We start from the raw sequence: 57,671 nt of genomic DNA on the forward strand, positions 1-57,671 counted from the left end.
GGAAACAGTAACTTCTTCTTTTTGCGAACCGGTTCGGACGGCCCGGCCTGAAGCCCTAAGCGCAAGCCAAAGCAAAACGCGGATCATTAACGGAATGTAAACAAAGCATTCCTGCTTGGTTCAATGGCTTTGCGCTAGTGTGTTGGGCATAAGCTACAACTCTGTGCGGGAGTCTTCGGTGCTGGATTACTTGATGACAACTTCAATTGCAGTGACTTGGGTCGCCACCGGTATTATTGCAGCGTTCGTCCTACTTTAAGCCAGTAACTCGCGATCCATTGCAACGGCAAAGGAAAACCTGACACTCTGATAGGCTGAATGCAGTCAAGAGTAAGGGTGGGCAGCCCACCAATGTCAATCAAGATAAGTGGTGCGGGTGGAGGGACTTGAACCCCCACGCCTTGCGGCGCCAGAACCTAAATCTGGTGCGTCTACCAATTTCGCCACACCCGCATCCATGACATCAGCTGTCAGATTGAGCGGGTGAATAGCAAAGCTTTCGACCGAGTGCGAGAGGGAATTTCATCATTTTCGGATGTTTATTTTCCACTCCGCCACCGCGAGAACAATACCACGCCACAGCAGGCATCAACTGTTAACAAACGCAAGCTGCATTTTTTAATAATGCACGCATGGCGAGCAAAGGTCAGACTTTCTTCAACTAGATGACCTACAGTGACATTTCGTCAACTTACGTGAAAAGCAGGCCTGAATAGACGGAACGTTTTGGGCGGCAGGCTGTGAATTTTCAAAATATATTCTGATACTTAGGTACTATTCGAAAAAACTCCACGTAGTTTTCCCTTGAACCACCGACCCAGTAATTCCTGTTCAAAATCTGTTTCACTTCACGGCCTCGAAACAAACGGTAGGCCGCCAAAAACAACTCACATCACATTTGCGCCACAATTCAAACGCCAAAAAATCTTATTCGCGTCAAAATAAGAACGCCTTGCCAGTAGTTGATGTGGAGCAGGACTTACTGAGTCTATTTGCCTTCGGGTGAAACAAGAGTTTTCCGCTCAACTCCAACACAAGGGCCTCGCTGTGACCAACATGATGAACTCCGCTGCCACCGAGCAAGACGCCGTCGGTCTTGCACGCGAAAGTTTTCTTGGGGAACTAAAATCCCTGACCCGGGAACATCCCAACACAGGTTTTGGCGTTTCGTTGCGCACGCATTCTGGCGGCCACTATCTTTTGGCAAATTCTCGCATGCCTTTGCCGAAAACCAAATCTGCGGGCTTCCCTACGGGCCGCCGCCTGGCTTGTCTTGAGAACAGTGAATGTTTCAGTTCGATCGAAGTCCTCGCGGACTCTCGTGCTTATGAAACGATTACGCCCGGCGCCGAAGCGGCGATTCTCGGCAATGCCCTGAACCTGATCGCGCGGATCGATACGCTGACCAGTGGCCTGCCTGATCAAATCGAACATCCCGTCGCCGCGACTGGAACCGGAGGCTAACAATGGCGCGCAATGATCATCTTTTGTCCGTCGGAAACGAAGCACTAACCCCCATGACGTCAGCCATGTCGGCGCTGACAACGCAGATCGACCAGTTGACCGAGGTAGCGGACGCGCGCTCCACGGCGCGTCTTGCGACGCTGAAGACCAAGATCGAGAACTTTACTGCCAGTGTCACGCTGGTTGGTCAGGTTAAGGCGGGCAAATCCTCTATCGTTAATATTCTGGCGGGCCGTCCGGCCCTTTTACCGTCAGATGTGAACCCGTGGACGTCGGTCGTAACGACCTTGAACATCAACACCCGAACCGAGGGTGATACACGGTCAAAATTCACGTTCTTCGAACAAGAAGAATGGGACAACCTCACGATTGGTGGCGGTCGCTTGGGTGAACTTGCCAATCGCGCGGGTGCCGATGATGAGATGGATGATATCCGTCGCCAGATCGGTGAAATGAAGGCAAAATCCGAGGAACGTCTGGGCAAACATTTCGACCTGATCCTGGGACAAAGCCACCAATACGACTATTTCGACGAAGAACTGATCCAGCGTTATGTCTGCCTCGGGGATGAGGACGATCCTGACATCGACCCAAAAACCGGGCGTTTCGCGGATGTGACAAAATCTGCTGATCTGTTCATGGACATTCCGCAATACCCGATCTCGCTCAAGCTGTGCGACACGCCCGGCGTGAACGACACCTTCATGGTGCGTGAACAGATTACATTGCGCAGCCTGCGTGGGTCTGAGGTATGCATCGTGGTTCTTGCCGCAAGCCAGGCTTTGACCACCATGGACATGGCGCTGATGCGCATTATCGCGCAATTCGAAAATCGCCAGATTATCCTGTTCGTCAACCGCATTGACGAATTGGCTGACCCGGTCAATCAGGTCCCCGAAATTCGGGACCGCATTCAGGACACGCTCAAACAGAACAACATCGATGCAAATACCAGTGTCGTTTTTGGCAGCGCACTTTGGGCCGAGGCCGCGATTACAGGCAACCCTGACATCTTGAATGAAGAGTCGCGGCAGGCCTTAAATACGTTCTACCTTGCAGCCGGTTTTGGCGATCAGGCACCTTCGCTGGATAAAATCTGGGCGCTTTCAGGCCTGCCAGATCTGTTGCTCGCCATGAATGAACGCATCGCTGAGGGCGCAGGCAATCGCATGCTGGAACGTGTACGTCACCGGGCGCGCAACATAGCAAGCCAGATCCGCGCGACTGCGGTCGCAAAAAGCCTGTCAAACAGCGACGGGCTGGTGCGTGATCTTGATGGCGTTTCGACCGAAGAAGCGATCGCCAAGATCTCGGAGCAGTATGAAAAGAAAGCGGCGGAATTGACCGCGTCTCTGCGCGACAAAGTACTGGAACGCCTGAAATCCGCAGAGAGCAATTTTGTGAAACGTGCAACGGACTCGTTGATCTCGCACCTTGAGCAGAATGGCGAAGAAGGCACGTGGCAATACGATCCGGCCGGTTTGCGGACCTTGCAAAAAGCCGCTTATTTCAGCTTTGCTCGCGGTATGCGCAAAGAGGCTGGTGCGCTCTACTCCTCAGCGGCATCTGACATCGAAGCGCTGTACCACAAACTGCTCGGCAATCACTTGGGTGAGTTCGCCATTGAGGCACCAATCGTTCCGCGTGTGCCCCCACCGCTTGGGATCGGGCGTACAATAGCACTGGACCTGCAAAGCACTTGGTGGCGCCGTTGGTGGCAACGCCGAAAAGGCTTTGAAGCCTATGCAGCCGATTACACCCGACTGATCGCGTCCGAGGCGAATTCGATCACCAAAGATATCGAAGAAAACCAGATCGCAGCGGTTTTGGAAAATGTTCGGGCCATCCTGTCTGACTTCTTGCGTGAGCAGAAAGAGACATTGTTGACCATTTCGGCCTCTGCCGAAAAGGACGCCAGCCAGAACGCGGCGTTGATGGCAGGAACTGCGCCCAAGAAATCGCGGGACGAAATCCTGGGCGACATCCTAAAAGATCTTAGCAACGAGGCAGCATAAGTAGCGACATGGCAAAAGATTCACACATCCGCTTCGTCTCTCCTAAGGCTTGGGAACGCATCGAACTGTGGTCCCGCCGCAAGCCCATCTTTGCGCTTATGGGAGAATTCAGTGCTGGCAAATCCACGCTGATGAACTTTCTGCTGCGCTCGCATACTTTGCCAACGCAGGTTACGGCAACGCAATTGCCGCCAGTGTGGTTCAGTTGGGGTGACCAACCTGCGTATATCCAGCGGCCAGACGGAACGCGTGAAGAAATCGCCTTGGATCAATTGGAAGCTGTCGGCGTAAATGACGCCCAGTTCGTGCGCATCTTTGTTAAGGCGGACATTCTTGAGGCGGTCGATCTGATCGACACACCCGGCATTTCGGATCCAAAGATTGCGGACGACGTATGGCGTCGTGCGGTCGGTCAAGCCAACGGGGTGCTGTGGTGCACGCACGCAACCCAAGCGTGGCGTGAAACGGAACGTGCCACGTGGGTGTCTTTACCCGAACGCCTTCAGAACAACTCTTTGCTGCTTGTCACCCGTGCCGACGTACTGGGCGCAAAAGACCGTCAGAAAGTGCTGCGGCGCGTAAACCGCGAAGCTGGCCACCTGTTCAGCCGCTCCATCCTGTTTTCCGCGCGCGACGCGATCGTTGCACGGGACAAGAGTGGTGATGCCGAACTTTGGGCGCGCAGCGGCGGCGGCAAAATGGTCGACAGCTTCCTCGAGATTACTGAGCAAATCATGGATCATCGGGCTGAAATGCTGGCGCGTTACCAAGTCGATGACAGCATGTCTGAACAGAACGATGCCCCACGTGCGTTTATTGCCACGCCCGAAACGGCGTCGCCACTAACGCTAGTGGACTCTGTGGAAGACGAACAGGACGAGGTCGTCACCAACTTCCCGGTCCGACCTGCGCGCGTCGAGAAACGCGCAGACGACACTGAGCGCGCGCCGCGTATTGACTCGGACGAAGCTGAGCGTCTTCGCTCGGAAATGACGGCTTCTGTTGATGACATCGCTCCGATTGTCGAAACAAAAGAGCAAGAAGACGATCTGCGCGAGTTCTTCAAAGAAACGCCCAAACCGACGCTCAGCTTGTCTGACTCGGCTATTAACTTTGCCGAAGAGGACGAGTTCGACTTACTTGATAACAGTGTTTATGACGACGGAGAAGTGTCGCCAGAAATCGACAAGGTGTCGGATGAACAAACAGCGGAAGAGTCTGAAACCTTTATGGTTTCATTGGAAGACAAACTAGCTGCAACACCAGAACAGGCTGAAGACATCAGCGACGAAGATGACGAAACACCGGCAGACGTATCCGTGTCGTCAATCACCGCGCTGATGGCAGAACAGCCGAACGTGGATGAGGATGAGTTCGAGCCCGAACCGGAAACAAACGGTTTGATCGACATGCAAGTCGTTTCATTGCCAAACGCCAGTGGGTTGGAAGCAATGGATCGCCCTGAAAAACTGGAAGACTTGTTGAATGTCCCCGCCGGTTCGCCCCTGAGTGCTGCATCCATGTGGCGTGAAATCACTGAAGATGAAGAACTGCCCGAAGACACTGACGGTTTGAAAAAGATGTTCATATCGTTTCTGGAAGAGTTCGATCAGATCGCCGCTGAACATTTCGCACGTGGCAACAAAGGCACTGTTTCAGCCGTTCCTAATTCTAGCAAAGGCGGCGGAGCTGAGTGGCATGTATTGTAGCATGAAACAAAGTTAGAGAAGCAGAACGCACGATGTCTATCGAAGCAGCTTTGACCGACGCCATGGGCTCCATACCCGACTGCATTGCAGCCGGGTATGTCGATATGGAAACAGGGATGTTACTGGCAGCCCATTCACCAGATCCGGACGATGCGTCGGTTCTGGACAGTCTGGCTGTTGCTGTGGCCAACCTGTTTCAGAGCAGTGGTGTGAACGGGTTTGCAAACCTTCTGAAAGCAACAGGAAACGCAGAAGCGCAGGAAACTGGCTTTGGCGAAATCGCAGTATTTTCTGGGGACCGGATCAATATTCTGCTGCGCACGCGCGCCTACCCGGATCACGTCATCTGCTATGTCTGCCGCAACAGTGCAAATGTTGGACTGGCACTAACGAAATCGCATCTCAGCCTTGGGGCTGTGACGGCCGCAGTTTAACGGGACCAGAGGGGGTCACGGTATGATGGATACGGACATTCTCGATTTGCTCGAGGACATCGGACGCTCTTCAGTGGCGCGCCTGCATCCGGCCGTTACGCTGACGGGGGACACAACAAAAGCGCGACGCGAGCAGGTATTGCGTACCATTCGTGGCACAGTCCTGCCCCGTCGTTTGGAATTCACGGCCGCGAACGGAGATTGCCTGGCTATTGAAGTCAACAGCTCGCGCGTGACGGATGTGTTTCGCGTTCGCAATGGCGTTGTCCCTGATTTTGAGACGGAAGCTCGGGAAAGCCTCACTGGAAAACTGGCCCAAATCGTCACTGATATTGCCGCCGCGCCCGGGCCATTGGAATTGATTTCGTTGCAACCAGATACCGCGCTCGAGGCGGATGATGTCGGCATTACGTTCAGTGAAATCTCAAAGGCATGCGCCGGGATAGAAATCCCCGCAGAGCCCGTCGTTTCGATTGTGCCGGATCATCAAGATGCGCCTATGAGCGATCTTGAGGTTGTGACAAGCGATCAACTGGCCCAACAGTTCTATGACGCGTCTGAGCGTTTCGCAGTTGGGCGAGTTCTGTCAGACACTGACAAATCAGGCACGACGCTGCACGATGGTGTATGCGCAACTGACCAACCCGCACATGCCGATCACGACCTTCTGGCTCAGTTTGCGAAAGATCTGAACGGCTGGAACGCGGACATCGCAGCACAAGATGACCAACCGCAGCTTATTGTCATGCGACCAGAAGGTGGCAAGGGAACTGCGTTGGCTGTCTTGAAAGACGGCGACCAAATGGCTTTGGCTGTTCACGAGGCCCGCAAACTGGGCGCTGTCGTTAACCTTTGGAAATCACTGACGGGATCAGGAAAATGACCCAGCGTGAAACCTTCCAATTTTCTAAGAATTCGAACCGAGATTACGAGTTATCAGGGTAAGTGTTATGAGTGAAAATCACCGTCGCGAGTTAATTCGCATTGCCGAGGACCTTAACGGGCTCAGTAATGAAGAAACCCGCCAGTTCATTTCGCGTATCGTCACCGATCTTACCGATCTCAAGCCCTCAATCGCGTTTGTGGGTCAGATCAAGGCTGGCAAATCGCGCCTGATCAATGGATTCACGGGGCAAGCCGAGTTTTTGCCATCGGATGTGAACCCCTGGACGACCGTGATCACCGACATGCATTTCGGGCACCCGTCGGGACGTAAGAGCGGTGCAGAGTTCCATTTCTTTGACAATCGCCAATGGCAATCCTTGATCGCCGAGGGCGAGGAATTGCGCAACATGTTCCCCGATGACGAGGACAGCTATAAGCGCGAAATGATCGAGGAACAGGTTGAGGCCATGAAGAACCGCGCTAGGGCGCGTCTTGGCCTCAGCTATAAAGACCTGCTTGGTCAGCATCACGATCTGGAACACCTTACGACGGACGATCTTGCGCGCTATGTCTGCGCCGGGGACGATCCAACCGAGGCGGGCAACCATGATCCCGGTTCGGATCGCGGACTTTACAGCGACATCACGCGAAAGGCCGAAGTCTATTTTGACATCGGCCATTTCCCATTTCCCGTCACCGTTACCGATACGCCCGGGGTCAATGACCCGCTGTTGATCCGTGAAGAAATCTCGCGCCAATACCTCAAGGAATCCGACTTTTTCGTCGTCGTTTTGTCGGCGCACCAGGCTCTGTCGCGGGCGGATTTGAAACTTTTCCGACTCATGCAAGCGCTCGAACTTGGTCAGATCGTGGTTTTCATTAACCGCGTGGACGAGCTTGGCGGCGGCGCAGATGACGCCGTCAAAGTGCGGGCGGATGTTATAGACGGTTTGGACAAGGCCCTTGGCAACACCGATATCGACGTCTTGATGGGCAGTGCGCAATGGGCGCATTACGCTTTGACGGGTGACGACACGGGCGTGAACCACGATGACGTACTGGCATGGCTTCGTGCACATCCCGAGCAGATGAAGCAATATCTGGATGGTGTCGAAGAGATCAAACAAGGCCCGGGTCCAATCAGCCGCGAAGGTGTTTTGCGCTTCGCCGCGATGATCGCCTCGGGCTTGCCTGATCTGCGACGCCATGTGACCCAAGCTTTGACCGAAGGCCCCCGTGACGAGCAGCTACGGATGGCATGGCAACACCTGAACAGTTTTGCTCAGGGCGAGTTGGAGCGTTCGCGCGCCCATTTGCGTGCGATCGAAGAAGAACTCTCGGGCGATCCGGAAAATGAGGATGACAACGGCAAGACGCTGAAAGACCTGCGCGCGAAGGTCGCTGAGAAAACCGCCGAAATCACCGATGGAATGGACGACGTTCTGGCGAACCTGCGGGGCGTCATGGATGACACCGTCGCCGAAGCTGTTTCGGACGTTGTGCGCGGCCCCAACGGTGATTCACCGCTGCTCGCCAAGGGCGGGGAAACCGAATTGAATTTCGGACCATTGCGAGATCGTATGCGCGAGCTTGTTCAGGGGGCCACGCAGGTTGTTCGACAACGCATGCTGAGCGAGCTTTACGCGATTGACATGCAAAGCAACGCCGCATTACGCGCCCTGCCCGGTTGGCAGGATCATAACGACAACAGAATGAACACAAGCGCTGTTCGGTGGTTCCGCCCGGACACAACGGCACTGACACGTGGCATAACCGTGGAACTACGCGTGACATGGCTGTCACGATTGATCTCACGCAAAAGCGTGGTGTCGCGGGCAGAGAACATGATCATCCAGGAATTCGAGATGATCGGCGACGATCTTGTGGACACCGCCCGTAGTGACCTGCTGGAAAGACTGAATACAGTGTTGGATCATTATCTGGCACTTTTGGCAGGACATCTTGAATCCCGCGCCGGTGTAGGGGAAACCAACGCCAAAGCCGAAGCACAAAAGGCGTACAACGAAGCCCGGCGTGTTGCGGATGAACTGGATGCTGTTTTCGGCACCGACCCCACGAAAGAGACTTTACCTGAGGCTGCGGAATGATCGAATTTCCCGGAACCGAGCAGGAAGTGCGCAAACTCGAGCGCTTTCTGACCGCGACTGAAAACCTGGCGTCGGACACCAGACTTGATGATATGCGTGCGCGTGCGCTGGCTCATGCAGAACGTCTTTCAAATGCGGTGAATATTGGTTTTGCGGGGGAATTCGGCGCAGGTAAATCCAGCCTGGCCAACATGCTTGCCGGTGCGGACATACTGCCGACGGGTCCACAGCACTTAAAACTGCCGTTGGTGATCGTGGCCTATTCGGACGTGCCAGAAACAACGGTTGGCTGGTGGGGAAAAGAGCCCAAGGTGTATTCTGGGGTCGCCTTGGAAAAAGCCGCCGCCGACAATCCGGACTTTATTTCAGTAGGTCTGAACACTCCTGCCTTGCAGGAAATCTCGCTATTCGATCTGCCGGGCTCTGGCGCACTGGACGACTCGTACAAAACCACGCTTGAGCTGTTGAAATTCGTGGATTGCGCGATCTGGTGCACGAATGGAACGCATGCATGGCGCGAAACCGAACGCCATTTGTGGTCGCAGGTCCCACAGGAATTACAGCAAAACAGCCTGTTGGCTGTAACCCATGCTGATCTTCCGCCGGTGCGGGATTCATTGGACCGTGTCGTCGCGCGTCTCAACAAGGAAAAGGGTACTCTGTTTAACTCAGTTGTACCCATTGGCACCCCTGTCGCGGTTCGCGCGATGGCGCAAGAGCCTGAACCAGATTTCGATATGTGGGAAACCTGCGGTGGGCAAAATCTGGCCGAGCAGGTTCTACAAGTCGCTTCGAACCGGCGACAGGCCGACATCGACGCCGCGCGTTTAGATATCGAGAAGGACTTCGGCCCGTACCTTGAAGAGTTGGACATTCCTGATGTCGACCATACCCAACCCGACGCACAGCCCATGCAATCGGTGCTTGAAGCGGCGCTTCCACCATTGGAAAACCCAATTCTGGAAGATTGGCTGGCCGCTATCGCAAGCATTTACGAAGACCTAAAGGAATCGTCTGATATCGATCCCGCGTCTTTCCTGAACAGTTGCCAGGAGATTGTCGAAGACTTTGCGGAACGTCTGGAACAAGGCGGGGAAATCGACCCGGATGCTGACTGGATTCCGGCAGAGTTCGAAAAAGCCACCGACCTTTTGCTATTGTTGCAGTTCGAAAGTGGCGACGCACCGTTGAAAGACGCCGTAAGTATTCTGGCACAGCTAAGCGACAACCTCGCCTGGGCTGGTAGCCGGGCAGGCACGGCGCAACCCAGAACCGGCACGTAACACGATCTCGTTAAAATTGAGCGGCAAAACAGCGATTCGTCGTGTCAAGAATCATGTGCGCATTGTTTCGGAATCGCGCAACAATCTTTGAAAAACAGGCTTTCAGTCCGCAGTTTTTTACTGGCGACACTCAATATATTGATCACGCGGTGAAATGAATACAATATGTTGATTTCTTCCCGACCCCGTTCTCAGTGAAGCCATGAGGCGGCCCCAATAAAGTCAAATTTGAAACGTCTAACGTACTTAGTTGTCCTGCGGTTGTGTTTGGTCGTGAGTTGACGGGCTGTTTATCGGGTAAAGCAACCGCAAAATGATTAGAATGGGCGGGAAGAAATGAGCCATAACCAGGCTGTCGATGCGACGCACGACGAACCGAAAATTGAAGGATTGCAACCGGGTGCCAAGCTTCTGCGAGGCCAGTATGAGATCCTGCGCTTTATCAGCAATGGCGGCTTCGGGATCACGTATCTGGCCCGTAACAGCCTCGAGCGCGAGGTTGTCATTAAAGAGTGCTTCCCAGGAGCTTTGTGCCAACGCGATGGCGACCTTGTCGAACCGATCGACCCTGCACACAAAGAAGACTTGCGGGCCATCATTGACCTGTTCATTCAGGAAGCACGCAACCATGCACGATTGGTACATCCCAACATCGTAGATGTGCACCAGGTCTTCGAAGACAACAACACAGCCTACATCGCCATGGATTACATCCGGGGCTGTGACCTGCTGGACTACGTCGAAAACCCCGAAAACAAAACCGGACCGGACTTTATCGTATCGGTCACCGAAAAGATGCTTTCTGCGGTGTCATTCATCCACCAAAGCGGAATGCTGCATCGCGATATTTCACCTGACAATATCCTGATCGATGAAAACGGTGAGCCCGAGCTGATCGATTTCGGCGCGGCCCGCGAGCAGGCCGCAAACCAATCTGCTGCTTTGCTGACCCTGCGCGTCATCAAGGACGGATATTCACCGCATGAGTTCTATGTGCGCGGTGCGGAACAAAACCCAAGCAGCGACCTCTATGTTCTGGCGGCGACGCTGTATCATGCGATTAGCGGTGAGCGTCCAGTCGACGGGCAAACACGACTGAACGCGTTCAACAACAGCCAAAATGACCCCTATGTGCCTTTGGCGGGCCGCTACAAAGGTTACCCCAAGGATTTCCTCGAAGCGATCGACAAAGCGATGGAAGTTCACGCAACTGATCGTCTGCAGACCGCATTGGACTGGCTGCGCATGTTCCGGGGCCCGGGCGTAATGTTCGACACATTCGAATACCGCCCCGTCTCGGTCATTGTCGCAATGGACCGCAAGGACGAGGCCGCCGAAAAGGCGCGGATCAAGGCCGAAAGCGAAAACGCCGAGGCGGTCGTTACTGCGTTGTTGGCGGGGAACCCCGATATCGCCCTGGGTCACGAGGACAAAAAAGAAGACGAGCTCGCGACCTACAAAGCGCCCGAAGAACCTCCTGTTGCGGTCGATACCGTGGTCAAAAGCGGATCAGGTGGCGGAGCCAGATTGATGGCTGGCGCGGCATTTGTAGCTATCGCTGTGGCAGCTGGCGGCTTCCTTCTGCTGACCGGAGAAAAAGAAACGCAAGCTCCAGACACTTCGACCGTGGCGCCGACAATTGAGCCTGTCATCGCAGCCGTCGAACCGGTTGTCGAAGAAATTGAGGTAAGTTCCGAGCAAACACCCAAGCAGGTGGAACCAGAGCCAGAACCTGTCGAGCAGACCCTGGCTGAACCGGCTGCCATAGAAGAGGCTGAAGCCCCGGCAGCTGGTGCCCCTGCTCTGGAAACCGCAGTCGCTGAAACCCCTGTTGTTGAACCCATTGAGCCGGTTGTACTGGCTGAAAACCAAATTGAGTTTTCGGTTTGGGACGTGGATATCCCGTTCCAGTTTTCCAGACGGCGTGCCTCGACCGGTAACGTAATTGCCGTGACAGATGTTGACCCGTCGCTGGACCTGTCAATCGTGGGCGAGTGGGTGCAGAAGGGCGCGGCAATCTACACGCTCAACGGTGAACCCGTTCAGGCAGGGTCAAGCTTTGCCGCGCAGGTTCTGAACGATCCGAACGTGGATCCTGATGGCTACATTCGTGTCACTGCCCGTTATCGCTCGCTTGGCGAAACACGCGCTCAGAATGGGCTATTGGCTTTGCCGGCAACGCGGATGGTTGGCCTGGAAAACGGATATGGCTTTACGATCACGAACCCTGACGGAGCAGGATGGTCGACGGTTGTAAAAACAGTTCCTGCAGACGCTTCCGGGGACCTGCAAGCCGGTGACGTGCTGATGTCTGAAGCACAGACCAGCACCGTAATCGACACCCCGGAAAGCTTGAAGACGTTGTTGGCGTCCATGGTAGCCGATGGCATGCCACAAGCCCGCCTGACTGTTTTGCGCAATGGTGAACCCACCGATGCCGTCATGAAACTGGCGCAGGAGTAATCAACCCGGATCGTTTGTAACCCGCCAGTGTGTGTTTGCTGAGGGCCGTGTGGTGAACCACACGTCCCCGACGGGGACCGGCCCGTCGCGGAAAGTGAGAGTGACTTTGGTTTTCAATCATCAGTGCCCTTGCGCGATCCCGCGCAGAGGTGAGTAGCAGCCCACGGGTTAAAATCCCGTGCCGAGAAACAAAGGTGTCGTCACCATGTTCAAATACAAAAGCCCTCTCAGCCGGCTTCTCGAAGGTGCCGGCAAACCAAAAGAAAACGAAGCCGAAGACGCCGTCTCGGTAGACGCGGATAAACCTGAACCGATCGCGGATTTCAACGCGCTTCGTGTGGCTCTGGCCGGCAACAACATCCCGTCTTCAGACAGCTACGAGGATGCTGAGGATTTGATCCCTGAAGAGGAAATGTCCGATTTCTCCGAAGGTGACACAGATGAAACTGTCGACGCCGAAGAAGAGAATATTTTGGCCGACGTTGCCGCCGAAATTGATGATACGGCAGACATGGCAGTTGAGGATGCTGATCCGGTCGTTACGTTGCACGTAGCCACCGAAGAGGTTGCCGAAGAAGAGGAAGAAGAAATCGTCCTGTTTGACGCGACTCCAGAAGAGGCCATCGTCGAAGAAGACGTACAAGACGATGAGACCCCCGAGGAGCCCATCGTCGAAGTTGTAGCCGAAGACCCTGCACCACAGCCGGAAGAGGCCGAGGAAGTCGTCGTCGCTGAGACCATTGCGACGCCACCGGCCCCGGAGCCAGCACCCGCCGACCGTCGTGGGCGCGTGAAAACCACTTTCCTTGGTTTTGAGCGCGCAGACACGCACGTTCAGGATCTTATCGAAACCTCGGAACCCGTAGCCAAAGCGGAAACCGCGCAAGAGACGTTCCCCGTCGGTTGGTTGGTCGTTACTGCCGGGCCTGGCCGTGGATCGTGCATCACGCTGACCGAAGGATTGATGCAGATCGGCCGCAATGACGATCAGGCGATCCAGCTTGATTTTGGGGATACCGGCATTTCCCGCAGCAATCATGCCGTAATCGCCTACGACCCCGAGGATCGTAAGTGCTACCTGGGTCACGGCGGCAAGGCCAACCTGGTGCGCCTGAACGGGAAACCGGTTCTTAGCACAGTCGCGTTGGCAAGCGGTGACCTGATCCGCATCAGCGAAACATCTATCCGCTTCGCCGCTTTCTGCGACGAAGGCTTTGACTGGCGGGACGCTTAATAGATGCTGGCGACCCCTGCATACGACATTGCGCTGATACTCGATCAGGGTCAGCGTGAAACGCAGGAAGATGCGGTGGCCTCTCGCACATTCGACGGGGCCAACGCAGGCTATATCGTTGTTGCGGACGGAATGGGTGGACACGCCGCTGGCGAAGTCGCATCTGACCTTGTGATCAAAGCGTGGCACGAAGCTTTAGATGCGTATCTGGAAAGCGAAGCACCGTCCGAAGCGGACCTGATCGACGCCCTTCCACTTGCTGCAATGCAAGCCAATGCAGCAGTGGCAGCGTATTCGGACGAACAAGGTGAAGGGTTCAACATGGGTTCCACCCTTTTGGGTGTGCTTATGCTGGGTCGTCGGGTCTATTGGATTTCGATCGGCGACAGCCCCCTATACCTTTTCAGGGACGGAATTCTGCACCAGATCAACGAAGATCATTCGATGGCTCCGGCCATTGATGCGCAGTTTGCCAATGGCGATTTGACCGAAGACGAGGCCGCCAACCACCCTGACCGCAATCAACTGACTTCGGTCATCATGGGTGCGGCGATCCCCAAAGTGGACTGCCCCGAAGAGCCACTGACGCTCAGCGTTTCAGATGTGCTTTTGGCGGCAAGTGATGGGCTGCAATACCTCAGCAACGCTGAGATCCTGTCCATCCTCTCAGAAAATGCAAACGCCTTGGCACAGGATATTGCCGACGCTTTGCTTCAGGCGCTGCGCGTCAAGAATGACCCCGATCAGGACAATATCTCAATCGGTGTCGTGAAATTAACAAGAAACGAATGAAGGCAAAGCGACAGGACACATGAGACCTCATCTTATTATCTCCAGCCTTGCACTTGCGGCCGCAACTGGCGCGGCCTCTGCGCAAGAGGCATGCTCAACATACGAAATTCAACGCGGGGACAGCCTGCGCGAGCTGACAATCCAAGTCTATTCGACTGAAGACTTCAGCATCATCTTCGACGCAAACCGGGACGTGATTGGCAACAACCCCAACATAATCCGGGTTGGCGATATCTTGACCCTTCCATGCCTGGAAGACGTAGGGCGCGCGCCTGCTGCACCTTCGACCGAAGCCGAAGCCATGGCAGCCGAGATGGCATCCGAATTGGTCAAAGCCGCGGAAGAACGCGCGGCAAAAGCAATAGCCGACGCAGAAGCCCGTGTCGCAGCTGCGGAAGCAGAAGCCAAACAAGCAAGTCAAGACGCGGTAATTGCAGCCAAAGCAGCCGCCAAGCGGGAAATCGAGGCAGCCCGCAGCGAAGCCGCCGCCTTGATCCGAGAAGCCGACACTGGTGAAAGCCCCGAAATCCGTGAGCGTCAGCTGCTACTGATTACGGGCGGAAACTACGCCCCATTTACCGACGAAGCCCTGCCTAATCGCGGCTTGTATACGGATTTGGTGGAAACCGCGATGTTGCGCGCGGCACCGGAACAGCCTTACAAAATCCAATTCGTCAATGATTGGTCGTCGCATCTGGACCTTCTGATGCCAACACTGGCATTCGATGCAACCTTCCCTTGGTCGCGTCCGAATTGCGAAGAAGCCACGGCACTTTCGGAAAGTGACCGTGAACGGTGCGAGACCTACAACTTCTCGAACCCGTTCTACGAAGTCGTTGACACGTACTTTGCGCTAGAAGGCTCTGGTTACGAGACTACTCTGACTCATTCCGATTTTGTTGGCGCAACGATTTGCCGGCCCGAAGGATGGTCACTGTCGCATATGGATGCCGTCAGCTTGCATGAACCAATCATCGAGTTGATGCGCCCCGTTTCGCCCGATGACTGTTTTCACGCGGTCATGGACGGAACAGCCGATATCGTCGCGATCGAAGCTCATCTGGCAGAAGAAGCGATCGGACGTCTGGGCTATCGTCACAAGATTATCGAAAACCCCAACCTCGCGGCGATCAAGTCGCTTAACGTTATGACCCACAAAGATAATCCGGATGGGGAAGCGATCCTTGAGACGCTCAACCAGGGTCTTTCAATTATGCAGCAATCCGGCGAATGGCGCGACATCGTGTCGACCGCTCTGCGCTATCAAATGGAAAACGGCTAAGGCCAAAAACTAGCCTGACAAGAAAAGTCTGGAGGAAGTGGACATGTTTAACAAGAAACTGAAGAAAGCCGTACTTTCGGCAACTGCCCTAACAGCCCTGAGCGCCGGCGCCGCCGCCGCGCAAGAGGCATGCACCAACTACACGGTGCAAGATGGTGACACGATGGCAACCATCGCCATCGCGGCTTATGGTACCTCGAACTATCAGCCGATCTTCAACGCGAACCGCAACCAGATCACAGATCTGGGCGCGCTTGAGCCTGGTCTGGTTCTGGCTCTGCCCTGTGAGGATGGCAGCTTGCCCAACGGCCAATCCGCGCAAGAAATCATCGCTGAGCAGGAAGAACGCGCCGCAAGCGTTAAACGCACCAACGTCTACGCTCCGCCAATCAAAATGGTGGCGGGCAACGGTTGGGAACCTTTCACAACTGAATCACTGGGCGGCGGTGGCATCATGACCCGTCTGGCGACCACCAGCTTGCAGCGTGCAGGTAACAGCCGTGACTACTCGGTCAGCTTCGTAGATGACTGGAGCTCGCACCTGGATACGCTTTTGCCACTTGGTGCTTTCGACATCTCGATCGCTTGGACTGTGCCGGATTGTACAAACCGCTCGTATGAATGGTCTGCCGAAACCGAGGCCCGCTGCACACAATTCGTTGCAAGTGTTCCGGTCTATGACGTCGTTGGCGGTTTCTACACTCTGCCAGAAAGCGAATACACGAACGCCACGAGTTTTGCTGACCTTGAAGGTTCGACCATTTGCCGGATGCAAGGCTGGAGCATGGTCGTTCTGGAAGAGGTGGGCCTTAACCGTCAAAACAGCACCGTAATCCAGCCGAACTCGGCACGCGAATGTCTTGACGCCGTTCTGACTGGCACAGCAGATGTAGCCGCATTCGAAGTTGAACTGTTCGCTGCGACAATGAAAGACATGGGTTTGACTTCGTCCGATATCGTTGAAAACCCCTATGTTTCGACCCTGTCGTCGATGAGCTTCCTCGCACACCGCACCAACCCCTTTGCACGTGAATACATTGCGATGATGAACAAAGGGCTGGTCGAGATGCGTGAATCCGGCGAATGGTACGCGATCATCTCGGACACCCTGCGTGAGCAGAACGAAAAGCTGAACGCTGCATCGAACTAAACCTGCCGAGGGGACCAGAAGATGTTCTGGTCCCTTCTTGCAATCTATGACCACGGCCTACTGCCCTACGGGAAACCCCGAATAGGCAACAGCCACACCGACAAATAGATTGCGATCAACCCTACCGGAGAGGCTTCGACCTCCCCACTCACTCAAAAAGGGACCGACTTTGGGGGTCGGTCCCTTTTTAATTCTGGTAACACTTACCTCGTCTTGAAACGAGGTCGGCCGCTCAGACGATCAACGCATTCAGCGTTGCGCTTGGACGCATGACAAGTGCGGTTTTTGCAGGATCTGTGTGGTAGTACCCCCCCAAATCCGCAGCTCCGCCCTGTGCCGTCGCCAACTCTGACAGGATAGTCTCTTCACCGTCAGCAAGTGCTTTGGCCAAAGGTGCGAATTCGGCAGCCAGTTCCGCATCATCCGACTGGGCAGCCAATGCCTCGGCCCAATAGCGTGCAAACCAGTAGTGGCTGTCGCGGTTGTCAGGCTGCCCAACTTTCCGGCTTGGAGATTTATTGTTGTCCAATATCCCTTGGGTCGCCGCCTCAGCAGCTGCACCCAGAACGCCAGCTTTGGCGTTTCCTTTGCTGTCGGCCAAGAAGTTCAGCGATTCACCCAACGCACAGAACTCACCCATCGAGTCCCACCGCAAATGGCTTTCTTCGACCAATTGCTGCACGTGCTTCGGTGCCGACCCACCTGCCCCGGTTTCAAAGAGCCCACCACCGTTCATCAGTTTGACGATCGACAGCATTTTGGCCGAAGTTCCCAGCTCCAAAATTGGGAAAAGATCGGTCAGGTAGTCCCGCAGAACGTTGCCGGTAATAGCAATCGAATCCTTACCCGCGGTGATAGTCTCCAACGACTGGCGAGTTGCTTCACGCGGTGCCAGGATCAGGAACTTGTCGGCAACGCCTGCTGCTTCCAGCGCCGGTTTCACGTATTTGATCAACTCAGCGTCGTGGGCGCGGTTTTCGTCCAGCCAGAAAATCGCCTCAGACCCGGTCAGGCGCTGCCGGTCCATTGCAAGCTGAATCCAGTTCTCGATTGGCGCTTTCTTGACAGTGCAAGACCGCCAGATGTCACCCTGTTCCACATCATGCGAGTGTAGTGTTTCGCCATTGGCAAGAACGATCCGGATCACACCATCAGCGGGCGCTTCGAAAGTTGTGGGATGGCTTCCGTATTCTTCAGCTTTCTGCGCCATCAGACCCACGTTGGCGACGGCACCGGCAGTCGCAGGATTCAATGCGCCGTTGGCTTTGAAGAAATTGATCGTTTCATCGTAAACAGGTGCATAGCAGCGGTCAGGGATCACACAGTTTGTATCACCTTTCGCACCGGTCTCATCCCAACCTTTGCCACCCGCACGAATTACAGCGGGCATCGACGCGTCAATGATCACATCGGACGGCACGTGCAAGTTGGTGATGCCCTTATCGCTATCGACCATGTACATGGATGGACGGTCACCCGTGATTGCGTCAATGGCAGCCACGATATCCGCATTGCCAGCGACCCGTTCCAATAGGTCTCCCAGACCTGAGTTCGGGTTCACGCCCAAGGCATCCATCTCGGTGCCAAATTTCTCGAACACGGGGGCCAGCCACGCCTTGACCGCATAGCCAAAGATGATCGGGTCCGAGACCTTCATCATCGTGGCTTTCATGTGCAGCGAGAACATGGTGCCGTCTTTCTTGGTGTCTTCGATCGCATCTGCCAAGAAGGCAGACAGCGATTTGACGGACATGAATGTTGCATCGGCCACAGTACCTTCGGCCAACGGCCAACCGTCTTTCAGAGCGGTAACGCTGCCGTCTTTACCAACGAACTCGATCTTTGCATCACCCGCCTGCGCGGCAGTGATCGTCGCCGATTTTTCGTTCGCATAAAAGTCATTGCCCGACATGGACGAGACTTTGGTTTTGCTATCCGAAACCCATTCACCCATCGAATGCGGGTTCTTTTGGGCGTAGTTCTTCACAGCGCGCGCTGCACGACGGTCAGAGTTACCTTCGCGCAGAACGGGGTTCACGGCAGAACCTTTGATGGCGTCATAACGCGCCCGGATCGCCTTTTCCGCGTCAGTTGCAGGCTCTTCGGGGTAAGTTGGGATGTCATAGCCCTGCGACTGCAGCTCTTCGATGGCAGCCACCAACTGCGGAACCGAAGCCGAGATATTTGGCAATTTGATTACGTTCGCGTCAGGTGTCTTTACCAATTCACCCAGTGCAGCCAGATCATCGGTGATACGCTGATCTTCTGTCAGGTTCTCAGGGAAGGTCGCCAGAATACGCCCCGCCAGAGAAATATCTTTGGTGCCAACACTCACACCCGCGGCCGAAGCGAACTTGCGAATGATGGGCAGGAATGAGGCGCTGGCCAGCTCGGGCGCTTCGTCTACAATGGTATACAATATGTCGAAGTTCGATTTATCTGCCATATTCTTTTACCTTTTTTAAGCCTTTCGGGGCGTGCGATCCAAGAGTGTGCCACTTTTTCGTGGCGTGGGCGGGGCGCGTTTAACCTACCGCCCCAACGGTGACTCTGATTTGACAGGGTTTCCCTTAAATGACGTTTGGCTTGGGATCAATCGTATCAACCCGCGCATTTTGACACGTTTTGCGGAAAACCGCGTCATCCAGCGGGTTCTGCACAGAAATCAGACACCCCAAGTGTCGCTAAGCTTGTATCCGCCGGGCCAAGGGTCATCCGGGTCTAACATGTGTTGATGGGTCCCGGTGATCCAACCTCGACCGCTGATTTCAGGAATTATCGCGGGTCTGTCCGCCACAACGGTTTTTTCAACGATCTGTCCGGTAAAGCGCGATCCGATAATAGAGATCGCTTCCAGGGTTTGCCCAACGGCCAGTTGCCCCTTTGCCGCCATCAGCGCCATACGAGCGGATAGCGCCGTTCCGGTAGGCGAACGATCTACCTTGCCCGGCTGCACCGCAACCGCCGACTTGCTGGCAAACCCCGTTTCGGTTTCTTCAAGCGGGCCGCAAAACGCGCAGAAAGAGATATGCGACCAGTCCGGGTTTTCAGGATGATTAAATCCAAGCTGATCGGTAGCAGCATTGGTTATTGCAATTCCCGCACGCGCAATATCGCGGGCTTCGTCCTCGACGATGTCGAACCCCAGCTCTGTCGCATCGACCACAACGAAACTGTCGCCGCCATACGCTGTGTCTACGGTTAGCGTTCCCAGACCCGGCACTTCGAGTGGCACCCCGATCTGACCCGCAAAGCTGGGCACGTTCTGCACATAGATGCGCTCGGCTTTGCCTTGCCGACATTCGGCCCGAACGTGCACCAGCCCGCCGGGCGCCTCGAGCGTCAAGGTCGTTACGGGCTCTTGCATGGGTACGATTCCGCTGTCCAACAGAACGGTCGACACACAAATTGCGTTCGACCCGGACATTGGCGGATTGTCCTCCGGCTCCATGATAATAAACGCAGCGTCCGCCTCGGGGTGTTTGGGAGGAACCAACAGGTTTACATGCCGAAAAACACCGCCGCGGGGCTCATTCAGTACGAAGTTGCGCAAGGTCTGATCGCGTTCAATGAACGATCGCTGCTCCCACAGTGTTTGTCCCGGTGGTGGCAGAACACCGCCCACGATCACATCTCCAACTTCACCTTCTGCATGGGCGGAAATCACATGAACGGTTTTTATGCTGCGCATGCCCGCTCCTTAAAACCTGCTGGGGGCATATGGATGCGTTGAAATTGGATCAGCATCCCCGTCTACCATCGCACCAACCATCTCGGCTGTCCCGGCAGATTGGGTCAAACCCAGATGCCCATGCCCAAAGGCGTAAATCACATTGGACGCTTTCGGCGATGAACCAATGACCGGAAGACTGTCAGGCAAAGATGGGCGGAAGCCCATCCACTGCGTGCCACCCTCTGTATTCAAACCCGGCAGGAACCGAGCAGCCTTTTCCAGCAAAGTATCAGCACGTTTGAAATTCGGAGGCAGGTTTAACCCGCCCAATTCAACCGCACCCCCTACCCTAACGCCGCCATTGATCCGGCTGGCCACAAAGCCGTGGCGCGAAAAAGTCAGGTGCATGCGTAGGTCAAACGCGCCGGGCGGCAGGGTTGTGTTGTACCCACGTTCGGTTTCAAGCGGGATGTGATCGCCCAGTGTCCGTGCAAGATGATGTGACCATGCGCCCGATGCTACGACTACCTTTCTTGCATCCAGATCACCATCTTCAGTGGCGATACGAACCCCGCTTTCCAGCGCTTCGAGTCCCCAAATTTCCCGCGTTTCAATACGACCCTGACGTTCGCGAAACGCTTTGGCCAGGTATTCGACCCATTTTTTAGGGTCGACCGTGTTTAACCAGTTCGGGGTGTAACCCGCATGCGTAAAGCGCTTGCTGAGGCCCGGTTGCTTTTCTGCGATGGCTTCCGGGCTTTCCAGCAGCTCGAACGCGATACCATGGGCGCGTTTCAAATCCCACGTTGGTAGGCTGGCGCGAAACTCGGCCTCAGATTCATAAAGCTGCATCTGGCCGTCGCGCTGCATCATATGCTCGCCGTCCACCGTAGCAATAAGCCGATCCAAAGCCGCGCTGGACAGCTTCATGAGATTGGCTTGCGCTTCAAGCAGCGCGGTATAACGATGTGGTTGGCTGGCACGCCAGAACCGATACATCCAAGGCGCGATTTGCAGCGCATAGGACGGGGGTATGGACAAAGGCCCCAGCGGATCCAACAGCCATTTGGGCGCTTTTCGCATGATACCCGGTGTTGCCAGCGGCTCGACCTCGGAAAAGGCAAAAGCTCCGGCGTTCCCGGCTGATGTCTGGGCTGCCACACCGTCCTTGTCCAGAACCAGCACGGAATGTCCACGACGTTGCAGTTCCAGCGCTGTCGTAATGCCAATTACGCCTGCACCAATGACCACAATCTGGTCAGTCATAGTTCGATCCCCGCGCGGAATGGGTCCTGTTCCACAAAAACAAGTTTGGTTTCTGCTGTGACGAAAGCCTGGCCTGTGATCGACGGGATAACTCCGCCGTTTGAACCCGGTTGATAGGACAAAGTGTACGAACTGCCGATCACACTTTGCTGGATGATCTCTTCACCGGGGGCTAACACCCCGTCTGCAGCAAGGCACGCCAAAAGTGCCGAACACCCTGTGCCACATGGGGATCGGTCATAATTGTCGTCGGGACACAGCACAAAGTTCTTACCGTGTATATTATGGTCCGCAACGGCATCCTGAAAGATCACGTGATCAATCGGCTCTCCAAGCTCGCCACCGATACCTTGGGCGATCGAAGCCTCGCGGATAGCAACAGCCAAATCGGTAAGCGCCCGGATGTTTTCCGGTGCCACAGGCACAGGGCTGGGATCGACAATAAAGAACCAGTTCCCACCGTAAGCCACATCACCGATGACAGACCCATGTCCGGGAACATCTAGCGGCACATTGCGGTGCACGCGTCGGCTTTCGATATTCTGAACGGTTACGGTGTTTGCATCATGTAATTCGACCGTAACGACACCTGCCGGAGTTTCGATGCGGTGTGCTCCTATTCCAATGCGCCCCAGCTTAGCCAATGTGACTGCCAGACCAATCGTCCCATGCCCACACATACCCAGAACAGCATCGACGTCAAAGTAGATCACTCCGGTGACGCAGGACGGGTCAACGGGCTCAACCAGCAAGGCTCCGACCATTGCAGGTTGCCCCCGCGGCTCGAGCATGATGGACCGATAGAAAGCCTGAAACTCGGTGGCCAACCTTTGCGCCCTGCCCGCCAATGGACCGGAACCCAGATCGGGAGCGCCATCCAATATGACGCGCGTAGGCTCTCCTCCGGTATGGCTGTCGATTACATGCACTCGGCGATTACTCCACCCTGTTTGCTCCAATCTGCAAACCAAGTTTTAAACAGAGCATATTGCTGCTCGCAATAGATGCGCTGTGCGTCTGTCAGTTCATCGGTTTCGTTGAAATGCAGGCGGTATTCCTGTTCACCATTCAGCACCAGCAGATGCTTGTAGTAGAGAACCAAATCCGGGCCCTCATCAAAGCTCGACAAAACATGGATGGCTTCGGTCAACTCTTGCGCACGTTGTCGGGCCTCTGCATTCCCCTGTGCAGCTTTTTGGGAAAGTGCGGCCAACAACAAGGCTTCGCGTGGCAGCGCAGTACCGATACCGGTGATTGACCCGGTCGCACCGCAATTGACGAAGCCGTGATAGACCTCGGTGTCAACACCAACCATCAGCGTCACCTGATCATCCTGACTGGTGATGTTTTCAGCGGCGTACCGCAGGTCATCTTTGCCACCAAATTCCTTGAACCCAATCAGGTTGGGATGTTCTGCACGCAAGGCAAAGAACAGATCAGCGCGCGTGGCAAACCCATAATATGGGCTGTTGTAGATAATCGCGGGTACATCCGGCGCGGCAGACAGAATTGCTTTGAAGTGATGTTTTTGCGCATTTGGAGAGCTGCCCCGAGACAGGACACGCGGTATCACCATCAAACCAACTGCACCCATCGTTTGAGCATGCGCCGCATGAGCCACTGCCGATTTGGTATTGATCGCGCCCGTGCCGACCACCACTGGCAAACCGGCTCCTACCAGACATTCCACCCCTTCCATTCTTTGCTCATCAGTCAGCAAAGGCCAATCACCCATCGAGCCGCAATAAACGACCGCAGACATCCCCGCTTCGATCATTTGCTGACCCTTGCGTACCAAAGCTTCGAAATCAGGCAGTCGGTCTGCTGTGCAGGGTGTCATGAGTGCAGGCATCGTGCCCGAAAAGACATTGGTCGACATTGGCGTTTCCCTTTGTTTAACCGCAGGTGCGAGACACATGAGTGTCTCCTTTTTACCTGCGTTATCGGATATTGGATACAAAATCCAGAGTAATTTCTGCAAACAAAAGGCGCCGAGTTTTCACCCAACGCCTAAGATCTAACTGCTGGAAATTCTTAACGCAGTCGTAAACCTGTTTCGCTGTCAAACAACATGGCGCGTTCGGCTCGGATCGCGATGCCAATTTTAGAACCTTGCTTGCTGCGCTCGTCTTCACGCTCTTCCACGATCAGCTTGTCGCCATTCGATGTCAGCAGGTAGGAATAGCTGACACCACCAAGCGCCTCGGTCAAATCGACGGTACATGTATCACCAGATCGGTCGACTTGAATGTGCTCGGGCCGGATACCAAGCGTCACTTTTGTTGCACCTGCCGGAACCGCAGCGGTGACCGGTAGCTCTTGGCTGATAGCCGGATGAACGACCCGACCATCCACGATATCGCATTCCAGGAAATTCATAGCGGGTGAACCGATAAAGCCAGCAACAAATTTGTTGTCGGGATCACGGTACAAATCCATCGGCGCACCGACTTGTTCGATCCGACCATCGCGCAATACAACGATCTTGTCGGCCATGGTCATGGCCTCAACCTGATCGTGCGTCACATAGATCATCGTCGCACCGATTTCATTGTGAAGACGCGCGATTTCAACGCGCATTTCAACGCGCAGCTCTGCATCAAGGTTTGATAGCGGCTCGTCGAACAGGAAAACCTCTGGGCCGCGGACGATGGCGCGACCAATGGCAACACGCTGGCGTTGACCACCCGATAACGCCTTGGGCTTACGCTTGAGGTATTGATCCAGCTTCAGAATATTCGAAGCTTCCTGCACCTTTTTGTCGATTTCAGCCTTGGGCACACCGTTCATGCGCAGACCAAATCCCATATTCTCGGCCACGCTCATATGCGGATACAAAGCGTAGGTCTGGAAAACCATCGCCACGCCGCGTTTGGCGGGATCCATATGCGTCACATCCCGTGCGCCGATATGAATTTGCCCCTCCGACGTTTCTTCGAGACCTGCAATCATCCGCAACAGGGTTGATTTCCCACAACCCGAGGGTCCGACGAAAACGCAAAACTCGCCATCTTCGATCTGCAAATCGATCCCGTGAATGACCTGAGTCTGGCCATACCGTTTGATCGCGCTGTTGAGTGTAACGCCGGTCATTATGCTTGCATCCTGTTCTTTTGGCTCTCGGGGAACCGCCACGCTTGTACTTCTGTTCCGATTTGCTCGGCAGCATGCTGAACCATCGGAACCCATTTCTTCAGTTGTTCGAACCCCATCCGTGCGGTAGCGCCCGTGATCGAGATTGCACCCACCGGTCGCCCACCTGAGGTCAGAATTGGGCATGCAACACAAATGATGCCGGGCTCATGCTCTTCGTCATCCAGCGCGTACCCGCGCTCACGAATGGCTGTAAGGTCAGCGCGCAAAGCAGCGTCCGAGGCCAGCGTCTTATCCGTAAAGCGATGAAAGCTTTGCTGCGAGATGGCCTGATCCAGCCGCTCCTCATCTAAATAAGCCAACATCGCCTTGCCCACGCCCGTGCAATAGGCGGGGCCCACCTTGCCAGCCTCTGAGTACATTTCGATCGGATGTCGCGCATTGCGTTTGTCTACATACAGAACCTGACTGGAATCCAGTTGCGCCAGATGCACTGTCTCGCCTGTTTCAAGGCTCAGCCGGTCAAGGATTGGCCGCGCAATCGGAGCAATGGAACTGTGTGTCCACGCGGAATGCGCCAAACGCACCAGGCGTAAACCCGGCGAATAGGTCTGCCGGTCCGGATCGTAGTACAGCATGCCCTGATTGCTCAGGGTTTGCAGAAAACGATAAAGCGAGGCTTTGGGAAAGCTGCTTGTTTCCAACAGCTCGGCAAACCGAACAGGGCGTTCGAACGCTGCCACCTGCTCCAGCACATCGCATGCTTTGCCTATTGTTCCGTCACCAGCCAAAAGCCCTGATCTCCTCCTGCAGCCCCGAGTCTCCTCCACGGGGGTCTTGACAACGCTAACTGATTCGATGTGTAGTTTTCAATATGTAAAACAAGGTTTCAATAAATGAAACCACTATGGAAGCTAAGGGAGGACACCATGCATTCCATCTACAAGCGCACTGCGGCCGCGCTGGCCATGAGCGTTGCACTTGCTGCCCCGGCAGCCGCCGAACTGACCGGCGAACTTCGGATTTTCCTTGATACATCGAACCCAGCACCGCGCGCGACGATGGAAGCTGCGATCGAACGTTTCGCTGCAAAACATCCTGGGCTTGAGATCGAAACAACCGTGATCGACCGCGAAGCCTATAAGACCCAGATTCGTAACTTTCTGACTGCTGATACGCCTGACGTTGCCACCTGGTACGCTGCCAATCGTATGAAGCCTTATGTTGAAGCGGGATTGTTCGAGGACGTCTCCGATCTGTGGGCAGAACCCGAAATCGCAGAAAATCTTGCATCGACCAAAGGCGCGATGACCATCGACGGCAAGCAGTGGGGCGTTCCGTACACGTACTACCAGTGGGGTGTCTATTATCGTAAAGATATCTTTGACGAGTTGGGCCTGACCGAGCCGACCACATGGGAAGAAGAACTGGCCAACTGCCAGAAAATCGTCGATTCCGGTCGCGCTTGCTACACCATCGGCACCAAGTTCCTTTGGACCGCTGGCGGCTGGTTCGACTACCTGAACATGCGCACCAATGGCTTCGACTTCCACAATCAACTGGCCAACGGCCAGATCAGCTGGGAAGACGACCGCGTCAAGCAAACGTTTGCCAACTGGAAGCAGTTGATCGACATGGGTGCATTCATTGACAACCACCAGACCTATAGCTGGCAAGAAGCGCTGCCCTTCATGGTCAACGGCGATGCCGCGGCTTACTTGATGGGCAACTTTGCCGTCGCTCCGCTGCGCGAAGCAGGCCTGACCGACGATCAGTTGGATTTCTATCAGTTCGTCACCATCAATCCAGATGTCGAACTGGCCGAAGACGCACCAACGGATACGTTCCATATTCCCGCCAACGCTTCAAACAAAGAAGCTGCGCGTGAGTTCCTTCGCTTTGTTGTGTCGGCGGATGAACAGACCATCATGAACGGTAAAGATGGTCTGGCTCAGCTTCCTGTAAACGCGTCAGCGAAGATTGATGACGACAAGTTCATCAACCAGGGCTTCGAAATGCTGTCGTCCAACAGCCCCGGCGGCGTAGCTCAGTTCTGGGATCGCGACGCACCAGCGGAAATGGCCAAGGTTTCGATGGAGGGCTTCCAGGAATTCATGGTCAAACCAGACAATCTGGACAGAATTCTGTCCAAGCTGGAACGCGCCCGCGGACGTATCTACGAAAACTAATCCGGTCGGGCCGGGCGCATGCCCGGCCTGCACCAAGACCTGCGTAAGGTGGGTGTCAGCCCACCTTACTCCTTTGACCTAGCCGAGTTTCCCCATGACCGTTGTCACCGCCGACGTCCCCGAGCAGGAAAGCTGGTTCCACAGAAACCAACAGCGCATTGCACCTTGGTTATTTCTGGCTCCGGGCCTGCTCTTCTTTATGGTCTACGTGATCATCCCGGTTTTCCAGTCCTTCAACCTGTCGCTCTACGAATGGGACGGGCTTGGCGCTGCCGAATATGTCGGGTTCCGAAACTATGAGGATCTGTATTGGGAATGGGTCGATCGTGATGCATTCTATACGTCGCTCAAGAACAACCTGATCTGGCTGGTTCTCTATCTGGCAGCAATCCCGGCAGGCTTGTTCATCGCATTGTTCCTGAACCAGACGGTTTGGGGCATCCGATTGTACAAGTCCCTGTTCTTCTTCCCTTTCGTGATCTCTCAGGTCGTCGTAGGCTTGGTTTTTACCTGGTTTTATGACCCGACTTTCGGACTGCTCAACGAATTCCTCGGAGTGTTCGGACTTGGCCCAATAAACGTCTTGGGCGACGAGCGGTACGTAACCTACGGCATCATCGTTGCAGGCCTTTGGCCGCAAACTGCTTACTGCATGATCCTTTATCTCACCGGCCTGAACGCCGTCGACCCCGAGCAGATTGAGGCCGGACGTCTGGATGGGGCAAAAGGGGTACGTATGCTGTGGCACATCATCCTGCCGCAACTGCGCCCTGCGACTTTCATTGCCTTTGTTGTGACGATCATCGGCGCGCTGCGCAGCTTCGACCTGATCTCGATCATGACTCAAGGTGGCCCGTTCGGTTCGTCCCGCGTGCTGGCTTATTACATGTTCGAGGTCGCCCTGTCCGAATACGGGTTCCGAATGGGGTATGGTGCAGCTATCGCCGTGATCCTGTTCCTCATCATGCTGTGTTTCATCGCTTACTTCCTGTGGTCGATGTACCGCGAAGAAAAGGGGCACTGAAATGTTTCCCAAACCAATCGAAAAACAACCCCGCGCGGCTCAGATTACCTATCAGGCCATGCTTCCTATCGCCTTGCTGCTGTGGCTCGGGCCATTGCTTGCAGTTGCCCTGTTCTCGGTGAAACCGGCGGCAGACTTCACCAACGCAAACTACTGGGGTCTGCCCTCCAGTTTTGAGGGCGCATTCAACTACGGTCAGGTCTTTTTCAACTCGGACATGCCGCGGTATTTGCTGAACTCGTTCCTGATCACCATCCCAACCGTGATCGGAGCCGTTGCGCTAAGCTGTATGACCGGGTTTGCGCTGGGGATCTACAAGTTCAAATCGAACCTCTGGATCTTTTTCATGTTCGTTGCGGGGAACTTCGTACCGTTCCAAATCCTGATGGTTCCGGTGCGCGATCTGACGCTGGAATTGGGCCTGTACAACACCAAGACCGGGCTTGTGCTGTTCCACATCGCCTTCCAAACCGGGTTCTGCACCCTGTTTATGCGCAACTTCATTCGTGCCCTGCCCTACGAATTGATCGAGGCCGCGCGCGTCGAAGGTATCAGCGAGGTCCGCATCTTCTGGTACGTTGTTCTGCCGCTGATGAAACCGGCTATTGCCGCGCTCAGCGTGCTGATATTCACGTTCATCTGGAACGACTATTTCTGGGCTGTTGTTCTGACACAAGGCGCGGAAAGCCAACCGGTAACGGCGGGGATCACCAGTTTTAACGCGCAGTTTCGCGCCGCCTATCAATTGATGAGCGCAGGTTCCATTGTCGCAGCTCTTCCACCGGTGGCCATGTTCTTTCTCATGCAGAAACACTTCATCGCGGGTCTGACCCTCGGTGCCGTAAAATAAAGTCAAACCAGGGGTCCGACCCATGACCAAGATTACCTTTATTGGTGCAGGTTCCACGATCTTCATGCGAAATATCGTGGGCGATGCCCTTCTGACTCCATCTCTGGCCGATAGCCATTTTGCCCTGATGGATATTGACGCCGAGCGCCTGGCCGAAAGCGAAACCGTTGCCCGTGCCATGATCCGCGCAGTCGGAACCGGTGCCACAGTGTCCACCCATACAGACCGCCGCGCGGCACTGGACGGGGCCGATTTCGTGATTACCGCGTTTCAGGTCGGTGGGTACGAGCCCTGTACCGTGACTGATTTCGAAATTCCAAAGCAATACGGCCTGCGCCAAACCATTGCAGACACACTAGGCGTCGGCGGCATCATGCGCGGGTTGCGCACCGTGCCCGTGTTGTGGGACGTGGCGCGGGATATGATGCAGCTCTGCCCGAATGCGACGTTGCTCCAATACGTCAACCCAATGGCGATCAACACCTGGGCCTTGGCCGAGCAATTTCCAGCGCTCAAACAAGTTGGCCTGTGCCATTCGGTACAGAACACCGTCGAAGAGCTGGCCCATGACCTCAACCTGCCAAAAGATGAATTCCGATACAAGGTGGCGGGCGTCAACCACGTCGCCTTCTTTTTGCGCTTGGAACACAACGGTCGTGACCTCTACCCCGCCTTACGTCAGGGATATGCCAGCGGTCAGATCCCCAAGCCACCGCTGCTGATGCCGCGCTGCCCGAACAAGGTACGTTACGAAGTAATGGACCATCTGGGTTACTTCTGCACCGAAAGCTCGGAGCATCTTGCAGAATATGTGCCTTGGTTCATCAAGGACGGGCGGCAAGACCTGATCGACAAATTCTCGATCCCATTGGACGAGTACCCAACACGTTGCGTTGAACAGGTGGCCAATTGGAAAGAACAGGCCAAGACACTAACGGATGGTCGCGACATCGAAGTCACCCGCAGCCATGAGTTCGCCGCAGATCTCATGAACTCGATCGTCACGGACACGCCTTATGTGGCTTACGGGAATCTGCCGAACACAGGTCAAATTCCGCAATTGCCACTCGGGGCAGCCGTGGAAACACCCTGTCTGGTGGACAGCAACGGCGTCCAACCTTCGGTCGTGACGGATATCCCGCCCCAACTGGTTGCCTTGATGCGCACGCAGATCAACGTGCAGGAACTGACAGTTCGGGCGTTGGTCGACCAGAACCCCGAATTCATCTATCACGCCGCGATGATGGACCCGCACACTGCCGCCGAACTGGACCTGCGCCAGATCCGCAATTTGGTGTCCGATCTACTGACCGCACATTCTGATTGGCTGCCCGACTGGTGTCAGCCTGCCAAAGCCGCTTGAAAGGGCCTAGCCAATGACCAAGAAACGCCGCTCGGAACACTGGTACGGAAAGCTGGACAAGGATGGTTTCATCCACCGCTCGTGGATGAAGAACCAGGGCTTTCCCGATCATGCCTTTGACGGGCGCCCGATTATCGGCATCTGCAACACATGGTCTGAACTGACGCCCTGCAACTCCGGCCTGCGCGATCTGGCCGAAGGGGTGAAACGCGGCGTGTGGGAGGCCGGAGGGTTCCCCGTCGAATTCCCGGTCATGTCGCTGGGCGAGACCCAGATGAAGCCGACCGCCATGCTATTCCGGAACCTGCTGGCCATGGATGTCGAGGAATCGATCCGCGCATATGGCATTGACGGCGTTGTCCTGCTGGGCGGTTGTGACAAGACCACACCGGGGCAGTTGATGGGCGCGGCCTCGGTCGATCTGCCCTCTATTGTGGTTAGTTCCGGCCCGATGCTGAACGGTAAGTTCAAAGGCAAAGATATCGGCTCTGGCACGGACGTCTGGAAATTCTCGGAAGAGGTCCGCGCGGGCGAAATGACTCTGCAGGATTTCATGAACGCAGAATCCGGCATGTCGCGCAGCAAAGGTGTCTGCATGACAATGGGCACCGCATCCACCATGGCATCGCTGGTTGAGGCGATGGGCATGTCCCTGCCCACCAACGCCGCCCTGCCCGCAGTTGACGCCCGCCGCATGGCACTGGCGCACCTGACCGGCAAGCGGATTGTCGAAATGGTGGACGAAGACCTCAAACCCTCGGACATCCTGACCAAAGAGGCGTTCGAGAACGCGATCCTGACCAATGCTGCTGTGGGCGGGTCGACCAACGCCGTCGTTCATTTGTTGGCGCTGGCAGGTCGCGTTGGCGTTGACCTGACGTTGAAAGACTTTGAGATCGGCTCTGAAATCCCGCTGCTTGTGAACTGTATGCCATCTGGTAAATACCTGATGGAAGATTTTTGCTACGCAGGTGGCGTGCCGGTCGTCTTGAACGAGCTAAAGACGTTCCTGCGCCCTGCCAAAACTGTGTTGAACAAAGACATCTCGGCCCACTATGAAGGCGCAGAATGCTATAACTCTGACGTCATCAAAAGCTTTGATGACCCGGTCAAACCCGCCGCTGGTCTTCGTGTCCTGCGGGGCAATCTCGCGCCCAATGGCTCTATCGTTAAACCCTCAGCGGCAACGGATGAACTGCTTGAGACCGAGGCCGAGGCGTTCGTTTTCGAAAGCATCGAAGACCTGAAAGCCAATATTGACCGCGATGATCTGCCCGTAACGCCCGAAACCATTCTGGTTCTCAAAGGATGTGGCCCCAAGGGCTATCCGGGTATGCCCGAGGTCGGCAACATGCCAATCCCGGCAAAACTGGTGAAAGAGGGCGTGCGTGACATGATCCGTATCTCGGACGCGCGCATGTCAGGCACCGCATTCGGCACCGTTATTCTGCATGTCAGCCCCGAAGCCCAAGCGGGCGGTACGCTGGCGCTTGTCAAAACAGGCGACCGCATTCGCGTATCGGCCAGCAAGGGCGAACTTGAGCTACTAGTGGATGAACAGGAACTGGAGGCACGCCGGTCCGAATGGCAACCGGAGGATCCACACTACACCCGCGGTTATGCCAGACTTTACATCGACCATGTGCTGCAAGCTGATCAGGGTGCTGACCTTGATTTCCTAGTGGGCAAAGACACCCGCCTCGTAACAAGAGAGAGCCACTAATGGACCAACCCGCCAAATTTCAAGACCTTGAGGGTGCCTCGGTTTACATCACCGGTGGCGGATCGGGGGTTGGCGCATCTTTGACCGATGGGTTCCTGGCGCAGGGTGCCCAGGTGGCTTTTATCGGCCGCTCGGATGCCACCGAATTTGTTGAAGAAATGCGCGAAAAGCACGGCCGCGCTCCGCTGTTTCTCCAAGGCGACATGACGGATACCGACCTGCTTCGAAACACGATGAAACAGGCGCAAGAGGCGCACGGTCCGATCAGCGTTTTGATCAACAACGCCGCCAACGACAAACGTCATTCCCTCGAGGAAACGACGACCGAATTCTGGGACTGGATGATCGAAGTAAATCTGAAAGCCTATTACTTTGCCTGTCAGGAAGCAGCACAGCAGATGCAAGGTAAAGGCGGCTCAATCATCAATTTCAGCTCGATCAGTTACATGATGGGCAATGCCGGATATCCGATCTACGCCACATCGAATGCGGGCATAACGGGAATGACGCGGTCATTGGCCCGAGAGCTTGGACCACAGAACATCCGCGTTAACGCACTGGCCCCCGGTTGGGTTCTGACGCAAAAACAGATTGATCTTTGGGCCACACCCGAGGACTTGGCCGCTCATCTGGATCGCCAGTGTCTCAAGGAACATCTCAAGCCTGAAGACATGATCTCACCGACACTTTTCCTTGCGTCACAGGCCAGCCGCGCAATGACGGGCCAGTGTATGGTCGTGGATGGCGGCGTGGTGGTAACGGGGTAACGTCATGACTATCGAATGGATCGCGGTAGACTGGGGAACCTCACACCTGCGGGTTTGGGCCATGCAGGGAAACAAGGTTGTGGATCAGGCGCAATCCGAAAAAGGCATGGCACGCCTGAGCAAAGATGAGTTTCAGGGCGCACTGTTGGAACTTATCAGCGACTGGCTCGGCACTGCCCCCATTGACGTGGTGGCCTGTGGTATGGTCGGCGCACGTCAGGGATGGGTGGAAGCCCCCTATGGCTCCGTTCCTTCCGCCCCTGTTCCTGCCCCGCCGATCCGCGTGCCCGGTACAGACCCCCGTATTCGTGCATTCGTGGTTCCCGGCCTGAAACAGGTCAGCCCGCCGGATGTGATGCGTGGCGAGGAGACCCAGATCGCCGGCTATCTGGCTGGTCGAAGCAACTGGGATGGCGTGATTTGCCTGCCCGGCACACATACAAAATGGGTTCAGGTCAGTGCGAGCGAAGTTGTCAGCTTTCGGACGTTCATGACCGGCGAATTATTCAACCTGCTGCGCGGACAATCCGTCCTTAGGCATTCGGTCGGGGATGGTTGGAACGACGAAGCCTTCGCTGAAGCCACGGCAGATGCAATTGCCAAACCTGATCAATTGGCAGGCCGGTTGTTTACCCTGCGGGCCGCAGACCTTTTGCAAGCACAAGACAAAGGCATTGCAAGCGCCCGTCTATCGGGCCTGTTGATTGGTGCAGAACTTTCAGCCACGCGACCGTACTGGTTGGGTCAGCAAATCGCGATCATTGGCGCGGAAGGATTATCGAAGATCTATGCGCAAGCTCTTAAGCAGCAAGGCGCGTCTGTCGAGATTTCTGATGACACCAATTCAACTCTATCTGGCCTGCAACAAGCCCGAAACCTGACGAGACAAACAGCATGAGCCGCCCCATTATCGCGATCTTACGCGGCCTCACCCCTGCAGAGGCCGAAGATGTCGGGCAAGTACTGATCGACGCCGGAATTGATCAGATAGAAGTCCCTCTTAATTCGCCCGATCCGTTGGACAGCATCAAACGTCTGGCCGACCAGTTCGGAGATCGCGCCTTGATCGGCGCCGGGACAGTTCTCACTCCAGAACAAGTCGAAGAGGTCGCAAACGTCGGTGGTAAGCTGATCGTTTCACCCAACTGCGACGTTGAGGTCATCCGGCGCTCGGTCGCCTTGAACCTGCAAAGCTGGCCCGGGATCTTTACGCCAACCGAAGCTTTCGCAGCGCTGCAGGCTGGGGCCACAGGGCTCAAACTGTTTCCCGGAGTTATGGCGGGCCCGACTGGTTTGGCAGCTCTGCGGCCGGTATTGCCGAAAGGCACGCAGGTCTACGCCGTCGGTGGCGCAGGCCCCGAAAATTTCGGCGAATGGATCAAAGCGAGTGCCGACGGCTTTGGCATAGGATCGGCTTTGTTCAAACCAGGTATGTCTGTTGCCGAGATTGCGGACCGCGCAGCACAGATTGTTAGCGCGTACGACAAGGCAATCTGATGAGTATCGTATTTGACGACCGTCCTTGTGAATTGGGCGAAGGGCCATTGTGGCACCCGGAACGGAACCAATTGTTCTGGTTCGACATTCTGAGCAGGCGTCTGATGACGCAGCAAGACGGTGGGCAACGCACTTGGCAGTTTTCCGAATTTGTCTCGGCGGCTGGCTGGGTGAATCAAGAGACGCTGTTTATGGCGTCGGAAACTGGCTTGTGGCGTTTCAACATGACGACCGGCGCACAAGAATTGATCGTGCCACTTGAAGCTGACAACCCTATTACGCGATCAAATGATGGCCGCGCGGACCCTTGGGGGGGCTTCTGGATTGGCACAATGGGCAAAAAGGCAGAGCAACGTGCCGGGTCAATCTACCGTTATTGGCGCGGCGAACTACGGCGGCTCGTTCCGGACGTAACAATTTCGAACGCAATCTGTTTTTCGCCCGATCGCTCGTGCGTTTATTTCACAGACACCGCGACCCAACAGGTGATGCGTTGGTCTTTGAACCAAGAAAACGGTTGGCCCGAAGGGGAAAGTACGGTTTTCGTAGATCTGCGCGACGAGGATCTGAATCCGGACGGTGCGGTGGTGGATCAGGACGGCAATATCTGGATCGCCCAGTGGGGTGCTCATCGGGTCGCGGCTTATGATCAAAACGGCCAGTTCATCAAGGCCGTGCAGTTCGGTGCCGCACATACATCTTGCCCGGCTTTTGGTGGGCCTGACTTGACCACCTTGTTTTGCACGACGGCTCGCCAAGGCCTGGATGCAACGACTTTGGAAACACATCCGTCAAATGGCATGACCTTCAGCGCAAGCGATGTAGGCCAAGGCCAACCAGAACACAGAGTGATCATATGAAACCTGAACTTGGTGTTTGCTACTATCCCGAACATTGGCCCGAAGATACCTGGGCCGAGGACGCTGCGCGCATGGTCGATACGGGTCTGACTTGGGTTAGGATCGGCGAATTTGCATGGAGCCGTATGGAACCCACACCCGGCGACCTGCAATTGGAATGGCTGGACAAGGCAATCGACACGCTTGGCGCAGCTGGTTTGAAAGTCGTTTTGGGAACTCCAACTGCGACCCCACCTCGGTGGATGCTGGAAAAGCATCCCGACATGCTGGCCTATGATGAGGAAGGGCATCCGCGCAAGTTTGGATCGCGGCGGCACTACTGTTTCAGCCATCAAGGGTACATCGAGGAATGTGAACGGATCACCCGCATTCTGGGCGAACGATATGGTCGCAACCCTCATGTTGCTGCATGGCAGACCGATAACGAATATGGCTGCCATGACACGACGCTAAGTTACAGCAAACCGGCGTTAGTCGCGTTTCGGTCTTGGCTGGAACAGGAATACGGAACCATTGCCGCGTTGAACGAGGCGTGGGGCAACGTGTTCTGGTCAATGGAATATGCCAATTTCGATGATATTGACCTGCCCAACCTGACCGTGACGGTGCCCAATCCAGCGCATGTTTTGGCCTTCCGTCGTTTTAGCTCGGATCAGGTAGCTGTATTTAACAAGGCGCAAGTCGATGTTTTGCGTCCGCTGACAGATGCACCGCTGCTGCACAATTACATGGGCCGGGTGTTGGAGTTCGACCACTTTAAGGTTGGCGCAGACCTGGATATTGCAACATGGGACAGCTATCCGATCGGCTTTCTGTCTGATCGGCTCGAAGCGGATGACGCGCACAAGGCGGCGTTCCTCCAGCAAGGTGATCCCGACATGCAAGCCTTTCACCATGACTTGTACCGCGCCGTTGGCCGTGGCCGCTGGTGGATCATGGAACAGCAGCCGGGTCCGGTAAACTGGGCACCTTATAACCCCGCCCCTCTTCCTGGTATGGTGCGTCTTTGGTCGCTTGAGGCGGTGGCGCATGGGGCAGAGGTCGTCAGCTATTTCCGATGGCGGCAGGCCCCTTTCGCGCAAGAACAAATGCATGCCGGATTGCTGACATCCAACAGCGAACCCGCTCCGGCATCCGCCGAAGCGCGGCGTACCGCTGACACGTTGGCGACTTTGGGGGATGTGACACAGGAACAGGCCCAAGTGGCAATCGTGTTTGACTATGCCTCGGATTGGGCATGGGCGACGCTGCCGCATGGGGCAGGTTTTGACTATTTCCGCCTTGTTTTCTCGGCATACCGCGCCTTGCGGCGTGCCGGATTGTCAATCGATTTCCTGTCCCCCGATACCATCCCCGAAAAGGGGTATAAGGTGATCGTGGCCCCCGGCCTTGCCACAATGAACGACGCCCTGGAAGAGCGGCTGATCAAAGGTTGCGATCTGGCAATCCTTGGGCCGCGTTCTGGTGCGATCACGCGGGATTTTCAGATCCCCGGGTCTGGCCGGCCCGGCCTGGCCGAATTGAACGTCAACGTCGACTTGGTCGAAACGCTTCCGCCGACAGCTCATCGCACAGTGGTCGATGGTGGGGCCGCGTTGCATTGGGTTGATCGTTTGTCCGGGGCCGCGCCCGACCTGCTGACCTTTGCGGACGGGACCGCTGCGCTAAAAGGCACTGAAAAACTGTGGTACCTGGCTGGCTTTCCAGACGAAACCCTCTGGGACCGTGTAGTCAACATGGCTGGGCGCCACGCAGGGTTGACGTTGCACGATATGCCCGGCGGCCTGCGCCGCCGTGACACGGCAGAGCACACGTTCCTGATCAATTACAACGCGCAACCGGTGACGTGGAATGGTCATGTGATTGACGCCTGCGATGTAACCATCCTGAAAAAGGGTGAATTGGCAGAGGACTAACCTCTGCCAATAGGTAACAGCACTGATCAGCGCCTGTTATTCAGACTTGAGGCCGTTTGGATCGAACGCCCCACCGAACCCTCCGTTGCCTGAGGTTTCCGGTGCGCTTTCTGCTTCCGCATCTCCTCCGCCCAAAGCATTGGGCGCAAAGACGTTACCAAAGCCACTGTTGTTCGAAGGTTTGGGTGCGGACTGTTGAGCGCCGCCCTGTTCGGCCTCTTCGGCCTCTCGCTGTTTGCGTTGTTCTTCGCGCTGTTTGCGCAATTCCTGAATACGCTGTTCCGCTTCCAACTGCTTTTGCTCTTTCACGTTGGCGATGCACTGCGCAGGATTATACGCGGTGGCCGTTCCGACGACAGTAATCGTTGCGATTGCGAAGATGACCAGAAACACAGCAGCCATGTTGCCCGCAAAGAAACCGGGCAATTTGATCTTGCCTGCCAGTTCTTCCACGGTCGCATTTTTACGAGCCGCTGCAACCAGTTCCTGACGCTTGAGCTTCGCCTCGTTCAACAATGCAAAGAAAATGGTGAGCGCTACAATGATAAACGCCAACGCCGAGATCGACGGCGTGATGCCATAACGGACCTTCTGCGCCAATTCGATTGTAAGCGTCGGATATTCACCAAAAGTGAAAGTCGTCGTGTTGTAGTTCTCGAAGGATGCAAGAAACGCCAATACGGCCGCGCTGGCGATGGCAGGACGCATGAATGGCAACAAAATCTTGCGAAACGCCTGCGCGTGGCTTGCACCCAGGTCCAGTGCCGCCTCGGTCAAAGCCACATCGTAACGCTGCAAACGGGCGACCAGAACAAGCATGCAATAGCTCGCGATAAAGGTGGACTGGCCAATAACGGTCAGGAAGATTCCGTTCGAAAGAACGCTGTCGGCACCCAGCCCCAACATGCGATTGATGCGGTCCCAGAACACCAGCGTCGAGATACCCAGAACCACGCCCGGAATCAGGATCGGCGCGATGATGATCGTGTAATAGGTCGCACGCAGCTTGGGCCATATCTGCGTCAACATCAGCGCGCCCGCCAGACCCATCGCCACTGAAAGGACCACGGTACCAGCTCCGATGATCAATGAGTTTTTGATACCATTGAGGATGCGTTGATCCTGGAACAGCTCTCCGAACCACTGGAAGGTCAGGCATTCCCAAGGCGTCATTCGCGGAAACGCGGACGAATTGAAGGCCGTGACCGACATAATCACGAGCGGGCCCAGGAGATACAGAAAAAACAGGGCCAGATAGACCCAAATACTGACACGCAGGAAGGATAGGTTCATTTCCCGATATCCCCCATGTTCACCTTGAACAGACGCATTACGGCCAACACAAACAGGATACAGGTCACCAGTAGAACGATTGCGTATGCCGCGCCTTGCGGCCAGTCATTGTTATCGTTGAATTGCTGGTAGATCAGCTGCGTAAACCACAACGATGACGGCCCACCCAGAATCTGCGGCGCAGCCAGCGCCCCTGCGGACAGCATAAACACCATTGTACAGCCAGAGCTAATCCCCGGCTTGGCGTAAGGAATAACAACGCGCCAGTGAATCCGCCACCAAGGTGCCCCCAGATCACGCGCAGCCTCAATCTGATTGTGATCGAGGCTTTCGATCACGTTGTAAATCGGGAAAATCATCAAAAGGATGTAGGCATAGCCCAACCCGGCATAGAGCGCGATGTCATTGCGGATGAAATCGAACGGCGTGTCAAAGATACCCAACCCGACGAAAAGCGTGTTCAACACCCCGGTTTCACCAAAGATAATCCGCAAGGCGAATGCGCGCAGGATTTCGTTGATCCAATACGGGATGATCAACATGATCGCAAAGATGCGGATATGGTTGCCCTTGGATTGGCCCAAATAATACGCAATCGGATAGCAGATGATCAGATTGAAGATCGTAACGCAAACCGCCGCAATCAAAGTGCGGAAAAACACCCGTAGATCGACAGCATTATAGTCCTGACTGCCGCCCTCGGGGCCGTAAATCAGGTATTTGTAATTCTCAAGGGTATAGACGTCCTTCGGTCCACCAATCTCAGGCGGTGGTAAGTTTGGGCGGAACGAAAAGTCCAACATCGACAGTTGCGGCAGAATGATCAGTCCGATCGTCCAAAAGATCACCAGACCCAGGATCGCCAGACCCATTCCAGTGCCATTGCGATTGAAGAATTCTTTCAGGAACCGGGGCATCTTTTATATCCCCCCTTATTCCGCCGCCAATTCACCCGCCGGAACCAGAACCGCATTACGGGTCTCGTATTCCAGGGTGATTGTCTGGCCTGTATGATCCTCAAATGATTGCCCGATATTCGGCAGCGAGACCTTGATCTCTTTTCCACCTTCACCTTCGGTGAAAATGTTAAAGACGTTTCCTTCGAACTCTTCGTGTTTCACGCGCGCAGTAACAGAGTTTTCTCCGGGTGCCTGCGTCGAAGCGATCGCAAAGGCCTCGGGGCGCAGGAACATCATCGCGGCATCGCCTTCTTTCATTTTGCCTTGATTGGCTGTCGAAATGCGCGCAACAAGATCGCCACTGCGATTGGTCTCAATCAGCGCTTCATTTCCCATAACTTTCTTGATCTTTCCGCGAAACACGTTGTTTTCGCCGACAAATGACGCCGCAAATGCAGTGGATGGGTCATTATAGATCGTCTTACCATCCGCGATCTGGTCGATGACACCGGCTCGCATGACCGCAATACTGTCGGACATGGTAAGCGCCTCGCCCTGATCATGCGTAATGTAGATAAACGTAATGCCAACCCTCTGCTGAATTTCGCGTAGCTCTGTTCGCATATGTTGCCGCAATTTCAGGTCCAGCGCAGACAAAGGTTCGTCCAACAACAATACATCTGGTTCTGCACATAATGCGCGGGCAATCGCGACGCGTTGGCGCTGACCGCCTGACAATTCGCTAGGCAGTTTGTCCCCTTGGCCGGGAAGTGCGATCATGTCCAACAACTCATCAGCGCGCTTTCGACGCTGAGCAGCGGTTGCACCTTTGATCTCCATCGAAAAGGTGATGTTCTCCCACACTTTCATCAGCGGGAACAAAGCGAGGTTTTGGAAAATCAAAGCGGTCGGCCGTTTGTTCGGCCCGATGCCCTGCATGTTTTTTCCGCCGATCAGCACCTTCCCTTCACTTGGATCAAGAAAGCCTGAAACCGCCCGAAGGATCGTTGTCTTGCCGCACCCAGAAGGGCCCAGGAACGAGAAAAAGTCCCCACCGTTGATATTCACGTTGGCATCTCGGACGGCGACGAAATCGCCAAACCGGATCCACAGGTTTTCAAGATCTACACCGACCCCAGCACTCATCTCGGTATCTCCAATTGGTGCGATCGCGGTGCGCACCTTTCTTGTTTCCGTCACGCATAGGCGGACGGGCGGACAACCCTCCGCGACATCGCGGAGGGCACCGTTTCAAAGCGATCAGGCGCTTTTGAACTTGTTGACGAACTCTGTTCTGGTTTCGGCGTACCAAGGAGCTTCGGCGGGCCAAGGGTTCAGGTTGGCAAGCGAGTCACCCGGGTAAGCTTCGGCAAAGTTCTTTTTGTAGGTGTCGCCAGAGTACTGATCGGCGCCCAGAACTGGCGAGTTATAGCCGTGGCTGTCGATTGCCACACCTGCCGGTTTCGCCTGATAGGCGAAGTCGATGAACGCATAAATCTGGTCGATATTCGCCGCGCCCGTCGGAATGGACATACCATCGACCCAAGCCATCGCGCCTTCGACAGGTGCCTGATAGTGCACCGGCTCACCTGCGGATTTAAGCGCCAAAGGCGGGCCATCCCAAGTCTGACCGACAACAACACCTTCATTCAACAGGCCGTTCTTTTGGGTATCGGCATCGTTCCAGATCAACTTGATCCGGTTTTTGCGCGCGATGCACCAGTCAGTGATCTGACCCCAAACCTTCCGCATGGTCTCTTCGTCGTTGTAGGCAGACCAAACAGAACCAGGCTCCATCTCTCCTGAGCGTTCCATGTAAAGCCCGGCACCCAGCATCATCGAATGCGCGCGACCCATGGTTTTGCCTGCGTTTTCTTCGGACCAGATATCACCATAAGATGGCGCGTCACCCTCTGGCAACCACAGGTCTGTGCGGTAAGCGACGCCCTCGGTACCCCAGATGTGTGGCAACCAGTGGACGCCAGCATCGCCAAAGTTCCACGCATCTGTGCCGATCGCTGCCATAGCTGGGTTCACAAGGTCAACTGGCACTTTGTTCATGTCGAAAGGCTGCAGCAACTCCAGCGGCTCCCACTGCAAAGAGCGGTTGTTGGTCGGCGACACGATGTCGAAACCCTGCCCTTTGGTGGCCTTCATTTTGTTGATGATTTCCTCGTTCGACCCGATACCGGTATAGTTCACCTTGATGCCGGTCAGGGTTTCGAACTCTTGCAGGAAAGTGGGCGGCAGATAGTCGGACCACATGAGGATGTTTATTTCACCCGACGAAGCCAACGCGCTTTTGCTATAAAGCGGAGCGGCCAGCGCTGCGGCCCCTGCACCTTTGAGTATTGTACGTCTGGACAGGTTTTTCCGTTCAGTCATAGTCGTCTCTCCCGTTGTTAACTTTTTTGTTTTTGTGGTTACACGCTAGACTTTCCCGACACGGCTGTCAGTCCAAAAGTTTCAGTTCTTTTTTTCGATAGGTCCAGTTTTCATGAAATTCAGTCGTTTGGCGCAAAACGCCATCGTTAAGGCACCGCTTTAAGCTGCGCGGTTTTGAACGTAGCGCAATGCGGCCAAAACCCTACTGTCTCATTGAGATGCCATCGTGAAACAGATGAACTTTGTCCGGGTCCGCCGTGACCGAGACGGATTGACCACGCATGTTTCGCTGAACGCCAGGGAGCTTTGCAATCATCGGATCTGCACCCTCCTGAGCTGCAAAGTATAGCAGCGTCACCTCTCCAAGCGCCTCGGTGAAATCAACCAGCCCTTCTAAAATCGGGTTTTCATCTGTTGGACGAAAGTCTTCTGGACGCACACCGATATTGACCTTTTTACCCGCATCCGACGCGTTGGTCGGGATGCTTGACACGGCCTCTCCCCCGCCATCCAGTTTTACTGTGGTTTTTTCGCCGGTCTGCGTAATTACCCCCGGCAAAAGGTTCATTGCAGGCGAGCCTATGAATTGAGCGACAAATTCGTTTTGGGGTGTCTCATACAGCTCCAGCGGAGTGCCAACCTGGGCGATTCCCTTATTCGCCAAGACCACGATCCGGCTGGCCAATGTCATCGCCTCAACCTGATCATGCGTAACATAGATCATCGTGCTGTCCGGCATAGCCTCTTTCAGACGTGCAATTTCGATCCGCGTGGCGACCCGCAATGCGGCGTCCAGGTTCGACAACGGTTCGTCAAACAAATACACTTTGGGATCGCGCACGATGGCTCGACCGATGGCCACGCGTTGCCGCTGCCCGCCCGACAAAGCCTTAGGCAAGCGATCCAGAAACGGCTCAAGCTGCAAAATACGTGCCGCACGTTCAACTGCGGCATCCACTTCAGCCGCTGGCATTTTGGCGATCTTGAGCGCAAAAGCCATGTTCTCACGGACCGTCATGTGGGGATATAGCGCATAGCTTTGGAACACCATCGCAATGCCACGCTGTGCCGGGGGCACGTCGTTCATCACCTGACCCTCAATCTCAAGCGTCCCCCCCGAGATTTTTTCGAGCCCCGCAATCATCCGAAGCAATGTGGATTTCCCGCATCCAGACGGGCCCACGAAAACAATCAGTTCACCGGTTTCGATGTCCAGATTGATATTTTTAAGGACATCAACATTGCCATAGGTTTTGGCCACATCCGTGAGATTGAGTTCTGACATGGCTTATCCCCTCTCTTCGACCATCAAACAGAATTGGGCAGCGTCCAGGGACACCGTCCCTGTTCCCGCAACGCTGCCCAATTCCTCCCCGATCACCCGCCAACTGCCTTCAGGCAAGCCGACCTCAGCGGTGTCTGTCCCGAGGTTAAAGGCGCAAAAAACGCGCTCACTTGCATCCTCGCGATAGAACGTGAGAACAGATCCCGTTTGGGCCATCTTCTCTTGTGACCCCGCCATTAACGCCGGATGAGCATGCCGCAGCGCAATCGCAGCGCGATAATGATGCAGCATGGAGTTCTGGTCCCTTTCAAGCCGATCCACCGCGCGTTCTGCCTGCGCAGAACTGACCGGCAACCAAGGGCGGCTGGTGCTAAACCCGGATTGCTCGTCCTGTGACGCCCAGACCATTGGCGTTCGGCACCCATCACGACCCTTGAACTCGGGCCAGAATTCGATGCCGTACGGGTCCTGCAAATCTTCGAATGCGACGTCTGCTTCGGGTAGGCCCAGTTCCTCGCCTTGATATAGGCAAGCTGAACCGCGCAGGCACATCATCAAAACCGCGTATTGACGGATAGCCGTTTCGTCCAGATCCCATCGAGACGCATGGCGCTGCACGTCATGGTTCGAGAACGCCCAACAGGGCCACGCATCACCGGCTTTATCCTCGAGCTGATCGAAGACTTGTTTGGCATAGAGCGCCGTCAGTTTACGCTTTTCAAGAAACTCAAAGGCATAACACATGTGCATGCGCTTATCGCCGGACGTATACTCTCCCATGATCTCAAGACCGCGTTGGGCGTCACCAACCTCGCCCAAACAGGCGCGACCTTCGTATTCGTCGGTCAGCGCCCGTAGACGTTCAAGGAATGCGATGTTTTCCGGCTGGCTTTTTGAATACAGGTGATCCTGGTGGTTGTACGGATTGACCATCGGGGCAATCGACGCGTTGCGTTGATCCAGCGGCAGACCGGGATTGTCACGCAGTTGGTCGTCGTGGAAATAGAAGTTGATCGTGTCCAGACGGAACCCATCGACACCCAAATCCAGCCAAAACCTTGCAACATCCAGCAGCGCGTCCTGTACATCCTTGCAATGAAAATTCAGGTCCGGCTGCGACGTCAGAAAATTGTGCAGGTAATACTGCAGCCGCCGCGCATCCCATTGCCATGCAGAGCCGCCGAATATCGACAACCAGTTGTTCGGGGGCGTTCCATCCGGTTTGGGATCGGCCCAAACGTACCAATCCGATTTTGGGTTTTCCCGATTTGCGCGGCTCTCGCTAAACCAAGGGTGCTGGTCCGACGTGTGCGACAGAACCAGATCAATCATCACCTTCAGGCCATGACCATGCGCCTGATCCAGCAGATCCTTGAAATCAGCCATTGTGCCAAACATCGGATCAACATCCCGATAATCGCTGACATCATAGCCGAAGTCCTTCATCGGGGATTTGAAGAACGGAGATATCCAGATCGCATCGACCCCAAGAGAGGCAATATAGCCGAGACGCTGCGTGATGCCCTTCAGGTCGCCGATCCCGTCACCGTTACTATCCTGAAAGCTGCGCGGGTAGATCTGATAAATCACCCCACCGCGCCACCAATCCGCGTTTGCTCTGGTTGAGTTTGACGTTTTCACACTGTTTTGCACGTTCATCGGACGCCTCTATTTGACGGACCCGGCCAACAGACCGCGAACCAGGTATTTTTGCATTGCGAAGAAAACCATCAGCGGCACAGCAATCGACACGAAAGCCGCCGTGGCAAGAATTTCCCAGTTACCGCCGCGCGTTCCCAACAACTCGACGATTTGATTGGTCATGACGGTGGTTTGCCCTGAAGCGTCGATCAAAAACACTTTGGCAACCAGCAGATCGTTCCATGTCCATAAGAACTGGAAGATGGCAAAGGAGGCCAAAGCCGGGAAGCTGAGGGGCAGTATCAGCTTGGTGAATATCTGAAACTCGGTCGCACCATCGACCCGAGCGTTTTCAATCAGGTCGCGCGGAAGACCCGCCATATAATTGCGCAAAAGGTAGATCGCCAAAGGCATCCCAAACCCTGTGTGCGCCATCCAGACACCAAGGTAACCCTTTCCAATGCCGATATTCAGGTGGAATTTAAGTAAGGGGATCAGGGCCAATTGAAGTGGCACGACAAGCAGACCGACAACGGCAGCAATCAGTAGCGCACGACCCGGAAAATCCATCCATGCCAGGGCGTAGGCCGCAAAAGCAGCCACGAGAATTGGGATGATCGTGGCCGGAATGGTCACCGTCAGCGTGTTAAAAAAGGCGCGCCCCATGCTGTCTGTACTGTCTTCGGCCAGCAGGACTTTGTGGTAATTGTCCAACGTAAATTCGGGCGGCAACTCAGCGGTGACAAAGACACGCGCGCCCCGACTGCCCGAGAACGCCTCGGTATTTTCCATTCTGTAGTTGCCCTGGGCGTCCACCGTGACCGTGCCACCCCGGCGCAGTTCTGCCGTGTCGCCCGGAACAAATGCATCGACCGCGCGAGAGCTGACACCCCATTTCGAAATCGTCGCCGTTGTTCCGGCGTCAAACAGGTTACCCTCGATCACGTATAACCCGTTTTCTTGCACCTGAGTATCTGGCGGGGCGGTTCGCAGCGTCAGATTTTGTTCCGATGGAAACAGGGACTTCCACCAGCCGCTGGTTGCGATCTGGTCCGCTGTTCTAAACGATGAAATCAACAACCCCAGCGTCGGAACAACCCACAGCACCACCAAAAAGATGACCGAGGCATGGACGACCCAGCGCAGCGCCGGTTTGGTTCCTGCAATATCGCTCATGGCCTCACTCCATCTCTTTGCGCGCGTTGCGCACGTTCCAGATCAGGATTGGTGTCACCAGCAACATGATCACCATGGCCGAGGCAGATCCAACGCCCCAGTCATTGGCACGGAACAGTTTGTCATACATGTAGTTGGCCAATACCTGCGTCTCCCATTGGCCGTTGGTCATCGCGAACACGATGTCAAAGACCTTGAGGACGGTGATGGTGATCGTGGTCCAGACAACCAGAATGGTGGTTTTGATCTGCGGCACCTTGATACGGAAGAAAATCTGGAACGGGTTGGCGCCGTCCAGAATGGCGGCCTCGATGGTTTCTTCGGGAATTCCGCGCAGGGCGGCGGACAGGATCACCATGGCAAATCCTGTCTGAATCCAGATCAGCACCACCATCAGAAAGAAGCTGTTCCAAAACGGGATGGTCAGCCAGGTTTGCGGCTCGGTTCCACCGAAAAAGATATAGAGCGCGTTCAGCATCCCGATCTGATCTTGCTCAGCCGGGCGAGTGTCGTAGACCAGTTTCCAGATCACCGACGCGCCTACAAAAGAGATCGCCATCGGCATGAAGATCAGCGACTTTGCGACGTTGCCCCAGCGGATGCGGTCGGTTAGCTGCGCCACCAACAAACCAAACGCGGTCGACAGCGCAGGAACAATGATCAACCAGAACATATTGTTGCGCATGGCCTCCCAGAATTTGGGTTCGTTCGCCATCTGCACATAGTTGTCCAAGCCGACCCACTCGTACCCGCCCCCGGGCACCCGGTCTGTCAACGACAGGCGCAGTGTTTCGACCACTGGATAGGCCAGGTAAAGACCCAAAGCGGCAAGAGCCGGGAACAGGAACAGCCAAGGCCGGATCATATTGGCCCGGTTGATGTTACGCCCCGCATTGGGCCCCCGCGCGGGAAACAGGATTTTGTCCAGAAACTGGTTCGACAGGTAAAAATAGCCCACACAACCTGACACGCCGATAGCGATGGTCAGCAGGCCTTGTAATGCCGGATGCATGCCGCGTCTCCCTTGCGACGATGTGTTTAGGCAACCCGAAAAGACGGGTTGCCAGGGATCGAACGCTTAGTCGAGCGCTTCCCAAGAGGATTGGATTTCATCCGCAACCTCTTGAGCAGGTGCGCCGCCAGCGTAGTCAACCATGCCGGTCCAGAACGTACCGGCACCTACGCCACCAGGCATCAGGTCAGATCCATCAAACCGGAAGGTGGTCGCGCCCAGGAGAATGTCGTTCATCTTTTTCAAAGTTGGATCTGAGAACAGGGACGTATCCACACCCTTGTGCGGAGTCAGGAAACCGGTCAGCTGCATCCAGGTCTCATGCGCCTCGGGTGTCTGCAGATACTCGATCAGAGCATGCGCGCCGGGACTGTCATTGGTGATCGCCCAAAGGGTTCCGGCCCCCAGAACAGGGCTACCGAGATCCTTGCTTTCGTAGGCAGGGAAATAGAAGAAGTCCGCGTCTTCGCCAACAATCGTACCTTCGGGAAAGAACGCCGGAATGAACGAGGCCTGACGGTGCAGGTAGCATTGTGGCGGTGAGCTGAACATGCCCTTGGGGCTATCTCGGAAATCGGTGGTGGCAACTGCGCCTGCGCCGCCCGCGACATAGTCGTCATTGCGTGCAAAAGCACCGAATTCTTCGATGGCGGCAACAACCTTGGGGTCATTGAACTTCATCTCATTAGAGACCCAGGCGTCGTAATCCTCGGGCGATTGGGTCCGCAACATCAAGTCTTCGACCCAATCTGTCGCTGGCCATCCGGTCGCTCCGCCAGAGCCCAGACCGATGCACCACGGTGTCTCGCCATCCGCCACGATCTGGTCCGTCAGAGCCTTAAGCTCCTCCATCGTGGTTGGCACCTCGTAACCGGCATCCTCGAAGTTTTCGGGCACGTACCAGACCAGAGACTTCACATCGACCTTGTAGAAAAAGCCGTACAGGTGATCCTGCCCGTCGGCCCCTTCATACGTCCCCAAGTCAACCCAGGACTGGCCAGCTGCATAGTTGTCACGAATCCAATCTGCAGTTCCATCACCTAGCGGGGTCAGAAATCCCGACTTCGCCATATCCGCTGCCAACCCGGGCTGTGGGAAGACCGCCACATTGGGCGCAGAACCCGCTTCGGCGTCGATCCGGATCTGCTGTTCAAAACTGTCCGAGCCGACATAGGCGTACTCATGTCCGGTTGCTGCGGCAAAGCCATCCAAGACCTTTTCAACGTTTTCCTGATCCGGGCCCAACCACGGGCCGAACACGGTGACCTTGTCGGCCTGCGCCGCGCCCGCCATCAGGGCGAACGCTGCCGCACCTGTGTAAAGCGAGTGTTTCATGAAGTATCCTCCCAACATTTTCACGCGCATGTGACTCGTTTTTCAAAGCGCTTTGAATGGCAGGTTTTATCCGCCAACAATCACGCTCTGTCAATAATTCGTTTTTCTTCGGCGATAATTTTAATAAAGGCAGATGTTTCGCGAAAAATGTTGACCTATGCGCGATTTGCCCACAAAACGTTTTAAGCATGAATTTGAAGGCGCTTTGAATACTATGAACCTAAAGCAGCTCTCAGAAACCCTCGGGCTTTCGCAGACAACGGTAAGTCGCGCACTAAACGGATACCCCGAAGTGAACGAAGCCACGCGGGAACGGGTTCAGGCGGCGGCGGCCAAGTATGGGTATCGCCCGAACAGCCGGGCGAAAGGGTTGGCTACAGGCCGGTCAATGGTTATTGGACATGTCATCCCCAGCTCATCCCAGCATGAAATGGTAAACCCGATCTTTGGCGATTTCGTCGCCGGTGCCGCCCGCACTTATGCTGAACATGGCTATGACATGATGTTCACGAATGCCGACGACACGTCAATCGAACGCGCCTACCGGGACCTTTTTCAACGCGGAGCCGTCGACGGCGTGGTTCTGCAAGGCCCAAAGGTCAACGAACACCGCATCGAAGTTCTGAACCGCATGGCTGTTCCCTTTATCGTACATGGGCGCTCGACCGGTGTTGAGGTCCCCTATGACTGGATTGATGTGAACAACAAAAGCTCGTTTCTGCGCGCAACTAGGTTCCTGATCGACCTAGGTCACCGCCGGATTGCACTGATAAACGGGCTTGAGGATATGGACTTCGCACAAAGACGTCGCGCCGGGTATCTGGAAGCCCTGGGTGAGGCCGGGTTGACCGTTGACCCGGCCTTGATGCGCAGCGCCGAGATGACCGAGGTTTATGGACATCGCGAAACGCGAGACATGCTCCAGTTGGAAAACCCGCCGACGGCGATACTTATTTCATCCATGATTTCAGCCATAGGGGTTCGCCGCGCTTTGAACGAAGCCGGTCTGAAAATGGGTCGCGATGTATCTGTCATCGCGCATGACGATGATCTGTCCTATTTGAAAAACGGACAGAACGTTCCAATTTTCACGGCGACAAGGTCTTCCGTCCGCCAAGCCGGGGAAATGGCCGCTGAAATGCTGATAGATCGGATCAAATCACCGGATGATCCGGTAAAAACTAGATTGCTGGAGGCCGAACTGGTAGTTGGCGGCTCAACCGGCCCCGTTCCCAACAGGTTCTGACAATGAAATATACCCGTACTGACTTCCCCAAAGATTTCATCTTTGGTGTCGCAACTTCTGCTTACCAGATCGAAGGTCATGCACAGGGAGGCGCGGGAGAAACCCATTGGGATACGTTTGCCAGAACACCGGGAAATGTGGTGCGTCAGGAAAATGGGGATCTGGCTTGCGATCATCTGAACCGCTTTGCGCAAGACTTCGATCTGGTCCGGGATGCTGGATTTGACAGCTACCGCTTCTCGACCAGTTGGGCCCGCGTCATGCCTGAAGGCCGCGGAACAGTAAACGAGGCTGGGCTGGACTACTACGACAGGCTTGCAGACGCGCTGTTGGAGCGCGGCATCCGTCCCTGTGCAACACTCTATCATTGGGAACTACCTTCCGCGCTGGCCGATTTGGGTGGTTGGCGAAACCGGGATATCGCCGGGTGGTTTGCGGACTTCACCGAAGTCATCATGGGCCGGATCGGCGATCGGATGTACAGCGTTGCGCCCATCAACGAACCTTGGTGCGTCAGTTGGCTCAGCCATTTTGATGGTCATCATGCACCCGGTCTGCGCGACATCCGGGCCACTGCGCGTGCGATGCATCATGTTCTGCTGGCCCACGGAAGCGCGATCGAGGCTATGCGCGGTTTGGGCATGTCAAATCTTGGCGCAGTATTCAATCTGGAATGGGCTGAACCCGCAGATGACAGCGCAGCAGCACAAAAGGCAGCCGATCTTTACGATGGAATTTACAATCGCTTTTTCCTGAGCGGCGTTTTCAACAAAGCCTACCCAGAGAACGTTCTGGAAGGGCTTGAACCGCATTTGCCTACAGGCTGGCAGGATGATTTTCCCACCATTGGCACCCCCGTCGATTGGTGTGGCCTGAACTACTACACACGCAAACTGATCGCACCTGCGGAGACCTCTTGGCCCAGTTTACAAGAAGTCCCCGGGCCACTGCCGAAAACGCAAATGGGCTGGGAAATCGAACCCTCCGCTCTCACCCGGTTTCTGAAACGGGCGGCAGATGACTATACCAAAGACCTGCCGGTCTATGTCACAGAAAACGGCATGGCCAGCCCCGAACGACGGCAGGATGACGACCGGATTGATTACTTGAACAAACACCTTGGTGCTGTACAGGACGCTTTAGATGTCGGTGTGCCGGTCAAGGGGTATTTCATATGGTCGCTGCTGGACAATTACGAATGGGCTTTGGGATATGAGAAACGTTTCGGGCTGGTTGACGTTGACTTTGAAACGATGGAGCGCACGCCCAAAGCTTCGTATCAGGCACTGAAAACGGCGCTGTCTCAGGGTTCCGTATCATTGCCTCTGGCCCAGCCAGCAGGCGCCATGCACGAGCATTGGAACCTTGTCGCCGACATTGGCGGCACAAACACGCGGCTTGGCGTAATCTCAAATGGAAAACTGACCGAGCTTCGCAAGTCGCCAACAGGTCAACTTCCTCAATTGCTGGAGGCGTTTCAAAGCCTGCGAGACGAAACAGGTACTGATCCACGTGCCGTGGTCGCAGCCGGGGCCGGGCCCGTTCACAATGGAACGATCCGCCTGACGAATGCCCAGCTTGACCTTTCCGAAGGCGATATCGCCCAGGCGACCGGAGCACAGCATACCTTTGTGATCAACGATTTCACCGCTGCTGCATGGTCGGTTGCGGAGGTCACGGGCGATGATGTTGACGTGCTGCAAGGCCTTCAAACCCCACCGGTCGGGACCCGTCTTGTCGTAGGCCCCGGCACAGGGCTTGGCGTCGGTTCGCTTTTGCACTCGAACGGCAGGTTTCACACCGTATCTGGTGAGGGCGGTCATGTGGGGTTGTCGCCCCGACAGGAAGATGAAGTCGAGATTTTCCGCGCCGCGCGTCAGGTCGCACCAGAGTGTTTTTTTGACGACACCCTGACGCTTGAAGCTGAGATGTTCCTGAGCGGCACCGGATTGCCAATTTTGTACCAAGCTATTGGTCTTGCTGCTGGTCAAACCGTATCCAAGGAAAGGTCGGCCAAATCCATACTCGAAGCCGCGCGCGACAACTCTGATCCGTTAGCTGCAAAGGCGGCTCATATGTTCACAACGCATCTGGGGGCTGTGATGGGCGATTTGGCCGTCGTCATGATGCCTGCGGGCGGGGTGTTCCTTGTTGGCGGTGTAGCCGAAAAAAACCGTTGGCTGTTCAAAGACGCGTTCCGCGATGCCTTCAACGCCGGGGGTCGGTTCAGTGATTTACGCAGGTCCATGAACCTTTATGTCTCGAAACAGGACGAATTTGGCATTGTTGGCGCTAACAACTTCTGTAAAAGTGCGCTTGCGCGGTAGATTGACCGCCTGACACTCGGACACAGAAAGGACCCGGCATGATCTTATGCTGCGGTGAAGCCCTGATTGATATGATCGCCGCCCCAACAGTTTCAGGCGAACAAGGTTTTGTGCCGCATTCCGGCGGCGCGATCTTCAACACGGCCATCGCGTTGGGCCGATTGGGTGCTTCTGCCGGAATGCTTACCGGTCTTTCGACAGACATGTTCGGAGTGCAACTGACCGAAGCGTTGAAAGCCAGCCATGTCGACGTAAGCCAGGTCATCTTTTCAGACCGCCCATCGACTTTGGCATTCGTACAACTTGTGGACGGCCACGCCACCTACAACTTTATCGATGATAACTCGGCTGGTCGTATGCTGATGCCGCAGGACATGCCACAGCAGTTACCGGCCGTGTCCGCCCTATATTTCGGGGGAATAAGCCTGGCATGTGAGCCTTGCGCTGATGCCTACGCTGCCCTTCTGGAACGGTTTGGACCGGAACGTGCGGTCATGATGGATCCAAATATTAGACCCGGCTTCATTCAGGACCAGACCCGGTATCGCGCGCGTTTGAACCGTATGATTGCTCAGACGGATATTCTAAAGGTTTCCGATGAAGATCTTGATTGGATCATCCCCGGCCCAGAAGACATTTCGCAAAAGGTGTCGCTACTGCTGCAAACGGGTCCCGCTGTCGTGATTGTAACCAAAGGCAGCGACGGTGCAGTTGGGTACCTTGCAAACGGCGGTGAAACCTCAGTGCCGGTGAATAAAGTCGATGTCGTCGATACGGTTGGCGCGGGCGACACCTTTAACGCTGGCGTTTTGGCCGAATTGGACCGCGCGCAACATCTGACAAAGCAAGGGCTGCGCAGCGTGGGGTCAGACGCATTGCACGCCGCGTTGACAAAAGGTGCAGAAGTGGCCGCCGTCACCGTATCCCGTGCCGGGGCCAATCCGCCTTGGGCACATGAACTTTGACCCGCGAGAGGGACACCAATGAAACGATCTGAGATCAACGCAATCAAGACAGAAGCCGAAGCATTCATCCGGTCCTTCGGCACGGTGTTACCCCCATTCGCTGATTGGTCTCCAGATCGGTTACGCAGCGACGAGGCGAAAGGCATCCGTGAACGGGGTCTGGGCTGGGACATAACCGATTATGGTCAGGGAAAGTTCGACGAACTAGGGTTGTTCCTGTTCACCCTCCGCAACGGTGATGTGGCCGATCTGAACAAAGGCCGGGGTATGCTCTATGCCGAGAAGCTGTTGGTTTCTCGGGACAAACAACTCTCACCCATGCATCGCCATATCATCAAGGCAGAAGACATAATCAACCGCGGCGGAGGGGACCTTGTGATGGAGATTTACGCCTCTGACCCCGACGGCGGTATTGACCGCGAGAACCCGGTGACGGTGCCTAGCGACAATTGCCCTGTAACCATTAAGCCGGGCGAATTGCTGCGCCTAAAGCCCGGCCAAAGCGTTACCCTGATGCCCGGCATTTGGCATGCCTTTTGGGCCGAACAAGGGGACTGCCTTATCGGCGAGGTTTCGACCGTGAACGACGACCGGACGGACAACGTGTTCGAAGACCCGATCCCGCGTTTCGCAACCATCGAAGAAGACACAACTCCGGACTTTTTGCTTGTCGCGGATTACTAAGATCAATTCGGGTCAGCGATGAAACGGCCACGTCTATTACTGGCGTCTGGATAAGCTCTTTCCCTAAAAAGGAAAAACCGATTACCATATCGTTAATTCAGTAAGCGATACGGGCGTATGCCCGGTCAGGTTTGAAAGGGCCGTCACGATGGTAACAAAAGCCGAGCTGGAAGCAGAGGTCGCCGAACTTCGCCGACAACTGGCTGAACACACCAAGACAGAGCCACCAAAAGGCGAAGAAAGCGCAAGTGCATCCTTTACCGACAATCTCGATGCGTGGTCTGCCCAAATCGACGAAGTGCTGACCGAATTTGAGGATCTGCCGCATAAGAAACCGATCCTCTTTGCGCTTGGTGTTTTTGCGGTTGGCTACCTTATCGGTCGGTCCCGGTAGGAGTGCGCAAATGAGCCGTATCTCACGCAATATCTCGATCATCCTGCGCGCAGAACGCCTTATCGCTCAGCGTCAGGTCGCTGTAGCGGCCAAAAAGACAGGGTTCTACATCGCTGCGGGTTTTGCCGTAGGCCTTGCCGTCATAATGCTGAACGTGGCCGCTTTTTTCTGGTTGTCCGCAGCGCTCACCAAACCTGCCGCGGCGCTTATTCTGGCTGGTGTAAACCTGCTGGTCGCAGTGGGGCTGGCCCTTTTCGCGAACGGAATGACGCCGCCAACGGACACATCTGCAGCGATCGAACTACGTGATATGGCCCTGCAAGACATCGAATCCGAGATCAAGGAAAGCCTGTCTGAAGCTCGAGACGCCGTAACCGGTATAAGGCGTGACCCGATAGGGACGCTTACGCCAGACATCGTCAGCGCAATTCTAAGCACAGCGATCAGATACGCGCGCAGTCGCAAGAAATCTGACGACTGAACCTATCGAAGCATACTCGCCGCCGCGCGCGCGATGACCATCTCTTCGTTCGTTGGGATATTCAAGATGCGTACGCGACTGAAATCGGTGGAAAGAACCGTCCCGCCATCAGCATTCCGGGCATGATCCAGTTCGATCCCGATCCATCGCATGCCCTCGCAAACCAGTTGCCGGATCTTGGCCGAGTTTTCCCCGACACCACCAGTGAAGACCAGCGCGTCGATCCCCTCCAGCGCGGCTGACAGCGCTCCAAGCTCACGGCGAATACGGAAGACGTAATAATCAATGGCATTGCGCGCTTCGGGCGCATCTGCAGCAAGCAAAGTGCGCATATCCGAAGAGATCCCAGACAACCCCAACAAGCCGGATTTACGATAAAGCACCTCGGCGATTTCGTCCGCGGTCATTCCGTCTTGTTGCATCATGTAAAGCACGACACCCGGATCGAGCTGCCCGCTGCGTGTACCCATGGGCAAACCATCCAAAGCCGAAAAGCCCATGGTCGACGCGACGGCCCGCCCGCCCGATACCGCACACATGGAAGCGCCATTGCCAAGATGCGCGATAACGACCCGACCGTCATAGAGGCCCGGCGCGATTTCCTTCAGCTTTTGCGAGACATAGTCATAGCTGAGGCCGTGGAAACCGTACCGCCTCACCCCTTTTTCATAGTAGCTTTGCGGCAGCGCGAACGTATCGTTAACCCACGGGTGCGTGCGATGAAACGCTGTGTCAAAGCAAGCGATCTGAGTGGTGCCCGGAAAAGCCGCGCTTGCGGCACGGATGCCGGCAAGGCTGTAAGGCTGATGCAGAGGTGCAAACGGGATGAAGCTGCTTAGGGTTTCGATGACGCCGTCGTCGATCAGAACGGGCTCAGAATAGATCGTACCGCCGTGGACAACCCGGTGCCCGATGGCCCGGACATGGATATCTGGCAGATATTCCCGCGCTGTCTCAAGAAACGCATGGATCGCTTCGTCATGTGTTTTGGTATTCGCCAATGGTCGGTTGATCGACCGGCCACCCGCGGACTGTGCCATCAGACGCGGTGCATCCCCAAGCCGTTCAATCTGACCCCGCCATCGCATGCTTGGGCGGTTATCTTCGACCAATTCGTACAGTGCGAATTTCAACGACGAGGAACCGGCGTTCAACGCCAATACGTGATCAGCCATGGATTATACCCTTCGTTGCAACTGCGTGTAGTGCGGCCACCGCGCAGGATGCCAAGCGCGATGCGTCATCGTCCGATCGAGACGTCAGAATGATTGGCGCGGCAGCCCCAAGAACGATACCAGCAGCTTCGGCGTGGGAAATAAAGGTCAGCTGTTTGGCCACCATGTTCCCCGCCTCGATATTCGGGGCGACAAGAATATCGGCTGCGCCGCCAACCTCGGATTTGATCCCCTTGGTTCGGGCCGCATTCAGATCAATCGCGTTGTCCATCGCCAAGGGTCCATCCACCAGACCGCCGGTTATCTGACCCCTCTCAGCCATCTTGGACAAAAGCGCCGCATCAACTGATGACGGCATGTGCGGGTTTATAGTTTCCACAGCAGATAACACGCCAACCTTGGGTGTCTGGATTCCGATCGAATGGGCCAGATGAATAGCGTTCTGGACAATATCCGCCTTGGTTTCCAAATCCGGCGCGATGTTCACCGCAGCGTCTGTAACCATAATCGGGCGCGACATGCCGGGAACGTCCATAACGAAAACATGCGACAAGCGACGCCCCGTGCGCAGCCCTTTTTCACGGCGCAAGACGGCGTGCAGCAGTTCATCCGTGTGAAGATATCCCTTCATCAAGGTCTGCGCGCGCCCCTCGAAAACAAGATCAACCGCACGGTGTGCTGCCAACCTGTGGGTAGTTGCCTCGACGATTTCGATCCCGTCCAAGTCGGCATCCAACTCTGCGGCAGCCTTGGCAATTCTGTCTGGATCGCCCACTAGAATGGGTAAAATGATCCCGTTGGAATAGGCAAGCAGCGCGCCCCCAAGCGAATTTGGATCCTCGGGTGCCACCACGGCAGTTGGCATCGGCTCCAGCGGTCGGGCTTTTTCAAGCAGAGCATCAAAATGGCGATGCCGCTGTACCACAAGACCCGGCACTTCGACCGAGTCGAATTCCATGTGTTGGGTCGGCGGCGTGACCTGAACAGAACCGCTTAGCACCTGAATATTATCGCCCACTCGGTGTACTTCTGTTGTGCATACCAAATCGCCGTCGTCGCGCTTTTCAGCGACTGTGACAAAGGCAGTCAGCTCATCACCGGCCACCACTGGTGCGTGAAACGTTAAGTCCACGCGACGGGTCTGTGTACCCGCACCCGGCAAAATATTACCCAAAACAGCGGCGATAAGCGCTGCTGGCCAAAGCGCAGGGGCGATCGCTTCTGGTCGCCCATCCCCATCCCCGTCATAGGCAGCAAGGTGCAGCGGGTTGTGATCGCCCGATGCTGACGCAAAGGCATATAGGTCGTCTACTGTGCACAACCGCGTCAACTGTGCCTGATCTCCGACGTTCAGTTGTGAAAAGGTCCGATTTTCCAATATCTTCATGATCTGTCAGCTTTGCTGTTGGCAGCGGGTCTGTTGCAAGGAACGCTGATCTGGAATTGAGAGGTCGTCGCCGTTGTAGGCTTCGGGTCAGTCAGGTCAAGCGCCATAACTAATTCCCATGAAATTGCGACAATTCGATTACGTCTGTTTTCGTATTGACCAGAAATACGATCTCGGGCAATGACGCGACAGATGGTTCCCAAAGGCTGAGCCCCAGGGATGAAAAGGGAATACGGTGAGGCGCGTGAACTCGAGCCAAATCCGTAACTGCCCCCGCAACTGTAAGCGGTGAGCGACGCCAATTTCCCACTGGCCCACTTGGGCCGGGAAGGGTGGCATAGCGTTGATCCGTAAGTCAGGAGACCTGCCATCTGAAGTGTAACCAACCCGGGGCGGGGTGTCCTGGAAGGAGGCATCATGGCGCTGCATACGCCGGCTGGCATCGTTTCCAAATCACCCGGCTCACGGGCGTTCAGCAGGCCGTGCCATGTCTAACGCGGCAGATCACGTTCTTTTGGTATGCTCAACCTGTCGCGGGACCGTGAACGCCGACGCAATTGCAGCGGCTTTGCGCCCGGAACTTCCCAGTAGTTTTGTCATCCGAACCGTCGATTGCATGGCCGGATGTGCATCCCCAACCACGGTTGGGTTTCAGGGAAACGGAAAAGCACATTACCTCTTTGGAGGAATTGAAACGGCGCAAGACCTCGATGCTCTGGCCGAATTTGCGCGCCAATATGATAAAAGCGTCGACGGTTGGACAAACGCCTCAGATCGACCTGCCGCCCTATACGAAAAGACGCTGGCGCGCATACCTGCCTTGGTTGTGAGGCCAGAGAAATGAGCCAGAAAACCTTTTTGCAGGCCAGTGACGTAAGCTATTTTGCCCAATCCGGTGAGGCGTTGCTGCAGGATGTTTCATTCGACCTTGAGGAAGGCTCTATCC

49 protein-coding genes, 1 tRNA gene, 1 pseudogene and 1 riboswitch (2 of these 52 running past the window's edge) are annotated in these 57,671 nt (G+C 55.4%); of the genes and pseudogenes, 32 read left to right on the forward strand and 19 right to left on the reverse strand.

From position 1 onward, the window contains the following. Positions 1-11, forward strand: the 3' portion of a protein-coding gene (locus tag ACR0BD_RS06790) for an amino acid adenylation domain-containing protein (protein WP_480829587.1). Its footprint begins 3,811 nt before the window's first position; the window shows 11 of its 3,822 coding nt (coding positions 3,812-3,822); its start codon lies off the left edge, out of view; its stop codon occupies positions 9-11. Positions 12-368: 357 nt separating this feature from the next. Here ACR0BD_RS06790 and ACR0BD_RS06795 read toward each other — a convergent pair. Then, positions 369-453 (reverse strand) — tRNA-Leu (locus ACR0BD_RS06795). A 603-nt stretch (positions 454-1,056) separates the two neighbouring features. On the opposite strand from ACR0BD_RS06795, the gene ACR0BD_RS06800 reads away from it, so the two are divergent. The 12 genes from ACR0BD_RS06800 (at position 1,057) to ACR0BD_RS06855 (ending at position 16,819) form a co-directional block, all read left to right on the forward strand. Then, complete coding sequence (locus tag ACR0BD_RS06800; protein ID WP_480697270.1) at positions 1,057-1,464, forward strand: hypothetical protein; 408 nt, start codon at positions 1,057-1,059, stop codon at positions 1,462-1,464. A gap of 2 nt (positions 1,465-1,466) precedes the next feature. Beyond that, positions 1,467-3,479: a dynamin family protein gene (locus ACR0BD_RS06805; protein ID WP_480696781.1), complete on the forward strand. Its 2,013-nt coding sequence runs from the start codon at positions 1,467-1,469 to the stop codon at positions 3,477-3,479. Between the two features lie 8 nt (positions 3,480-3,487). Continuing rightward, a complete protein-coding gene (locus ACR0BD_RS06810) occupies positions 3,488-5,188 on the forward strand; it encodes a dynamin family protein (RefSeq protein ID WP_480829588.1) in 1,701 nt (566 codons plus the stop codon). Positions 5,189-5,220: 32 nt separating this feature from the next. Continuing rightward, entirely contained in the window at positions 5,221-5,622 is a 402-nt protein-coding gene (locus ACR0BD_RS06815) for a hypothetical protein (RefSeq protein ID WP_480829589.1), read from the forward strand. A gap of 22 nt (positions 5,623-5,644) precedes the next feature. Beyond that, positions 5,645-6,505, forward strand: coding sequence for a hypothetical protein (locus tag ACR0BD_RS06820; protein WP_480829590.1), 861 nt, complete (start codon positions 5,645-5,647; stop codon positions 6,503-6,505). A 67-nt stretch (positions 6,506-6,572) separates the two neighbouring features. Next, the gene (locus ACR0BD_RS06825) at positions 6,573-8,615 is read left to right on the forward strand and encodes a dynamin family protein (protein ID WP_480829591.1); all 2,043 of its coding nucleotides are present in this window, start codon (positions 6,573-6,575) and stop codon (positions 8,613-8,615) included. Next, the gene (locus tag ACR0BD_RS06830) at positions 8,612-9,898 is read left to right on the forward strand and encodes a dynamin family protein (RefSeq protein ID WP_480829593.1); all 1,287 of its coding nucleotides are present in this window, start codon (positions 8,612-8,614) and stop codon (positions 9,896-9,898) included. Before ACR0BD_RS06825 ends, ACR0BD_RS06830 begins: the two co-directional genes overlap by 4 nt. A 336-nt stretch (positions 9,899-10,234) precedes the next feature. Continuing rightward, positions 10,235-12,361 (forward strand): protein kinase domain-containing protein, encoded by a 2,127-nt coding sequence (locus ACR0BD_RS06835; RefSeq protein WP_480829595.1) that lies wholly within the window; start codon positions 10,235-10,237, stop codon positions 12,359-12,361. Positions 12,362-12,566: 205 nt separating this feature from the next. Next, positions 12,567-13,595 carry an FHA domain-containing protein gene (locus tag ACR0BD_RS06840; protein WP_480829596.1) on the forward strand — a complete coding sequence of 343 codons (1,029 nt, stop codon included), beginning with the start codon at positions 12,567-12,569 and terminating at the stop codon, positions 13,593-13,595. Positions 13,596-13,598: 3 nt separating this feature from the next. Then, positions 13,599-14,387, forward strand: a complete 789-nt coding sequence (locus tag ACR0BD_RS06845; protein ID WP_480829598.1) for a PP2C family protein-serine/threonine phosphatase — start codon at positions 13,599-13,601, stop codon at positions 14,385-14,387. Positions 14,388-14,406: 19 nt separating this feature from the next. Further along, positions 14,407-15,669, forward strand: a complete 1,263-nt coding sequence (locus tag ACR0BD_RS06850) for a type 2 periplasmic-binding domain-containing protein (protein ID WP_480829600.1) — start codon at positions 14,407-14,409, stop codon at positions 15,667-15,669. A gap of 43 nt (positions 15,670-15,712) precedes the next feature. Then, positions 15,713-16,819 (forward strand): peptidoglycan-binding protein LysM, encoded by a 1,107-nt coding sequence (locus tag ACR0BD_RS06855; protein WP_480696800.1) that lies wholly within the window; start codon positions 15,713-15,715, stop codon positions 16,817-16,819. Between the two features lie 232 nt (positions 16,820-17,051). Here the strand turns inward: ACR0BD_RS06855 and ACR0BD_RS06860 are convergent, their stop codons facing one another. The 7 genes from ACR0BD_RS06860 to ACR0BD_RS06890 form a co-directional block, all read right to left on the reverse strand. Then, on the reverse strand, positions 17,052-19,265 hold the full coding sequence (locus ACR0BD_RS06860) for an NADP-dependent isocitrate dehydrogenase (RefSeq protein ID WP_480829601.1): 2,214 nt from the start codon (positions 19,263-19,265) through the stop codon (positions 17,052-17,054). Positions 19,266-19,484: 219 nt separating this feature from the next. After that, the gene (locus ACR0BD_RS06865) at positions 19,485-20,510 is read right to left on the reverse strand and encodes a trans-3-hydroxy-L-proline dehydratase (RefSeq protein ID WP_480829603.1); all 1,026 of its coding nucleotides are present in this window, start codon (positions 20,508-20,510) and stop codon (positions 19,485-19,487) included. A gap of 9 nt (positions 20,511-20,519) precedes the next feature. After that, positions 20,520-21,758, reverse strand: coding sequence for an NAD(P)/FAD-dependent oxidoreductase (locus tag ACR0BD_RS06870; RefSeq protein WP_480829604.1), 1,239 nt, complete (start codon positions 21,756-21,758; stop codon positions 20,520-20,522). Continuing rightward, positions 21,755-22,687, reverse strand: a complete 933-nt coding sequence (locus ACR0BD_RS06875) for a 4-hydroxyproline epimerase (RefSeq protein WP_480829605.1) — start codon at positions 22,685-22,687, stop codon at positions 21,755-21,757. The genes ACR0BD_RS06870 and ACR0BD_RS06875 overlap by 4 nt, the downstream gene beginning before the upstream one ends. Then, positions 22,678-23,637, reverse strand: coding sequence for a dihydrodipicolinate synthase family protein (locus ACR0BD_RS06880; protein ID WP_480829606.1), 960 nt, complete (start codon positions 23,635-23,637; stop codon positions 22,678-22,680). Before ACR0BD_RS06880 ends, ACR0BD_RS06875 begins: the two co-directional genes overlap by 10 nt. 155 nt (positions 23,638-23,792) lie before the next feature. After that, entirely contained in the window at positions 23,793-24,851 is a 1,059-nt protein-coding gene (locus tag ACR0BD_RS06885) for an ABC transporter ATP-binding protein (RefSeq protein ID WP_480829608.1), read from the reverse strand. Continuing rightward, a complete protein-coding gene (locus ACR0BD_RS06890; RefSeq protein WP_480696814.1) occupies positions 24,851-25,642 on the reverse strand; it encodes an IclR family transcriptional regulator in 792 nt (263 codons plus the stop codon). The genes ACR0BD_RS06885 and ACR0BD_RS06890 overlap by 1 nt, the downstream gene beginning before the upstream one ends. A gap of 138 nt (positions 25,643-25,780) precedes the next feature. On the opposite strand from ACR0BD_RS06890, the gene ACR0BD_RS06895 reads away from it, so the two are divergent. The 10 genes from ACR0BD_RS06895 (at position 25,781) to ACR0BD_RS06940 (ending at position 37,040) form a co-directional block, all read left to right on the forward strand. Next, positions 25,781-27,040, forward strand: coding sequence for an ABC transporter substrate-binding protein (locus ACR0BD_RS06895; protein WP_480696816.1), 1,260 nt, complete (start codon positions 25,781-25,783; stop codon positions 27,038-27,040). A gap of 94 nt (positions 27,041-27,134) precedes the next feature. Next, positions 27,135-28,064: a carbohydrate ABC transporter permease gene (locus ACR0BD_RS06900; RefSeq protein ID WP_480829609.1), complete on the forward strand. Its 930-nt coding sequence runs from the start codon at positions 27,135-27,137 to the stop codon at positions 28,062-28,064. Between the two features lies 1 nt (position 28,065). Beyond that, the gene (locus ACR0BD_RS06905) at positions 28,066-28,914 is read left to right on the forward strand and encodes a carbohydrate ABC transporter permease (protein ID WP_480696820.1); all 849 of its coding nucleotides are present in this window, start codon (positions 28,066-28,068) and stop codon (positions 28,912-28,914) included. 22 nt (positions 28,915-28,936) lie between these two features. Next, a complete protein-coding gene (melA, locus tag ACR0BD_RS06910) occupies positions 28,937-30,277 on the forward strand; it encodes an alpha-galactosidase (RefSeq protein WP_480829610.1) in 1,341 nt (446 codons plus the stop codon). Between the two features lie 13 nt (positions 30,278-30,290). Next, positions 30,291-32,000, forward strand: coding sequence for an IlvD/Edd family dehydratase (locus ACR0BD_RS06915; protein ID WP_480829611.1), 1,710 nt, complete (start codon positions 30,291-30,293; stop codon positions 31,998-32,000). Beyond that, entirely contained in the window at positions 32,000-32,767 is a 768-nt protein-coding gene (locus ACR0BD_RS06920; protein WP_480829612.1) for an SDR family NAD(P)-dependent oxidoreductase, read from the forward strand. The genes ACR0BD_RS06915 and ACR0BD_RS06920 overlap by 1 nt, the downstream gene beginning before the upstream one ends. Positions 32,768-32,771: 4 nt before the next feature. Further along, on the forward strand, positions 32,772-33,665 hold the full coding sequence (locus ACR0BD_RS06925; RefSeq protein ID WP_480829613.1) for a 2-dehydro-3-deoxygalactonokinase: 894 nt from the start codon (positions 32,772-32,774) through the stop codon (positions 33,663-33,665). Next, positions 33,662-34,264 (forward strand): 2-dehydro-3-deoxy-6-phosphogalactonate aldolase, encoded by a 603-nt coding sequence (locus ACR0BD_RS06930; protein WP_480829615.1) that lies wholly within the window; start codon positions 33,662-33,664, stop codon positions 34,262-34,264. Before ACR0BD_RS06925 ends, ACR0BD_RS06930 begins: the two co-directional genes overlap by 4 nt. Next, positions 34,264-35,124 carry an SMP-30/gluconolactonase/LRE family protein gene (locus ACR0BD_RS06935; RefSeq protein WP_480829617.1) on the forward strand — a complete coding sequence of 287 codons (861 nt, stop codon included), beginning with the start codon at positions 34,264-34,266 and terminating at the stop codon, positions 35,122-35,124. The genes ACR0BD_RS06930 and ACR0BD_RS06935 overlap by 1 nt, the downstream gene beginning before the upstream one ends. Next, the gene (locus tag ACR0BD_RS06940; protein ID WP_480829619.1) at positions 35,121-37,040 is read left to right on the forward strand and encodes a beta-galactosidase; all 1,920 of its coding nucleotides are present in this window, start codon (positions 35,121-35,123) and stop codon (positions 37,038-37,040) included. Before ACR0BD_RS06935 ends, ACR0BD_RS06940 begins: the two co-directional genes overlap by 4 nt. A gap of 36 nt (positions 37,041-37,076) precedes the next feature. Here ACR0BD_RS06940 and ACR0BD_RS06945 read toward each other — a convergent pair whose 3' ends face one another. The 9 genes from ACR0BD_RS06945 to ACR0BD_RS06985 form a co-directional block, all read right to left on the reverse strand. Beyond that, positions 37,077-38,333, reverse strand: a complete 1,257-nt coding sequence (locus tag ACR0BD_RS06945; protein WP_480829620.1) for an ABC transporter permease — start codon at positions 38,331-38,333, stop codon at positions 37,077-37,079. Next, on the reverse strand, positions 38,330-39,250 hold the full coding sequence (locus tag ACR0BD_RS06950) for an ABC transporter permease (protein ID WP_480696838.1): 921 nt from the start codon (positions 39,248-39,250) through the stop codon (positions 38,330-38,332). Before ACR0BD_RS06950 ends, ACR0BD_RS06945 begins: the two co-directional genes overlap by 4 nt. A 15-nt stretch (positions 39,251-39,265) precedes the next feature. After that, positions 39,266-40,378, reverse strand: a complete 1,113-nt coding sequence (locus ACR0BD_RS06955; protein ID WP_480829622.1) for an ABC transporter ATP-binding protein — start codon at positions 40,376-40,378, stop codon at positions 39,266-39,268. Between the two features lie 114 nt (positions 40,379-40,492). Then, positions 40,493-41,617 (reverse strand): extracellular solute-binding protein, encoded by a 1,125-nt coding sequence (locus tag ACR0BD_RS06960; RefSeq protein ID WP_480829623.1) that lies wholly within the window; start codon positions 41,615-41,617, stop codon positions 40,493-40,495. 202 nt (positions 41,618-41,819) lie between these two features. After that, entirely contained in the window at positions 41,820-42,902 is a 1,083-nt protein-coding gene (locus ACR0BD_RS06965) for an ABC transporter ATP-binding protein (RefSeq protein WP_480829624.1), read from the reverse strand. 3 nt (positions 42,903-42,905) lie between these two features. Beyond that, positions 42,906-44,561: an alpha-amylase family glycosyl hydrolase gene (locus ACR0BD_RS06970; protein ID WP_480829626.1), complete on the reverse strand. Its 1,656-nt coding sequence runs from the start codon at positions 44,559-44,561 to the stop codon at positions 42,906-42,908. 9 nt (positions 44,562-44,570) lie between these two features. Continuing rightward, positions 44,571-45,719 carry a carbohydrate ABC transporter permease gene (locus tag ACR0BD_RS06975; RefSeq protein WP_480829628.1) on the reverse strand — a complete coding sequence of 383 codons (1,149 nt, stop codon included), beginning with the start codon at positions 45,717-45,719 and terminating at the stop codon, positions 44,571-44,573. Positions 45,720-45,723: 4 nt separating this feature from the next. After that, positions 45,724-46,731, reverse strand: a complete 1,008-nt coding sequence (locus ACR0BD_RS06980) for a carbohydrate ABC transporter permease (RefSeq protein ID WP_480696850.1) — start codon at positions 46,729-46,731, stop codon at positions 45,724-45,726. A gap of 66 nt (positions 46,732-46,797) precedes the next feature. Beyond that, on the reverse strand, positions 46,798-48,066 hold the full coding sequence (locus ACR0BD_RS06985) for an ABC transporter substrate-binding protein (RefSeq protein ID WP_480696852.1): 1,269 nt from the start codon (positions 48,064-48,066) through the stop codon (positions 46,798-46,800). Positions 48,067-48,280: 214 nt separating this feature from the next. Between ACR0BD_RS06985 and ACR0BD_RS06990 the strand changes: the two genes are divergently transcribed. The 7 genes and pseudogenes from ACR0BD_RS06990 (at position 48,281) to ACR0BD_RS07020 (ending at position 54,163) form a co-directional block, all read left to right on the forward strand. Then, positions 48,281-49,312, forward strand: a complete 1,032-nt coding sequence (locus tag ACR0BD_RS06990) for a LacI family DNA-binding transcriptional regulator (RefSeq protein WP_480829630.1) — start codon at positions 48,281-48,283, stop codon at positions 49,310-49,312. A gap of 2 nt (positions 49,313-49,314) precedes the next feature. Next, positions 49,315-50,619 (forward strand): annotated as a pseudogene (locus ACR0BD_RS06995) (GH1 family beta-glucosidase); the annotation flags it as partial. Positions 50,620-50,658: 39 nt separating this feature from the next. Then, entirely contained in the window at positions 50,659-51,639 is a 981-nt protein-coding gene (locus ACR0BD_RS07000) for a glucokinase (protein ID WP_480829866.1), read from the forward strand. Between the two features lie 38 nt (positions 51,640-51,677). Next, on the forward strand, positions 51,678-52,604 hold the full coding sequence (locus ACR0BD_RS07005) for a carbohydrate kinase family protein (RefSeq protein ID WP_480829631.1): 927 nt from the start codon (positions 51,678-51,680) through the stop codon (positions 52,602-52,604). A gap of 18 nt (positions 52,605-52,622) precedes the next feature. After that, complete coding sequence (locus ACR0BD_RS07010) at positions 52,623-53,288, forward strand: D-lyxose/D-mannose family sugar isomerase (protein ID WP_480829632.1); 666 nt, start codon at positions 52,623-52,625, stop codon at positions 53,286-53,288. A gap of 148 nt (positions 53,289-53,436) precedes the next feature. Then, complete coding sequence (locus tag ACR0BD_RS07015) at positions 53,437-53,682, forward strand: hypothetical protein (protein ID WP_480696860.1); 246 nt, start codon at positions 53,437-53,439, stop codon at positions 53,680-53,682. Positions 53,683-53,692: 10 nt separating this feature from the next. Continuing rightward, positions 53,693-54,163 (forward strand): phage holin family protein, encoded by a 471-nt coding sequence (locus ACR0BD_RS07020; RefSeq protein ID WP_480696862.1) that lies wholly within the window; start codon positions 53,693-53,695, stop codon positions 54,161-54,163. A gap of 2 nt (positions 54,164-54,165) precedes the next feature. Here the strand turns inward: ACR0BD_RS07020 and ACR0BD_RS07025 are convergent, their stop codons facing one another. Together ACR0BD_RS07025 and ACR0BD_RS07030 are read right to left on the reverse strand one after the other, a co-directional pair. Beyond that, the gene (locus ACR0BD_RS07025) at positions 54,166-55,338 is read right to left on the reverse strand and encodes an acetate/propionate family kinase (protein WP_480829634.1); all 1,173 of its coding nucleotides are present in this window, start codon (positions 55,336-55,338) and stop codon (positions 54,166-54,168) included. Further along, positions 55,331-56,725 (reverse strand): bifunctional enoyl-CoA hydratase/phosphate acetyltransferase, encoded by a 1,395-nt coding sequence (locus ACR0BD_RS07030; protein ID WP_480829635.1) that lies wholly within the window; start codon positions 56,723-56,725, stop codon positions 55,331-55,333. The genes ACR0BD_RS07025 and ACR0BD_RS07030 overlap by 8 nt, the downstream gene beginning before the upstream one ends. Before the next feature lie 176 nt (positions 56,726-56,901). After that, positions 56,902-57,111: riboswitch (cobalamin riboswitch) on the forward strand. A 101-nt stretch (positions 57,112-57,212) separates the two neighbouring features. Here ACR0BD_RS07030 and ACR0BD_RS07035 point away from each other — a divergent pair. Continuing rightward, entirely contained in the window at positions 57,213-57,569 is a 357-nt protein-coding gene (locus ACR0BD_RS07035; protein ID WP_480829637.1) for a DUF1636 family protein, read from the forward strand. Continuing rightward, positions 57,566-57,671, forward strand: the start of a protein-coding gene (locus tag ACR0BD_RS07040) for an ABC transporter ATP-binding protein (RefSeq protein ID WP_480829639.1). It continues 701 nt past the right edge of the window; only the first 106 of its 807 coding nucleotides appear in the window; its start codon is at positions 57,566-57,568; its stop codon lies beyond the right edge, outside the window. The genes ACR0BD_RS07035 and ACR0BD_RS07040 overlap by 4 nt, the downstream gene beginning before the upstream one ends.

This window comes from Ruegeria sp. G5 (assembly GCF_056533365.1).

Excerpts from the sequence above, each read along its gene's own strand:
- ACR0BD_RS06800 (WP_480697270.1), top strand. The coding sequence starts at position 1,057 with ATGATGAACTCCGCTGCCACCGAGCAAGACGCCGTCGGTCTTGCACGC.
- ACR0BD_RS06805 (WP_480696781.1), top strand. The coding sequence starts at position 1,467 with ATGGCGCGCAATGATCATCTTTTGTCCGTCGGAAACGAAGCACTAACC.
- ACR0BD_RS06810 (WP_480829588.1), top strand. The coding sequence starts at position 3,488 with ATGGCAAAAGATTCACACATCCGCTTCGTCTCTCCTAAGGCTTGGGAA.
- ACR0BD_RS06815 (WP_480829589.1), top strand. The coding sequence starts at position 5,221 with ATGTCTATCGAAGCAGCTTTGACCGACGCCATGGGCTCCATACCCGAC.
- ACR0BD_RS06820 (WP_480829590.1), top strand. The coding sequence starts at position 5,645 with ATGATGGATACGGACATTCTCGATTTGCTCGAGGACATCGGACGCTCT.
- ACR0BD_RS06825 (WP_480829591.1), top strand. The coding sequence starts at position 6,573 with ATGAGTGAAAATCACCGTCGCGAGTTAATTCGCATTGCCGAGGACCTT.
- ACR0BD_RS06830 (WP_480829593.1), top strand. The coding sequence starts at position 8,612 with ATGATCGAATTTCCCGGAACCGAGCAGGAAGTGCGCAAACTCGAGCGC.
- ACR0BD_RS06835 (WP_480829595.1), top strand. The coding sequence starts at position 10,235 with ATGAGCCATAACCAGGCTGTCGATGCGACGCACGACGAACCGAAAATT.
- ACR0BD_RS06840 (WP_480829596.1), top strand. The coding sequence starts at position 12,567 with ATGTTCAAATACAAAAGCCCTCTCAGCCGGCTTCTCGAAGGTGCCGGC.
- ACR0BD_RS06845 (WP_480829598.1), top strand. The coding sequence starts at position 13,599 with ATGCTGGCGACCCCTGCATACGACATTGCGCTGATACTCGATCAGGGT.
- ACR0BD_RS06850 (WP_480829600.1), top strand. The coding sequence starts at position 14,407 with ATGAGACCTCATCTTATTATCTCCAGCCTTGCACTTGCGGCCGCAACT.
- ACR0BD_RS06855 (WP_480696800.1), top strand. The coding sequence starts at position 15,713 with ATGTTTAACAAGAAACTGAAGAAAGCCGTACTTTCGGCAACTGCCCTA.
- ACR0BD_RS06860 (WP_480829601.1), bottom strand. The coding sequence starts at position 19,265 with ATGGCAGATAAATCGAACTTCGACATATTGTATACCATTGTAGACGAA.
- ACR0BD_RS06865 (WP_480829603.1), bottom strand. The coding sequence starts at position 20,510 with ATGCGCAGCATAAAAACCGTTCATGTGATTTCCGCCCATGCAGAAGGT.
- ACR0BD_RS06870 (WP_480829604.1), bottom strand. The coding sequence starts at position 21,758 with ATGACTGACCAGATTGTGGTCATTGGTGCAGGCGTAATTGGCATTACG.
- ACR0BD_RS06880 (WP_480829606.1), bottom strand. The coding sequence starts at position 23,637 with ATGTCGACCAATGTCTTTTCGGGCACGATGCCTGCACTCATGACACCC.
- ACR0BD_RS06885 (WP_480829608.1), bottom strand. The coding sequence starts at position 24,851 with ATGACCGGCGTTACACTCAACAGCGCGATCAAACGGTATGGCCAGACT.
- ACR0BD_RS06895 (WP_480696816.1), top strand. The coding sequence starts at position 25,781 with ATGCATTCCATCTACAAGCGCACTGCGGCCGCGCTGGCCATGAGCGTT.
- ACR0BD_RS06900 (WP_480829609.1), top strand. The coding sequence starts at position 27,135 with ATGACCGTTGTCACCGCCGACGTCCCCGAGCAGGAAAGCTGGTTCCAC.
- ACR0BD_RS06905 (WP_480696820.1), top strand. The coding sequence starts at position 28,066 with ATGTTTCCCAAACCAATCGAAAAACAACCCCGCGCGGCTCAGATTACC.
- melA (WP_480829610.1), top strand. The coding sequence starts at position 28,937 with ATGACCAAGATTACCTTTATTGGTGCAGGTTCCACGATCTTCATGCGA.
- ACR0BD_RS06915 (WP_480829611.1), top strand. The coding sequence starts at position 30,291 with ATGACCAAGAAACGCCGCTCGGAACACTGGTACGGAAAGCTGGACAAG.
- ACR0BD_RS06920 (WP_480829612.1), top strand. The coding sequence starts at position 32,000 with ATGGACCAACCCGCCAAATTTCAAGACCTTGAGGGTGCCTCGGTTTAC.
- ACR0BD_RS06925 (WP_480829613.1), top strand. The coding sequence starts at position 32,772 with ATGACTATCGAATGGATCGCGGTAGACTGGGGAACCTCACACCTGCGG.
- ACR0BD_RS06930 (WP_480829615.1), top strand. The coding sequence starts at position 33,662 with ATGAGCCGCCCCATTATCGCGATCTTACGCGGCCTCACCCCTGCAGAG.
- ACR0BD_RS06935 (WP_480829617.1), top strand. The coding sequence starts at position 34,264 with ATGAGTATCGTATTTGACGACCGTCCTTGTGAATTGGGCGAAGGGCCA.
- ACR0BD_RS06940 (WP_480829619.1), top strand. The coding sequence starts at position 35,121 with ATGAAACCTGAACTTGGTGTTTGCTACTATCCCGAACATTGGCCCGAA.
- ACR0BD_RS06945 (WP_480829620.1), bottom strand. The coding sequence starts at position 38,333 with ATGAACCTATCCTTCCTGCGTGTCAGTATTTGGGTCTATCTGGCCCTG.
- ACR0BD_RS06950 (WP_480696838.1), bottom strand. The coding sequence starts at position 39,250 with ATGCCCCGGTTCCTGAAAGAATTCTTCAATCGCAATGGCACTGGAATG.
- ACR0BD_RS06955 (WP_480829622.1), bottom strand. The coding sequence starts at position 40,378 with ATGAGTGCTGGGGTCGGTGTAGATCTTGAAAACCTGTGGATCCGGTTT.
- ACR0BD_RS06960 (WP_480829623.1), bottom strand. The coding sequence starts at position 41,617 with ATGACTGAACGGAAAAACCTGTCCAGACGTACAATACTCAAAGGTGCA.
- ACR0BD_RS06965 (WP_480829624.1), bottom strand. The coding sequence starts at position 42,902 with ATGTCAGAACTCAATCTCACGGATGTGGCCAAAACCTATGGCAATGTT.
- ACR0BD_RS06970 (WP_480829626.1), bottom strand. The coding sequence starts at position 44,561 with ATGAACGTGCAAAACAGTGTGAAAACGTCAAACTCAACCAGAGCAAAC.
- ACR0BD_RS06975 (WP_480829628.1), bottom strand. The coding sequence starts at position 45,719 with ATGAGCGATATTGCAGGAACCAAACCGGCGCTGCGCTGGGTCGTCCAT.
- ACR0BD_RS06980 (WP_480696850.1), bottom strand. The coding sequence starts at position 46,731 with ATGCATCCGGCATTACAAGGCCTGCTGACCATCGCTATCGGCGTGTCA.
- ACR0BD_RS06985 (WP_480696852.1), bottom strand. The coding sequence starts at position 48,066 with ATGAAACACTCGCTTTACACAGGTGCGGCAGCGTTCGCCCTGATGGCG.
- ACR0BD_RS06990 (WP_480829630.1), top strand. The coding sequence starts at position 48,281 with ATGAACCTAAAGCAGCTCTCAGAAACCCTCGGGCTTTCGCAGACAACG.
- ACR0BD_RS07000 (WP_480829866.1), top strand. The coding sequence starts at position 50,659 with ATGCACGAGCATTGGAACCTTGTCGCCGACATTGGCGGCACAAACACG.
- ACR0BD_RS07005 (WP_480829631.1), top strand. The coding sequence starts at position 51,678 with ATGATCTTATGCTGCGGTGAAGCCCTGATTGATATGATCGCCGCCCCA.
- ACR0BD_RS07010 (WP_480829632.1), top strand. The coding sequence starts at position 52,623 with ATGAAACGATCTGAGATCAACGCAATCAAGACAGAAGCCGAAGCATTC.
- ACR0BD_RS07015 (WP_480696860.1), top strand. The coding sequence starts at position 53,437 with ATGGTAACAAAAGCCGAGCTGGAAGCAGAGGTCGCCGAACTTCGCCGA.
- ACR0BD_RS07020 (WP_480696862.1), top strand. The coding sequence starts at position 53,693 with ATGAGCCGTATCTCACGCAATATCTCGATCATCCTGCGCGCAGAACGC.
- ACR0BD_RS07025 (WP_480829634.1), bottom strand. The coding sequence starts at position 55,338 with ATGGCTGATCACGTATTGGCGTTGAACGCCGGTTCCTCGTCGTTGAAA.
- ACR0BD_RS07030 (WP_480829635.1), bottom strand. The coding sequence starts at position 56,725 with ATGAAGATATTGGAAAATCGGACCTTTTCACAACTGAACGTCGGAGAT.
- ACR0BD_RS07035 (WP_480829637.1), top strand. The coding sequence starts at position 57,213 with ATGTCTAACGCGGCAGATCACGTTCTTTTGGTATGCTCAACCTGTCGC.